Source organism: Patiriisocius sp. 208BN25-11, assembly GCF_058147145.1.
In genome coordinates this window covers 115,344-172,660 of record NZ_JBYVJY010000005.1, presented here as the reverse complement: position 1 = coordinate 172,660, position 57,317 = coordinate 115,344, and the positions used below count along the sequence as shown (strand labels likewise).

Genomic DNA, 57,317 nt, shown 5'->3' with positions numbered 1-57,317 from the left:
AATCTTTAACTGTAGCAGACCAAATTGTGTCTACTGTAAAAGTTTTCCCTAATCCAGTAAAGGATTTTATCACTATAAGTTCACCAATAGCGCCAATTACTGGAATTGTAGTTACAGATATGCAAGGAAGAGTTGTTTTGAAAAACAATATGCAAGATGTAACTCAATATACCTTAGACATGAGTACACTAACTAATGCTGTTTACCTAATAACCATAGAAACAACATTACAAAACATCACAAAAAGAGTACTTAAAAAATAAAAATAATTAGTTTGTTTACTAAAACTGTGCTCAGCAAGTTGTTGAGTGCAGTTTTTACTTTTAAAAAACAGGTATTTCTACTTAGATTTATATTTAAAAGGGATGCTACTTTTGAAACTCAATTAATTATATACCAAATTATAATTGTAGATTCTTAGTAATCACGGCATCTGCCTCCTTTGGGGGTGGATGCTTTTTTCTTCGGAAATTCTAGTACATTTAAACGCCGCTAGAAAACCACCACTTGTGACTATTTTAGAAACCTACCATGTCCCGCAACTTGAAACTCCTATTAGATTATCTGATTTGAAGGCAGGAACGTTTGTATTGATACATTCTAGAAAAGCATTTACAAAATATATCAAAGCAGGATTGGTGCATGTAAATCAAAAACCAGCAACAACAGCAACACCACTTTCTGGAGATGAAACAATTACCATCTACACTGATGCATCTATCTCAAAAAAACCAAGTATATCTCTACCGCTTGAAGTTATTTTTGAGGATGACTACCTTGCCATTATCAACAAACCCGCTGGCATTGAAGTAAGTGGTAATAAAAAATATACCATTGCAAATGCATTGACTAATACATTGAGTAAGAGCACTCAAAAAGATGCTTTAGCACATCCAGAACCTATTCATAGATTAGACTATCCAACTAGTGGTTGTTTGCTTATTGGAAAAACAAGCCGTTGTGTGATGGCTTTAAACAAAGCCTTTAAAGATAAGAAAATTGCAAAAGTTTATTATGCAGTTACACTTGGACTGCAAGAAAAAAAAGGCAGTATAAATAACCCAATTGATGGAAAAGCATCGCTATCTCATTTTGAAGTCATTGCCTCACAAACTTCTCCAAAATACGAGGCTTTAAATTTGGTAAAATTGCTCCCAAAAACAGGTAGAAAGCATCAACTTAGAAAACACCTTTCTGAAATTGGAAATCCCATTATGGGAGACCTACAATACGGTACCGAAGGTCGTATCGGCAAAGGTAATGGCCTGTATCTACATGCCTATTCTTTGTCGTTTATACATCCAATTACGGGCGCTAACATTTCAGAAAAAATAACACTCCCTAAAAAATTTACACGTATTTTTAAAGATGTAATTGTTTAATCATTCTTTATTAATTGTATTTTTAAACTTCTTTAATTAGCAAACTATTTTTCTATGCTCCCTTGGCATCAATATCTCTTAGGAATACTATTTATTATAGCTGGTGCAAACCATTTTAGAACCCCAAAAATATACGAGCGTATCATGCCTCCTTATATTCCTTCGGCGAGTTTTATGGTATTGCTTTCGGGGATCACCGAAATGATTTCGGGCTTCTTACTCTTAAACCCCAAAACTCAATCGATTGGGGCTTGGTGTATCATTGTGCAACTCATTCTTTTTTTACCTGTGCATGTATATATGCTGCAAAACAAAGAGGCCTCTTTAAAATTACCCAAATGGGTGTTACTTCTTAGGTTTCCGCTACAATTCGGGCTCATGTATTGGGCCTACCAATATGTAGTACTATGAATTTATTTGAAGACGAAAATCGCCTAGAGAAAATTGTATTACCCATGCAAAATGCATCGGTAAGCTACTACCCAAATTTTTATAAAGAGCTGGAAGCACTAACATTTCAGAAAAAAATACAAGAAGAAACTGCCTGGCAAGAAGATGACATTAAACTCTTTGGAAAAGTATATAAACAGCCACGATTAACTGCATTGTATGGAGATAAAGACAAGCCTTACTCCTACTCTAATATAAAAATGGCGCCCAACTTGTGGACGCCTACCTTACTAAAAATCAAAGAGGATATTGAATTTATAACGAAGGAAAAATTTACTACAGTATTGCTTAACTTATACCGTGATGGCAGTGACAGCAATGGCTGGCATAGTGATGACGAGAAGGAGCTGGGGAACAACCCCTTCATCGCATCTTTGTCTTTTGGGGCGAAAAGAACGTTTCATTTTAAACATAAACAAGATACCAGCTTGAAGTTTAAAATAGATTTGGGGCATGGTAGTTTGTTAGTAATGGGTGGAGAAACACAGGCATTTTGGAAACATCAAATTCCAAAATCCAAACGTGTGCTAGCTCCAAGAATCAATCTTACGTTTAGAAAAATAAAAACCGGGTTTATCGATATATAAAAAACTATAACTTATAAAAACTATGAGTAAGCTAATCATAACGCTTACATGGTAGACCCATCGATAGGTATCTAAATCTCCTAAATATATAAAGGCCAACATGAGAAGTGATATACCAAAAGCTACAGTAGCCGATCTCTTTACCCCAATTTTTAATAGTAGTAAAGCGCCAGTTAAAAACTCTAAAAAAGGTAAAAATGTGGCTCCAAAAATTAAGAGCGTATCACTAGAAAAATAAGAAGAAAAGTGATTTTGAACAACATCTACATATTCTTGTATAAATAGCACTCTAGCTAAACCATGTAACATAATAATACTTCCTATAAGTATTCGGAAAATAAATGTGAGCGTTTCAATTTTTTTCATTCAATAATAAGATTAACATTTAAACAGTTTACAACCTTTTAATGTAATACCAACTGGTATTAGGCTACATATCAATACCACATATGAAGCGGTAGTATTTCAATCTAGCAGTAAAAAAAATTAGTGTTTGTTAATAATCTTTATTTGAGCTAATAAATATTTATTTTGGGGCAAATAAATTACCTGGGGGCTTAGCGCGTGCAAAAGTACTCACAGGCAACCAATTAACAACTAGCTATTTGTGAGTATTTTACGGTTTCAGAAAAAAGAAAGTATGGTTTTCGATGTTATGCACGCATAGTAAGTTAAACGACACGTTTCAAGATCTTATTACATTAAGAAAATGGAATTTAATCGAAGATTTCGTTGAGAATTCGAGCCAAACGAAGTCCGGCCTTTTGCAATTGAGTTCTTGATACGTTTACATATTTGTACATATATGAATATCCTAGTTTTTCTCCTACTTTGGTTTTTTGGTAGATGTCTTCGCAAAGTGCGCGACTTTCATACATCCAATCGGTAACAGCGCCTTGCTGCATTCTTTTAATTTCTTCTTTAGTAAGGTTATCTGCATTATCGGTAAGCTCTGTATAGCTCATATTATAGCTCTCAATAATTTTAGTATCCCAAACCGTATGCAGGTTGGTTCCTTCTCCAAACCATTGCACTTGAAAGTCGTTCCCGCCTTTATCTTCTTTGAGCCCCACATGGAGTGGCATGTGCAAATCTCCAATAAAGTGAACCAACATTCTTAGGTAAAATGCTTTGTCTTCTTGGCTCGTTGTTTCATTCTTTAAAGTATCAATGCAATTTTGGATGGCAACAATAATATCTCCTCTATCATTTTTTGGGCTGCTTTCGTATCTAGCTCCAAAAGGAAAACTCACATAATGCCATGGTCCATAGTTTTTCATGGTTTTATCGCTTCGTATTTCATCGGCATAAGTAGATACAAACGCTAATGATTCTCCGTTGAGCAACGCTGAAATTTTCTTACGTGCTTTCTTGGTTAGGTGTTTGGTAGCTATTTCACCCGTGGTTCTATGCCCAGTTCTACCCCAATCATCTGAAGCCAGAAGGGGCTGACTTAAAAATAAAACAGTACATACTAGTAACAAAAAAGATCTCATAAGACATATATTTTATACAAATATACCAAGAGTATTTTGAAGCAATCTATAAAATGATTTGGAAATTTCAGAAAAAATAATTTATATTTGTTTAATATCATTTTAATATCATTTTAAATTTTTACTTATGACAAACGAAAAAACAGTTACCCCACTTTCAGGATATATCATGTTATTGCTATTTGCTTTGTTCTTTTTTGGAGGCATTGCTATTATGATTCACCAAGAAAATCCAATCTATGGATTGTTTATTTTGGCAGCTATTATCATGGTGCCTGGATTTGTAAAAGTGAATCCAAATGGATCTAGAGTGTTATTACTTTTTGGGAAATACATTGGTACCATTCGTAAAAACGGACTCTATTGGGTGAATCCTTTTTACAGCAAAACAAAAATTTCATTACGCGCTAGAAATTTTGATAGTGAACGCCTCAAAGTGAATGACAAAATGGGAAATCCAATTAATATTAGCACCATTTTAGTATGGCGTGTTCATGATACACACAAAGCTGCTTTTGATGTAGATAATTACGAAAATTTTGTTCGTGTACAAACCGATGCAGCTGTTAGAGAATTAGCAAGTAAGTATCCTTATGATAATTTTGCCGATGAAGGCGTGGATGAAGATATTACCTTACGTTCTAGTATGAGTGAAGTAAACGAAGCCTTAGAAAAAGAATTAGAAGATCGTTTAGCTATCGCCGGTATTGAAGTACTAGAATCACGTATTGGATATTTAGCGTATGCCAATGAAATTGCAAGCGCCATGTTAAAAAGACAACAGGCTACAGCCATTGTTGCTGCACGACATAAAATTGTAGAAGGTGCCGTAAGTATGGTAGAAATGGCACTAACAGAGCTTAGCAAAAAAGACATTGTAGATCTAGATGCCGATCGCAAAGCTGCTATGGTAAGTAATTTAATGGTAATTTTATGTGGTGATAAAGATGCAAGTCCGGTGTTGAATACGGGGACTTTGAATCACTAGATTTGGAGTATGGAGTATGGAGTATGGAGTATGGAGTATGGAGTATGGAAATTTAAAATAATAAAAAAACATGAAGGAATACAAAATCATAAAATCTGAGTTTCACTGGAAAAACAATATGGAAAAATTTGAAACCCTATTAAACGAACATGCAAGAGAAGGCTGGAATGTGGTTGGCTTTTCTACTGTGGGTGATACAGGCTCTAGCTTTGTAGCTTTATTAGAACGCCCAAAACACAGATAGTATGCGTGTATTTAAAGAAGAACAACGTTTTAACAATCCATGGTTCCTACTCGTCATGATAGCAACAGTTTGCCTGGTGGGTTATTTGTCTTTCCAAAGTTATGCAGAAATACCAGAGGACGGATCTGGAAGGACCGTACTTATCATTACAGATATATTTACCTTTTTAGTGCTAGGTGCGGTATTTTTTATCACACTAAAAACAACCATTAACGAACAAGGCATTTCTTATGGATTCTGGCCTTTTCAAACAAAGCTGAGACACATTCCATGGCAGGACATTGAAAAAATCTATGTAAGAGAATACAGTCCAATTGCAGAATACGGAGGCTGGGGATATCGTGTTTCTTTTAGTAAAAACGGACATGGAAAAGCTTATAACGTTAGCGGGACTATTGGCATACAAATTGAATTCAAAAACGGAAAAAAAACATTAATAGGTACGCAAAAAAAAGAAGAAGCCGAAAGGGTATTAAAAACCTATGCACATAAATACAACACACATGAAAACACTCATTAAATACAGCATTCTTTTATCTTGTTTGTTATGTTTTGCAATTGCAAACGCGCAACTTTCTGAAACCCTAAAAAAGGAAATAGATGCCCGTGTTGCAAAAGGAGAAAACCCATCTATTGCTGTAGCCATCTATAAAAATGGAAATACCGATTACTATGTGTCGGGATATCAAAATTTAGCAACAAAAACTCCCGCTACTTCAAGCACCATATACGAGATAGGATCTGTTACCAAAACTTTTAATGCAGTACTGCTAGCAAAAATGGAAACAGAAGGCAAGGTAACTTTAGATACTCCTATCACTACCATTTACCCTGACTCTTTAAAACTTACAGACCCAACTGGAAGAGCCATTACGTTTAAAGATTTGGCAACGCATACCTCTGGACTTATTAGTTTTCCAGTAGGTTATGAGCCCAAAGATCCAGAGAATCCATACCTATATTTAGATAAAAAAGCCATCTATGGCTACCTCAAAAATTTTGGAACACAAAGCGTAGGTACAAAGTTTGCTTACAGCAATATAGGTGCAGGCCTTATGGGAGAGGGACTTGCAATTATTGCAGACACACCGTATACGACTTTAATAACTTCGGAAATTTTAAAACCCCTTAATCTTAACAATACATTTTTCACCGTTCCAGAACACAAATTAAAAGATTTTGCAGATGGCTATACCAAGGGAAACCCTACTTCACATTGGGATTTCGACATTCTTGCCCCAGCCGGAGCCTTACGTGCAGACATTAGAGATTTGCTTGCCTATGGCAAATCGTATCTTGAAGAAAATCCCTTATCAAAAGCACAACAAGCTACAACAGTGGTTCAATATGACATGCCCGATAGCCCGATGGCTTTGGGGATTAATTGGTTTAAAAACGGAAATCGAATTAGTCATGGTGGAGGCACCTATGGCTTTAGCACCCATCTAGAAATAGACCTTGAAAATAAGGTTGTTGTCGCTATTATGACCAACACTGGAGACCAAAACATCACTGATTTGAAAGATCATATGCTAGACCCAGAAAAATTTCCTTTGTATTCTAATGCTCTTGAAACCATTAAAATTTCCGAAGAAACCTTAAAAAAATATGAAGGAATTTACAAGAATTCACAATTTGGACTTACAATTACTGTTACTACTAAGGACGGACAATTGTACGGACAAGTAACAGGACAACAAGCCTTTTTATTTACTCCTGTAGATGAAACATCTTTTGTAAACTCTAAAGTAAAGGCGAAAATAACTTTTGAGACCGAAAACAATACTGCTACTCGTTTTACATTGTTCCAAGCCGGACAAGAAATTGGATTACAAAAACAATAAAGATGAGATATTTAATTTTAGTAGCATTCGTAATTAGTAACAGCCTTGTGGCACAAAACATCACTAAGGATAGTAAAGACATTAGCGTGTCTCCATATATTGATGGCACTATTCTGGTTCCTAAAACAACTGCAGCTCCAGACCTAGTTATTATCATTGGAGGCTCTGGTCCTACCGATAGAAATGGGAACCAACAAATGATGGAAAACAACTCGTTGCGCTATCTAGCAGAAGGGCTCTATAAAAATGGCATCGCGAGTTTTAGATACGACAAGCGTATTGTAAAACAAATGAAGGAGAGAACCATTAACGAAGAAAGCATTCGCTTTGATGATTTTATTAAAGATGCCAAAGATGTGGTTCACTATTTTAAAAGAGCCAATTCTTTTGCAAATATTTACATCATTGGGCACAGTCAAGGTTCTCTAGTAGGCATGGTGGCTGCGCAAGAAGATGTGGCTGGTTTTGTTTCTATAGCTGGTGCTGGCCAAAGCATCGATGAAGTGATTATCACACAACTTGGAAACCAAGCACCAGAGTTGCAAGAAAATGCCACCGAAGCTTTTGATGACCTTAGAGCCAATGGCAGCACTACAAAATACAGTCCTGGATTGGCTTCGATTTTTAGACCTGCCATACAACCTTTTATTAGAAGTTGGATGGTGTATAACCCGCAAGAAGAATTATCTAAGCTCAACATTCCTGTGCTAATTATTAATGGTGATAATGATATTCAGGTAGCTGTGGGTGAAGCTGAAATGTTACAAAAAGCTAAACCTGGCGCAACCTACAGTGTCATACAAAACATGAATCATGTACTAAAGGAAGTTAAGAGTCAAGATCCTTTAGACAACCAAAAGGCATACAACGATTATAAAATGCCCGTAATACCACAGCTAATTTCTGAAATTAGCACCTTTATAAAACAACATTAAGCAGCCCAAATTTGGGTGAATATTCTTATGGCAAAGAAAAAAGCATTTGCACTACGCGTCAACGAACACATGATGAAGGCTATTGAAAAATGGGCTAGTGATGAGTTTCGTTCTACCAATGGCCAAATTGAGTGGATGCTTAATGAAATGTTGAAGAAAAGCAACAGAGACCCTAAGAAGAAGTAGGCAGTTGCACTAAGCAGTTACGATATTCAAAAATACCTATTAGAGGGGATTGTATGGGGAATCCCTTATGCATACTTTTAGTATCTAATTCACTTACATGAAAAATATAGTTTTCCTGCTTTTTACGTTCTTGGTTTTTAATGGTTGCAGTTCTGATGACACTCAAACCACACCAGAGGAAAGTCAAAACAATAACGAACAAAACACTGAAACTTTTAATTTAATTGTTGAAAATAATTCAGTTTTAGCATATCAACTGGTCACCCTAACGTCTGACAATATTTCATTTACTGAAGCCTCTTATATTGGTGAATTTAATGCGCAACCCATAACACTAGCAAAAAAGAATAACAATGCACTGGTCTTTGCTATTCCAAGTATAAGTCCAGGAACATATACGCTACGGTTAGAAATTCAAAATAGAATTGGGGAACTCTCCTTTGAAATTAACCCTACTCAAATCCAAAATGTAAATGAAACAATAAGTCAAGAATTAGTTGAGCCTCTTACTATGTTCCATCAAGATATTGAGCTCATGTTAACTGAAAATAACGTTTCTAATGAAAATCTATTGAAATTGAATTCGGCAAAAACCATGTTAGATAACTATCTAACGCAGTTTAATACGTTACCTACAGAAGAAAAGGCAGAAATTGCAAAATTCTTTGTTGCGAATCCGATTTTCTCATCAAGTATCGAGGCAGCCAACAGAATCATGGATGGTAATGAAGATTTTGATTGTTTTAAAATTAACGGAAAAAGAGTCGTCTTGACTACCATTACTATTTTAGTTTTTGTAGATACATTAGCCGCTCTTGTTGCAACGGGGCCCTTTGGCACCATTGCAGGACTTGTTGCTGCTGTAGCAGGAGTGTATGCAGCATATCAAATTATTAGCACAGCACATCAGCATTTACTCAATGACTGCTTTTTACCTTTTGAGCATTTACTTGAAGATACAGAAGGAAACATTAACAACTTTACATTTTCAAACAATACATTAAAATCGTTTAGTTTAAAATCAAAAATAAGATCAATTATAAGCTCAGACACAAATAACACATCTGAACTAATAGCAAACGTTGCTCAAAAATTTGAATCACTCAGAGAAAATTGGGATGCATTTGCTACAGGAATTAACAATATCATAGAAGATATCTCTGGTTGGTTTAATGGATGGTTTGCAACTTCTACCAATTACGAAGCTGTAGTGGCAACTATCGAGTCATACCCAAGTTCTAGTCCCTCATCTACCATTGCAGGCAAAAATGCATTTGTTATAATAGATGGAGTTCCTAATACGATAATTGCGACTATTGATATTGTTGGAGCTAGCGATTATAACATTTCATTCAATACTGATAATGCAACATTACCCGTTAGCTTTACAATGACTATAAGGTATGATGATGGTGATTTTCAAACAACAGACCAATTTAATGTAACGTTGGAAGAAGAGGATGAAGAAGTCGATTTAGATGGTTGTTGGGAACTCAACAATACAAACGTAACCTCTGGATCATGTGTTTTATTTACACAACATTACATAATAGATTCAAACTCAATTTTTGTAGCAAATTCTGGTTGTCTTGAGGATTCTGCAAAACAATCGGCAAGTTATAGTTTTGATGGCAGCACATTAATAATAAATTACTCATTTCAAAGTGGAAACACGAGTGAGACAATAACATTTACAGGAACTTATGAAAACACTTCCATCGAAGAGGTAAACGGAACATGGAGCAGTACAACAAATCAAAACGGTACTATATCAAATTGTACTGGCATCTTTGAAATGAGAAGGGATTAACGTATTAAAAGCACAAATTAGACATCAAATCATTAGGCATCTAAACTTTTTAAAATAATATTAAGTTCATTTAATGGAACCCCTAATCATAAAATTTGCTAAGTTATTAAATTAAAAAAAGTCATCAATACATTACCAAACCCACATTTCTGAATCTAGCCTTCTGCATTTTCAATTAAAAAAACTATTTTGCATCAAAACTACAATCATGCAAGATACAGCCGCTCAACTTATAGAAGACACATCTCCTTTATTTACAAATGACACCATAGTCTTTGGAGTTCTAATGATTGCCCTAGGGTTTATTTTTTACACTTCTTCCAAGAAAGAAGGTCCTTGGAAAGCATTCTATAGTATAGTGCCTGCGCTGTTTATAGCGTATTTCATACCTGCCTTACTTACCACAACTGGAGTGATTGCCCCAGATTGGACAACTGTCTCGGAAACTGGAGAAGCTGTTAAAGGAAAATCAAGTTTGTATTATGTAGCGAGCAGGTATCTATTACCCGCAGCACTGGTATTAATGACGCTAAGTATCGATTTAAAAGCGGTGTTTAATTTAGGTCCTAAAGCCTTGATCATGTTTTTAACGGGAACCGCAGGTATTATTATTGGCGGACCCATTGCCGTGCTGGTAGTTGGAAGTTTTTGGCCAGAAGCAGTGGGCGGTGAAGGTGCAGATGCAGTTTGGAGAGGTTTGTCTACCCTTGCAGGTAGTTGGATTGGCGGAGGCGCCAACCAAACGGCTATGTTAGAAGTTTATGGATACAACCAAGCCTTATATGGTGGGATGGTATTTGTAGATATTGTAGTCGCCAATGTATGGATGGCACTTATTTTAATTGGTATTGGCAAGTCAGCTAAAATAGACAAATGGCTGGGCGCAGATACCTCAGCAATTGAAGCTTTAAAAGAAAAAGTATCCAATTACTCGCTAGAAGTAAGTAGAAACCCTTCCTTAACAGATCTCATGATTTTAGGTGCCATTGCTTTTGGAACCGTTGGTATAGCCCATTTTGGCGCGGGCTACATGAGTGCCTTTTTCACCGATTTTGTCAACGGTCTCGAACCTGGATTAACTCGTAATCTATTTACATTCTTGAGTTCTTCATTCTTTTGGATGATTTCTATTACCACTATTATTGGTATTATCCTTTCGTACACTAAACTGAGGAGTTTTGAAGGTGCAGGCGCTAGTAAGTTTGGCTCTGTTTTTATTTACATTTTGGTAGCCACCATTGGAATGAAAATGGACTTAATGCTCATTTTTGACAACTGGCAACTTATTATTATTGGTGTGGTTTGGATGACAATACATGCAGGTTTGCTCATATTAGTAGCCAAACTCATTAAAGCACCCTATTTCTTTTTGGCGGTGGGAAGTCAGGCCAATGTTGGAGGTGCTGCCTCTGCTCCTATTGTTGCGTCGGCATTTCACCCTTCGTTAGCAACCGTAGGTGTTTTATTAGCCGTATTTGGATATGCTATCGGTACCATTGGTGCAGTAGCCTGTACCTTTTTAATGCAATTAGCTGCGGTAAGTTAGGTGCAGTATCTTTCTTAAAATAGCGAGAAGCAAGCTTTTATTTTCTGAAATTTTAACCCATCTTTGCCGCGTTAAAATTTCAGAAATTATGAAAAAAATCGTACTCCTATTTGTTAGTCTGTTCACCTTGATACACTGTGCTCCTAAAGAAAATGAAATGCGTCTTACTGGAGAAGTAAAAGGCATGAAAGAAGGAACTTTATTACTTCAAAAAACAGAGGACTCGATATATAAAACCATAGATTCTATGGTCGTAGAAGGAGATGCAAGATTTTCATTTACTGAAACCATCAACAGCCCAGAATTGTACTATTTGAGTCTAAAAATTCAAAACCTAGAACAAGAAGTGGGAGCGATTCCTTTCTTTGCCGAAGCTGGAGATATTACCATTGATACAAAACTTAATAACTATTTAGAAAGCGCAGTCATTACGGGTTCAAAAAACCAAGAGAAATACACAGAATACAAAACGTTGATTAAACGCTACACAGATAAAAATTTTGAGATCAATAGAAATTTGATAGTAGCTGCAAAAGAAAAGAACATGAGTGCTGTAGACTCTTTAGATAGATTACAACAAAGGGTATTGGCAAGTAGCTACTTAACCACTGTAAATTATGCGCTCAATAATAAAGACCATGAAATTGCTCCCTTTTTAGCACTTAGTGAAATATACAATGCGAACACAAAATATTTAGACACAATATACACATCGCTACCGCCCAAAGTTAAAACATCTACCTATGGTGTGGCATTAAAAGAGTTTTTAGCCGAAATAAAAAAAGAAGAACTATAATTGTTCTTTACACCAAACTACTTGTGCTTTTAAGCCTTCTTTGAGAGTTGTTTTTGGAGCGTAGCCAAGTATCTTTTTTGCCTTGGTAATATTTGCTTTTGTACGAGATTGATCACCAGGTCTAGCTGGTTGATGATCTAAAGCAATAGTAATTCCTAATAATTCCTCAACAATAGCAATACCAGTAGCAGTAGTATTTTCTATCGCAGTACCGAGGTTGAAAATTTCAGTATTACAAACAGACTCCTTACCCAAAACAGCCACAATGCCATCTACAATATCTGCTACAAAGGTGTAGCTTCGTAAATGCTTTTCACTTCCTTCAAATAGTGTAAATGGCTTATTTGTAAGTCCGCATTGAATTAATTTGGTATACAATTTATCGGGGCGTTCTCTCGGTCCGTAAACAGAATACAAACGAAGTGAACATCCGTTTATAATTCCTCTTCTTGCATAGGCCAGCACCAATTGTTCTGCCGCTAATTTGGTAACACCATACCAAGAAGCTGGCAAAGGCGCTTCATCTTCGGTAAGTGTTGCTTCTAATCCATAAATAGAAGAAGTGGCAATATTTACAACAAAAGGAGGTGTTTTATAAGTTTCTAACACATCCATTAAACGCTGTGTGGCGATTACATTATTCTCTAGATAATCGTTAAATGAGGAACTAGTAGAAATTCCAGGATGCGCAGCAAAATGAAAAACAAGATCTAGTTGTTCTGGAAAAAGTGCTTGTAACGTATCGTATCGCAAATCTGCTTCAAAAAAGGTAACACCCGCAGCCCTTAGTATGTCGGCATTTTGCTTTTTAAGTTTCGCATCATAATACGGAGAAAAATTATCCATCCCAAAAACACGATGCCCCATTGTAATTAAACGTTCACATGTATGCGAACCAATAAATCCAGCGGCGCCTGTAACAAGAATATTCATAGGTATTTCTGAAATTTTAAATCACTGTAAAAATAGCATCTTTTTTAAGCTTGGCATTTATTTGATTTGTATTCTTTAAAAAAGAATACTTTTGCAAAACAACTTAACATGATAAAATGTACGAATTTACAATCATAGTCCCTGTTTATAATGAGGAAGATAATTTAGAACGTGTTGAAAAAGAATTGCTCTGGTATTCAAGAATAGCATCCAAAAAGACCTGTATTCTTTTTATTAATGATGGTTCTAAGGACAGCAGTCAGACCATGATCGAAGACATATGTCAAAGAAATGAACCATTTCAATTTCTTTCTTTTCAAGAAAATAGAGGTTTAAGTGCTGCCATAAAAGCTGGCTTTGATCATGTAACAACACCTTTTGTTGGGTATATTGATAGTGACTTACAAACCGCTCCAGAAGACTTTAACAAGCTCCTCGAACATATTGGCAGGTATGATTTAGTGACAGGAGTACGAGCCGATAGAAAAGATAGTTTTGTAAAAAACATGTCATCTACCATTGCCAACAGCATACGAAGAGCCTTTACAAAAGATGGAATGGATGATACGGGTTGTCCACTAAAAGTAATAAAAACCGAATATGCAAAACGAATTCCTATGTTTAAAGGACTGCATCGTTTTTTACCTGCTATGATTATGTTGCAAGAAGGCAAAGTAATTCAAATACCAGTGCAACACTTCCCAAGGGTAGCAGGAACTGCAAAATTTGGAGTTTGGAATAGATTATTAGGGCCCCTAATGGATTGTTTTGCTTATTTATGGATGAAAAAAAAATACATTAACTATACAATCGAGAAGAAAGGATGAATGATGCCTTGATTTATAGCATCGGATTTATTGCGCAACTATTATTTTCTGGACGACTCTTGTTACAATGGGTTATTTCAGAAAAAAATAAAAAGATCCTTACTCCTTCCCTTTTTTGGAAACTAAGTTTACTAGCTTCATTTCTATTATTTATTTACGGGTATTTACGTGATGACTTTGCTATTATGCTGGGGCAAACGCTCACCTATTTTATTTACATAAGAAACTTACAATTGCAAGGAGAGTGGCAAAAATCTCCTAGAGCACTTCGATGGTTTATAATCTTATTTCCTATCTTCATTGTGATTTATGGATTTAATAATGGAGTATACGATGCAGAAAAACTTTTTAACAATGAAGCCATAGCGACGTGGCTATTTTGGCTGGGTATTATTGGTCAAATTATTTTTACATTACGCTTTATTTACCAATGGTTGTATTCAGAAAAAAACAAAACATCGCATTTGCCATTAGGTTTCTGGGTGTTGAGTGTTTTAGGAGCTGCACTTATACTAAGCTATGCCATTTTTAGGAAAGATCCGGTATTATTTTTAGGCCACTTCGCTGGACTAATTATCTATACCCGTTCTATATTTATTTTACGAAATGCTAAGACAATTTAAGAAAAATCATACGTTACTATTGGCACTTGTTTGGATTGCCGTTTTTGTAATGCATTTAGATGTATTACTGGTAAATGTCATGGAAGCTAGAAATTTTGTCACGGCAAGAGAAATGTTACATGATAACAACTGGATCTTAACCACCATGAATGGAGATCCTAGATATCAAAAACCTCCATTACCTACATGGCTTAGTGCCATTTCGGGTGCCCTTTTTGGAATACAAAGTGCTTTTGCTATGCGTTTACCAGCGACGCTCATTTCTTTGGTGCTTATGCTTACTACCTACACTTTTGCAGTTCGTTTTACGAATCAAAAAAAGTACGCACTTACAAGCACTCTCATACTAGCCACTTCTTTCTTTATAGTATGGTCTGGAAGAAATGGACAATGGGATATTTTTACACATGGATTTATGATGTTAAGCATCTATTTTCTTTACTTGTTTTTTACAAAAGAAAGTGCATTATTTAAAAATGTGTGTATTGCTGCTTTCTTTTTTGGTTGTTCTTTTATGAGTAAAGGCCCTGTGTCTTTATATGCGCTTCTACTTCCTTTCTTACTTGCTTTTGGAGCTACTTTTGGCTATAAAAACATAAAATCTAGAGTATTGCCCCTGCTACTATTTTTAGTACTTAGCACACTACTTTCTGGATGGTGGTATTATTACATTTATTATTTTGATGCTCAAAATGTTATACGAACTACAACCAAAGAAACTGCAAATTGGAGTAGTTATAACATAAGACCTTTTTATTACTATTGGAGCTTCTTTACACAAAGTGGCGCTTGGACGATACTGGCCTTTACTGGATTGCTGTATCCCTATTTAAAAAACAGAGTGTTTCACAAAAAGGCATATGCATTTACTGTATTATGGACACTCTTTTCGGTTATTTTATTGTCCATAATACCTGAAAAAAAATCAAGGTATTTACTCCCGGTATTAATGCCATTAGCCTTGAACACAGGGTTTTATTTAGAATATTTGTTTAGGCGGTTTTCTAATATTTCAGATAAAAAAGAAACGATACCTGTATATGTAAACTTTGGAATTATTGGTTGTATTGGATTGGTGATTCCTGTAGTAGGATATTTTTATTTAAAAGATCTAAACGGTATCCACTGGGGTTGGTTTACCATGCTTTCATTAAGTCTGTTTTTAACAGGTTTAGCCATAATTTTACAACTACTTCAAAAAAAGATTGAGCGTGTTTTTTATGTAACCATCATTTTTATTTGTTGTTGTGTTAGTTTTGGGATGCCGCTCTCACGTACCGTAAATCAAAATACTGCATACAAGTCCTTTAGTGAATTAAAAGAATGGAAAAACAACAAGGCTATCGAAGTATATGAGTTAGCCTACTTTACACCCGAAATCATCTGGGAATTTGGAGAACCCATCACTGTTATTTTCAATTACATAACCACCTGTCCAGAAGAAGATATCTTTGCAGTTCTTGTTGGTATTGATGAAGAAATGCGTCTTCGTCGTTCTTTCGAAAACTACGATGTAAAAAAAATAGACCGATACGACATCAATATCCTAGACCAACAACATAGAAAATACAATGGTAGATTATGGCGCGATTTATTTTTGGTTTCTAAACAACAAAACGACGAATAGCCCAAGTGCTCAGTTTATACGTCCCAAAGCCAATCCAAGCTCCAAAAAACATTCCCGTAACGATGTCTAGTGGATAATGAACCCCTAGATAAATTCTAGAATAAGCAACTACAGCTGCCCAAAATAACAAGAAAAAAGGAAGTGTTTTGTAATAAGGTTTTAATAACAAACCAACAAAAACAGCTGCTGCCATACTACTTGCAGCATGTGCAGAAAAGTAGCCATAGCGTCCGCAACCATCTGCTACAAAGCGCATGAGTTCTTGTAAGGCTTCTACCCTACAAGGTCGCGGTCTTTTAAACAACACATATTTAAACAAATTCGCCAATTGATCTGAAGCAGTGACCATAAGCGCGGCACAAACCATCACAATTAATGTTGATTTCGCTCCAAATTTCTTAAACACTAAAAAAAGCAATAGTACATACAAGGGTATGGAAGACCATTTTTCTGTGACAATACGCCAAAATTCATCCCATACTGGTGTACCTAAATTATTAAGAAATAAAAAAAGTTGCTCATCGTAATGTAGTAAAGCATCAATCATCTTCGTAGCGTGCTATTTCTCTATCGTAAAATTCGCTTGCCTCTCGGATATAATTTTCCGTCTCGGTTTCTAATTCTTTTTGATCGTGCTGGTCAAAATCTTCTAACCACTCTACTTCATCGTTTTCTAAGTTAATAATAAACCTAGGAAACGTAGTATGTATAACAAAAATAGCAGTTGGATAATCGCTATTATCACCTAAAAGGTATTTTGGGAATTCCATGTGTTATTGTATAATTATGATGAGCCTCATTAAATGGGCACTGCAAAATTACAATAAAAAATCTCGAGTACGAATACCCGAGATTTCAGATCAAAACAAACTAACTAAACTCCTCTTTTTCAAAAAAGGTTTCTTTTATTTCTTTACTAATTTCTTAATTACGGAAGTCCCTTGAGTATCAATAAATTGTAACAAATAGGTACCCACTGGTAATTGCTCTATAGAAATCTTTTGTGTGGTTTCTGAAATTTCCTGTTGTTTCACAAGGCTTCCTAGCACATTATAAATGCTTAGGGTTTTCATTTCAAAACCATTGGCGTTGATAGTAATAAAATCTAATGCTGGATTTGGTGAAATGGTAAAGTCTGGGCGAAACTGACTTACAACTCCTAAGGTTGGATTGTAAATGCTTACACCTCCCCAAGTACTAATAACAACATTGTCGTCTGCATCAATAAAAATACCTCTTACGGTATTTTCCACTAAACCATCATCTTCTGTAATGGATGTAAACACACCATCCTTATAAATAGCAAGGCCAGAATTTGTTCCAAAATACACTGTACCATCATCACTGCCACTAATTGCTCTAACTCGATCATCTATTAATCCGTCTGCTACGGTAAGGACAGAAAACGATGTGCCATCAAACACTCCTACCCCAAGACCTTGAGAAAAAGTTCCAAAATAGAATTCCCCAGTTGTATTTTGATACACTTCATAAATGTTATTAGACATTAATCCATCTGTAGTGGTATAATTTGTAAATGAGGTCCCATCAAAAACGCTTACACCTCCATTAATGATTCCTAACCAAATATTACCTTGGTCATCTTCTATAATATCTAATACGCTAGGGCCTACCAACCCATTTGCTGTAGTATAATTAGTAAAAGTAGTACCATCAAATAAAGAAGCTCCATCTAGGGTACCAATCCAAATATTTTGATTAGAATCTTCAAAGATAGCAGCTACATCATTCCCAACTAGACCTTCATTGGTTGTATAACTTGTCCAAGTTCCATTATCGTTTACATCTAATCCACCTCCATTGGTTACTAAATAAGACCCGTACCATACTTTTCCATCACTTGAACTAAAGATGGAACGATATCCATCAGATGTGGGACCATCACCTATACCGTATTGTTGAAATGTATCACCATCAAATGAGGCTATTGCTGGAATATTTTCAGTACTCCAACTTCCAAACCAATACACTCCGTTAGTATCTTGGCTACCTGTTGCAATAAACCCCTCTATAAGGCCATCATTTGATGTATAATTTGTGAATGTTTGTGCCTTTCCCCCTATAAAAGCTAAGAACAAAAATGTTGTAATTTTGATTTTCATAATTTTTTGGTTTTAATATTCACCTCCAAATTACAAACATAAACCACTATAAAACAAACGCTTATTGACGCCCTTTATAAATTACGCCCTTTACTTTATAAAAACAGGAAACAGAAAAATACACCTTATATTTCCGAAGCACTGGAAATTAACTTTTTAGATAAGACATGGAAACGCCAAAACAAAAGACCTCCAGAAACGGTAAGTCCCGCTAAAAGTCCTATCCATATACCCGCACTGCCATAATCTGTAAACAGCCCTAAATAATACATCACGGGAAATCCTACTGCCCAATAGGCAATAAAGGTAATAATAGTTGGGATTTTAACGTCTTGCATTCCACGTAAGGCACCCAAAACAACCACTTGTATGGTATCACTAATTTGAAAGATCGCAGCTACGAGTAATAGTTTAGCGGCAATGCTTACCACTTCTATATTGTTCTGAAATTCTAAAGGATTGTCATAATCAAGGTACATTTTAGGGAATGCTTCATTGAAAAGCAGAAACAAAATTGCGAACACTACTGCGCATATGGTAGAGAGCAAGAAAATAGAAAATGCAATACGACGTAAATCAATAAAACGTTTCAATCCTTTTTGATTTCCTACCCGTATCATAGCTGTTACACCAAAGCCCATGGCCACCATAAACGTCATTGACGATAAATTAAGAGCAATCTGATTGGCTGCTTGCGGATTCTTTCCTAAAATACCCGATAACCAAATAGCTGCTGTAAAAATAGCCACCTCAAAAAACATTTGAAGTGCAGAAGGGAATCCAAGATTGATTACTTTTTGAAGCATTTTCTTGGATAGCGTAAATAACTTTATATGCGTTACAAAGGGCTTAGATTTTTCCTTTTTGTATAGCAAATACCATAAATAAAACACCATAATCACTCGAGAAGCGAGTGTGCCAATTGCGGCACCTACAATACCTAATTCGGGTGCACCAAATTTTCCGAAAATAAACATGTAATTTAAAATCACATTTACCACATTAGCCAATATAGTAGCATACATGGGGTATCGTGTTAGAGACATCCCATCACTAAACTGCTTAAAAGCCTGAAAAATAATGAGTGGTATTAAAGAAATAATCACCAAGGTTAAATAAGGCATTGCTAGTGCAACCACCTCTGCTGGTTGCTTCATTACATGTAACAATGGCCTTGCAAGAAAAACAGCAGCAGCTAAAACAATGCTAAGTGCTATACACAAGAATAGTCCATGCTTAAAAGAAGATTTCCCTTTTTCGAAGTTATTTTCCCCATCAGCTTCAGCAACTAAAGGTGTAATAGCTGTTGAAAAACCAATCCCTAAAGACATAGCAATAAACATAAAACTGTTTCCCAAAGAAACCGCGGCCAATTCTGCCGTACCCAATTGTCCGACCATAATATTATCTACCAAAGCGACTACAGTATGTCCTAACATTCCCAAGATAACAGGGGTTGCTAGTTTCAAATTGTATGAAAACTCTTTGGTGTATTGGTGTAACACGTTCTTTATTTTATGGCAAAGTTAGGAAACCCTTACACGATACAAAGCATTGATTTAAAAAAATAGTCTTTCTTATTTCTGAAATATTAGATTTCATTCAACATTAGTATATTTATGGAGAAAATAAACAACCATACTTATGCAATCTAAAGCTACAACACCGTCACAATATCTAGCAGAACTTCCCGAAGAACGAAAAGAAGTGATGACTCGATTACGAAACATTATTAAAGAAAACCTTCCTAAAGGTTTTGAAGAATGCATGAATTATGGCATGCTTGGGTATGTTGTACCGCATAGTACCTATCCTGATGGATACCATGTAAATCCAGAGCTGCCGTTACCCTTTATGAATTTAGCATCTCAAAAAAATAATATTAGTTTGTACCATTCTGGTATTTATAGCGATCCAGCTTTAATGGAATGGTTTGTTGCAGAATATCCAAAACACGCAAGCAACAAATTAGATATGGGGAAAAGCTGTATACGTTTCAGAAATATCAATAAAATTCCATTTGATTTGATTGCAGAATTATGTACCAAAATGACACCAGAGTCTTGGATTGCCAAATATGAAAGTGTCATAAAAAAATAATCGTAAAGAATATTTCAGAAAAACCGCTTCTTAGTTTCCTAAAAAGCGATTTTTTTTGAAAGGATTAAATTCCTTATGAAGCTTTAAGTGATTTTAGATATGCACTTGGAGTAAGCGCGACAATCTTCTTAAAAGACTTGTTAAATGTTACTTTATTATTAAAGCCAACAAGGTGGGCTATATCGATAATTCTAACTTTTGTTTTATCGTATTCCTTAAGAAGTGACAAGGCTTCTTTAATTCTATACTCGTTTATTAATTCAAAGAAGTTAAGACCAAAATGTTCATTAATTACTTGAGAAGCGTTGTGTCTAGAAATCCCCAACCGCTCTGCTACTTTATCTAAGGTGATATCATTTTCTCTATAGATATGATTCGTCTCAAAAAGTACTAACAACTCTTGCTTTAATTCTAATGAAAATTGCGTTGTTAAACCAGATTTAGCGTATTTACTTTTTACCTTATTAAGAATAACATCAAAAACAAAAGGTTTTAAGTTAGCTACAAAACCAATATATAACACCATAATAGCCATGGATACAATAGGCAATTGATACAATATATCCCAACTCGGTAAAACTTCTATTATTGTAAGACCATACACTGCATAAGAAATAATATAAAACATTCCTAGATATACAATATTACGCTGCCATTTTTGAGCAGCCACAGTAAATAATGTCGTCCCTCTAGATTTTAGATAATCTCTAAATAAAAAGATGCCATACACTAGTAATGAAAAGAGTTTTGTAAACATTAAATACGGTAAGTATTGCCTAATGTTAAATTCACTAACCTCGAACATAATAGCGAGTTTTTCACTTTCAGGTAGATTGTAAATAGGTATTAAAAAAGCAAATACGATCACTGTTGGAATTAAATGTAAAGCATCTATGAGTTTGAATTTATACCCCTGCGTAAATCTCTTAAAGTAAAAGAAAATCAGGGGAGCATATAAAAACGAAAAGCCCGCCGTCATCATCAAAATATGCGGGTACTCATATTTCAAATTTGTTGCATATAGAAAAATATGAAATATAAATCCTGAATGCAATAACAAAAAGGTTGAAATTAGTAGGGTTGCAATAAAGTCTCCAGATTGTTTGAATAATAATACAAATGCAATAAATACCCCTATCAAAGAAGAAAACAAATAGAAAAAAGGCAAGGCTCCAAAATGCAGTGCATATTTCTCTCTCACACTATTGAATGAAGAAGTTGAATCAAATGTTTTAAATACTTCATGCTGCAAAAAAGAAGTGTTTTTTACATTCTTAATGTACGCAGTAACATAATCTATTGCAGCCGCTTCATCATATCGAAAAGCAGCATCTAAAGCTTTTTGTTTTAAGACAGCCGCAGTTACTGTTTTTTCATTTTGAGCTATTGCTATAGTAGAAGTGTTTACGAGTTCTCCAGCAGTTACAAATCCCGAAATAAACAAAAGCATCACGAAACTGAATACAAACGAAATGTTGAAATTGTTATACATAGGATAGTGTTTTGATTTACTTAAAGATACAAAGACAAAGTGCTAAAACCTAGTATATCTGGAACTCCCGATAATAGTTTACCTATAATTTTTAAATAGACAAGGTAATTTCTTGTGGGCAAAACAGTAAAAAAACATTGGAGATAAATTTTTAAAAATCTGTAAATCAATTAATTAAAATTTTTAGAGATTTTTCAAGGAAGGCTTAAATACACAGAAACGTTAAAAAACAGTATTTTTTAATATATTTCTAAAATATGCATCGAAATAGTGCTTTTTAAAGAGCTTCAAGGCATTAAAAATCTATATAAATTAGCTAAATTTATAGTACATAAAAATCCTTTTTAAATTAGTTCTCCATTTCTAACTCGCTACTTTCTCATATTAAAAATATTCCAGTTTTGGAGTTATTGAGCGATACATTTGATTACAAAAAATTTATACTTCCAGAAAGTAATAAAAAAGAGCTAATACTTCCCAACACCATATTAGGCAAACAAGCTGAAGCTATCTTTGAACATATCATAACGACAACTAATACATATACTTTACTTGCGGCGAATCTACAAATACAAGGAGCTACTGAAACGCAAGGAGAATTAGACTATTTAGTTGAACATACCCAAACAGGAAAACAAGTACATATTGAACTAGCTTGTAAATTTTATTTATTTGACGATGCAAACCATGCTACTTTTGAAGGGAAATGGATCGGTTCTAATAGAAAAGACACCCTTTTAGATAAAATAAAAAAACTAAAAGAGAAACAGTTTCCACTATTATACCATCCAAACACACAAAAGCCCCTTCAATCGATTGGTTTTAACCCTCAAGAAGCCGAACAGTGTTATTATCTCTTCTCATCACTTTACGTACCTAAAAACTATGACATCACACTTCTGCCGCATCAATATCAACAGTGTATTGTAGGGTATTGGATGTACTTTAAAGATCTCATCTTAGAGGATAACTGCTTATATTCAATACCCGATAAAAAAGAATGGCTACTCCCACCCGAGCAAATTACTTCATGGCATAACCCAATGGACATAGCCCCTAAAATTTCCGAAGTGATTCAAAACAAAAGAGCTCCTCAACTTTATAAAAAGAAAGGTACTCTAATAGAAAAATTCTTTGTGGTCTGGTGGTGAATTTAGTGAATGGTGAATCGTGAGTGGTGAATCGTGAGTGGTGAATCGTGTAAAAACTCATAAACAAATAAACTCTTAAACAGTTTTCAAATTGGGGCATGGAATATGGAGTATGGACAGTTTGTAAATGAAACTCTAAAAAAAACAAACACCTATACTTCTCGACACCTCAACTCAGAAACACTTAAACTTATAAACTACTTCTAAACTTATTTTTTAATCGAAGCCATCGAATTCTTTACACCATAGGTATCCATCAAGTAAATAAGACTGGTCATAGTCGCAGCTCCTAATTCTAGTTCTCTTTTATTAACAGCATCAAAAGTATCGTTCTCTGCGTGATGGTAATCGAAGTAACGCTGACTATCGGGACGTAATCCCGCAAGGACCATCCCGTCTTTTTTTAGCGGACCAATATCGGCGCCACTTCCACCTTTTTCGAAATAATGAATTAAATATGGCTTAAATAAAGCCTCCCAGCTTTTGATTTGCGCAAAATTAGCGTCGTCACAATCAAATGAAAATCCTCTTGGGGTGAAACCACCAGAGTCGCTTTCTAGTGCAAACACATGATCTTCCTTTTGCAAATTAGCTTGCATGGCATACTCATTACCACCTCTGAGTCCGTTTTCTTCATTCATAAACAATACTACACGAATGCTATGCTTTGGTTTATAACCTGTTTTTGTAAGTAATCTTAAAACATCCATAGATTGGACAACTCCAGCACCATCGTCATGAGAGCCATCTCCTAAATCCCATGAATCTAAATGACCTCCTACAACCATAAATTTATCTGGATATGTAGTACCTGTAATTTCTCCAATGACATTGAAAGATTCTACATCATCAAAAAGTTTACAATTTTGCTTAAAGTAAAAATTAAGATCAGGAATTAATTTTAAGGTGTTGCTCAACTTATCTGCATCATTAGTGCTAATAGCACAGGCAGGGATGCGTTTCCTTTCTGGCAAATCGCCATAACTCATCGCTCCGGTGTGTGGAAAATCGTCCTGACGTAAATTCATAGAACGCACCACAATACCTACAGCACCATATTTAGCCGCTTCTTTAGCACCAGCATAACGTTGATCTACGCAACCACCATACGCCTCGAATGTGTGTATTAAATCTGCTTGCATCGGGCGGTTATAAAACACAATTTTACCTTGAATGTTCTCTTTTCCTAATGCCGCTAATTCTTCTAAGCCTTTTACTTCAACAACATTGGCTTTAAGTCCAGCATTAGGCGTTGCTACAGATCCTCCTAAAGCACAAATATTCATACTACTAGTGATGCCTGGACCTGTTTCCATATAGCTGTACTCTTTGAGACCACGCACCCATTTTGGCACCATAACAGGTTGTAACCAAACACGATCAAGCCCTAACTTTTCTAGTTCTCCTTTGGTATACTTTACCGCTTTGGTAGCATTGGCAGATCCAGAAAGACGACCGCCAATTTTATTTGATAAATGATCTAACCAATCGTAACTCTTCCCATTGAGTAAAGATTCTTTATAAATGGCCTTTAACATGGCAGCATCTTTTTCGTTTACTTCTTGGGCTATACTATTAAAACTGGTAGAAATAGCCAATATGAATACTAGTAATTTTTTCATGATAGATTATTCTTTTTCAAGTCTCTCAATAAACTCATCAATACGAGCCTTGGTTTTGGCATCGAGTTCTGGTTCTTTGATGTCTTTATATTTTTGTAATTCTTGTAGCATAATTGATGCCACAGTTAAACGCGCCGATGGCTTATCATCTGAAGGTATAATATACCAAGGTGCATGTGGCTTTGAGGTACGGTTTAGGATATCCTCGTAGCAGCGCATATAGTCGCTCCATAAATCGCGTTCATCTAGATCTCCCGCAGAGAATTTCCAATTTTTATTGGATTTACGAAGCCTCCTCAGTTGTCTGTGTTTTTGTTCATCTTTAGACAAGTTCAAGAAAAACTTAAAAATGATAGTTCCGTTTTCGGCAATGGTTTTCTCAAAATCATTTATTTGCTCAAAACGCTTGTCCCAAAATGTTTTGTCAATATCATCTACAGTATGAACATCTGGCAAGTTTTCTCCTAAAATATACTCCGGATGAACTCGAGTTACCAAAACGTTTTCATAATGGGTTCTATTAAATACGCCAAACTTACCGCGTGCTGGCAAAGCAATATAATGACGCCATAAATAATCGTGTTTACGTTCTAGGTCTGTTGGTACTTTAAAACTATGCACCACTACTCCGCGGGCATTAAAATCTTTAAACACTTCACGAATAAGGCTATCTTTTCCAGCAGCATCCATTCCTTGCAAACAGACTAGCACCGCATACTTTCCGTGTGCATAAAGGGTGTCTTGTAGTTTCCCTAAACGCTCTCTTGTATTTTCAAGTTCTTTTTCAATAGCCTTTTCATCTGCTTCTAAATCAATGAAGGTATGTGTGTTTTTCATGGCAATGCTGCCCGAAACTTTGTAATCGTCTATGTCTATTGATTTCATAATATTTCAGAATTATTTACTAGCAAAAAGTTGTACATCTTTTTCGGTTACTTCATCACCTCCAAGTATAATGAGGCGTTCAATCACATTGCGAAGCTCTCTTATATTTCCTGTCCAATCGTATTCTTGAAGCAATTTAATTGCCTTGTCACTAAATTGTTTTTGTGCCGTTCCATGTTCAGAAGCAATTCTTTTGGTAAAATAATTGATTAGTAACGGAATGTCTTCGCGTCTATCATTTAACGCTGGAACTTTAATGAGGATCACCGCTAGTCTATGGTACAAATCTTCTCTAAAGTTACCTTCGGAAATTTCCTTCTTTAAATCTTTGTTAGTTGCCGCTACAACGCGTACATCAACCTTAATATCTTTATCACTCCCTACGCGTTGCACTCTGTTTTCTTGTAGTGCACGTAATACTTTAGCTTGGGCAGGTAAACTCATATCGCCAATTTCATCTAAGAAAATGGTACCTCCGTTAGCTGCTTCAAACTTTCCAGCTCTGTCTTTATTAGCCGAGGTAAAGGCTCCTTTTACATGACCAAACAATTCACTTTCAATAAGCTCACTAGGTATGGCAGCACAGTTTACTTCAATCATAGGTCCTTTACTACGATCACTTTTTTGGTGAATCCAATGCGCCACTAATTCTTTACCCGTTCCATTTGGTCCTGTAATAAAAACACGTGCCTCTGTAGTTGCTACCTTTTCTATCATCTCTTTAATGTGAGCAATAGCAGGACTTTCACCGATCATTTCGTAATTTTTGCTAACCTTCTTTTTAAGACGTTTGTTTTCTACAACAAGTTCTTTTCTATCTAAAGCAATACGTACGGTATTTAGCAACCTGTTTAAATCTGGTGGTTTGGAGATATAATCAAACGCGCCCAAACGCATCGTGTTCACAGCAGTATCTAAGTCGCCATGACCAGAAATCATCACCATAGGTGTTTCAGGCTTAATTTTTTTAACGGCTTCGAGCACCTCAACACCATCCATTTTTGGCATTTTAATATCACACAACACAAGGTCGTAATCTTCATTTTTAATAAGCTCAATACCGGCTAAGCCATCTTCGGCTTCGGTAACTTGATAGCTATCATTTTCTTCAGAAAGAATTTTTACGAGCACCCTGCGAATTGCAGCTTCGTCTTCAATAATTAAAATTTTTGCCATGGGTTGATTTTCTAATATTTCAGCAAGATACTAAGACTTCGATATATTTTAAGGCTTGAACGCTAGATATACCCAATTTTAGAAAAAATTTAATACTTACATTAGAAGATCTAGCAAATTTTATTGATGCTCTTTAGGGTTAGGGAAAAACAATAAAATTTTAGATTTTAATCTTTATGCCGCCTCGGGTGTAGAAACTACCTGTGTCATTAATAGTAAATACATTATCATCATTGGCATCTTCTAACCTAATATCATTAAGCAAAGTATAGCCGCCGTAGGCATAAAAAACAAAGTGTTCCATAAATTCCCACTCATATCCTATTCCAGATAATAAAGTACGCATGGAGATGTTAGCGGCCCTATTTTGAGAGCCATCATCAATAGGGATATTGTTTTGTATGTTGGCAAAAAAACCATCCAGTGTAACATAGCCCTGGAAACGCATATTGGGGACAAACTCATACTTAATATTCGATTTTGGAATTCCTAAAGTATAGGTCCACTTGGGTGCAAATTCTCTGTAATAATTTATAAATGGTAAGGGAAAAGGCCTTCCTGCTGTGGTAGAATATACCAATCCTAGAATGAGTCGCCAGGGTTTTTTACTAGTGGAATCATCACCCGTCATATCGCGTATGGCATAGACACTTCCTCCAAAAATAAAATCGTCACGCTCCAAAGAGCGCTCCAAATTAGAAGCTATTCTAACATCTACCAAGAGTGCATATCGCCAACCATTTTTTAATTTGTCCGTATAGCCAAGGCTGGCTTTAAAAGACTGGTAGCGTTCTATTGCATTGGTGTTAAATGGAAAAGGATCCTGTAATTTCAGAAAGATGTTTCGGTATTCAAAACCCGCTACAATGTAGGCATCATCATCAATTTGAAAAGGTACATTTCCAAAAATACGGAAGCGTTTAAAGGAATTTTCGGAATCACTTTGGGGAAAATAAGTGTACTCCACTCGCGCTATATCTGTAAGCTGAGCACATACGGTACAGGGAATACATAAAATAAAAAAGAAGAATAAAATGTACTTCATAAATAGCTACCGCAAGGTAAGATAATTATCACTAACGAAGTTACTTGGTATCTATTGCTTTGTTTATGATATGGATATCGCGCTGCGGAAAAGGAATCGAAATAGAATTCTCACGAAACAACTGATCTATTCTGTACCGAATTTCACTCTTAATTCTGGGATCCGAAAAACTATCTGTAATGTAGAAATGAACACTAAACTCTAAAGCAGAATCTCCAAAATTCTCAAATAACACAAAAGGCTTAGGAGATTTTAATACACCGCGTTGTTCTGTTACACTTTGCAATAACAAGGTTTCAATTTTTTTAGTATCACTCCCATAGGCAACTCCTACTTTAATAAATTCACGGGTTGTTTTATGATTTTGCGTGTAATTGCAAATAATCTCTGAAATAAACTTATGATTTGGAATAATAATGATTTTATCATCTCTAGTGATAGCACGTGTGGTTCTCAGCTTAATTTCTATAACACGAGCTATTCTATTATCAACCTCAATGATATCTCCTACCAATAAAGACTTGTCTACAATGATAAAAATACCCCCAATAACATCTTGAAAGAGTTCTTGTAATGCAAGACCTAAACCCACCAATAAAGCAGCAGAGGCAGCCAATACAGGGGTGACGTTAATTCCAGTAAAACTTAAGATTGCAAAAAATACAATGATGTATGTGAGATACTTTATAAACTTAAAAACACTCGTAAACTTATTTTTATCTTGATCGTCTAGCTTTCGAGTAAAGAAGATATTGACCCACTTTAAAAAGAAATTTGATAAAAAATAAGCAACTACAATGAGTAGTAGAATACCGATGGTAATGTGAATTTCATGATCGGTCCCTTCACTAAAGGTTACCCCATAGTCTAGGAAACCTTTTATTGCGCCCCAGATATCTTCCTTTACGACTTCTTCAATTTTATCTTTTACTCCGTCTTGCACTTATGTATCTTTTTGAGTGAGTTTAGCTTCTCGTAAAATTAAAGAAATCTTCATCGTATCCTGTATAAATACAGAAAAAATGAAGATTTCAATATTAGTTGGCAGTTCCATCAATTCGTTTTTCAGTATGTCAAACTGCCTACTGCTTCTGATTACTGAACACTAAACCCTAGTACTTAAGCCACTTTATCAACTCTTTATAGGTAGGTTTTTTACCATACATTAAGATTCCTACTCTGTATATCTTAGCTGCAAACATGACAATTCCAATAAAGGTTGCAAATAAAATCACTACCGAAAGGACTTGCTGCCAAATGGGAACCCCAAATGGAATACGCATCAGCATCACTACTGGAGAGGTAAATGGAATATAACTAAACACCTGCGAAACGGTACCATGTGGATTCTCAATAACCGTAAAGAATCCAACATATACTGCCAAAATTAAAGGCATTAAAATAGGCATCATAAATTGCTGTGTATCGGTCTCACTATCCACCGCTGCACCGATAGCTGCATACAATGATGCATACAACAAATAACCGCCAATGAAGAACAATAAAAACATGATCACCAAATTGGTTAACGGTAAACTCTCATAAGCACTTAATGCTTGTGTAACAAAATCACCAGAACCTCCATTGGCTTGCGCTATCATTTCTTGCTGTTGTGCTTGTGCTGCTCCAGGATCAACTCCAAAGACCAAACTAACTACCGTTGTTAAGACTCCAATTAAAATCACCCAAGCAACAAACTGCGTTACACCCGCAAGTGATGTGCCTATAATTTTTCCTAATAAAAGTTTGATGGGCTTTACTGAAGAAATAATAACCTCAATAATCCTACTGGTCTTTTCCTCGATGACACTACGCATAATCATATTTCCGTAGATGATAATAAACATAAACAACAAGTATCCTGCGGCGCCTCCAAAAATGAGCTTCGCTATAGAATCTGCCTTAGAGGTTTTCTTCCCTTCAAAAGTTTCTTGTTTGGTATCCACTTTAATACGCAATGCCTTAATTTGGGCAGCGTCGATTCCTGCAGCGTCTAATCTAGCGGTATTTACATGAGACTCAATAGTATTTTCAATATCACGCATTACGGTGAGTGATGGTGATTCTTTAGAAAAAAACGTAGTTGCTTTTGCTAGATCTTCAAGATTTTCTGTCTTTGGAATGTGCAACACCCCATAGACTTCGCCTTCTTCGCCTAATGTCTTTGCTTCTTCTAAAGTAACATTCGACAATATGGTATATTTTTCGGTGTCTGTGTCTTCAAAACTTTTGGCAATCATACCACTTTCATCCAATACAGAAATACTGCGGACGTTGCTATTATTTACACTAGACAAATAGCCTACCAAAGCAAAAATCCCTACAAATATTAACGGACTCAAAAAGGTCATGATAATAAAGGACTTGTTACGAACTTTATTAAGATATTCTCTCTTAATTATTAACGGAAGATGATTCATAAGGTTTAGTTTTTTTGTACGGTTTCAATAAAAATATCGTTAGCAGAAGGGATTACCTCAACAAAATGATTGAGTTGGCCCTTAGAAGTTAGGTAGCTCACCAAGTCATTTGCAGTATGTTCTTGCGGTATCTTTATTTTGTATTTTAACTCGTCGTTTATACTCTTGAAGTCTGCTGGAAGTAATTCAAACTTTTCTTTCAATTCTGAAATTACCTGGGGTTTATTATCTGTGATAAGTCCCACTTCAAAAGTGTTAGATTGGTATTGTCTTTTAATATCAATTAACTTTCCGTCTAGTATCTTATTAGACTTATGAATTAAGGCAATATGGTCGCACATTTCTTCAACAGATTCCATACGGTGTGTCGAAAAGATGACTGTAGCGCCATCATCACGCAATTTTAAAATTTCGTCTTTAATAAGGTTCGCGTTAATTGGGTCAAACCCACTAAAAGGCTCATCGAAAATAAGCAGTTTTGGTTCGTGTAACACCGTTACAACAAACTGTATTTTTTGTGCCATCCCTTTACTTAGTTCTTGAATTTTTTTATCCCACCAATCACCAATCTCTAGGCGTTCAAACCAATACTTTAAACGTTTTCTTGCTTCATTAGCAGACAAGCCTTTTAACTGTGCCAAATATACACACTGCTCTCCTACTTTCATCGATTTATAAAGACCGCGTTCTTCTGGCAAATATCCAATGTTTTGAATGTGATCTGGACGTAATGGCTCACCATCCAAAATCACCGAACCACTATCTGGCATCGTAATTTGATTGATGATACGTATAAGGGTCGTTTTACCAGCACCGTTAGGTCCTAGTAAACCAAAAATGCATCCTTTGGGTACCTCGATTGTAACATTGTTAAGAGCGGTATAATCGCCATATTTCTTGGAAACCGAATTGGCTTGTAATAAATAATCCATATGCTAGTTTGTAAAAGGTAAAGATATTGGTTTAAAAAAAATGACACCATACCTAGCATCACTTTTCACACTCGTTAGTATGTAAATTTTTGGATTTGTTACAATAGACCCTAGAAATGCAAAACCCTCTCACCACAAAAGCGATGAGAGGGAAAAAAATTGCTATGAAAAAGAAAAATTATCACCACTAGTTAGTAGTGATATTCAAATATAATAAAATTTCCTAATGAAACGTTAATTATGAGAACATATCTTTAACTTTTTCGAAAAAAGATTTGTCTTCCTTTTCAGGTTTCGGTTCGAAATGGGCGTCATTGCTCATTTTTTCGAAAAATTCTTTCTGCTCTTTCGTGAGAGTCTTTGGTGTCCAAACGTTTACATGAACCAATAAATCACCTGTTCCATATCCGTTTATAGACGGAATTCCCTTTTTTCTAAGGCGTAAAATCTTTCCACTTTGCACACCACTATCAATAGGGATACGTACTTTACCAGTTACTGTTTCAATTTCTTTAGAAGTACCTAATGCAGCTTCAGAAAAACTGATATACATATCATAATGTAAATTATCTCCTTCACGCTGTAAGTATTCATGTGGCACTTCTTCTATGGCTACTAGTAAATCTCCGGCAATACCATTTCCTGGCGCATCGTTTCCTTTTCCTGACACTTTTAACTGCATCCCATCTACCACACCTGCAGGTATTTTTATGGATACCGTTTCTTCTGTAGCTAACATACCATTGGCATCTGCATTAGCAGGTTTTTTCTCAACCGATTGTCCCGCTCCTCCACAAGTACTACAGGTCGCAGAAGTTTGCATACGACCTAGTATGGTATTTTGTATTTTAACAACTTGACCACTTCCATTACAAGTACCACAGGTACTATACGTAGTTCCAGCTGCTACTTTTTTGCGCTTTACTTTTATTTTCTTCTCAACACCATTTGCAATTTCTTCCAGCGTTAGCTTTACACGAATACGCAGATTGCTTCCTTTTACCGTTCTGCGACCACCGCCGCCACCAAAACCACCGAAGCCACCAAAACCGCCACCACCAAAGATGTCGCCAAACTGACTAAAGATGTCATCCATATTCATACCGCCGCCGCCAAAGCCGCCGCCGCCCTCAAAAGCTTGATGACCATATTGATCGTATCGTGCTTTTTTATTAGGATCGCTCAATACTTCATAAGCCTCTGCAGCCTTCTTAAACTTCTCCTCTGCCGATGGATCATCTGGGTTTTTATCTGGGTGAAACTCAATGGCTTTTTTCCTGTATGCCTTTTTTATTTCGGCAGCAGAAGCACTTTTGTCTATCCCTAATATGTCGTAAAAATCGTCTTTCATGGTATTTCATTTTTCTGAAATGTTCTTATTCCAGAAGCATTAAATGCATTTATTATTGTCCTATTACCACTTTTGGGTAGCGTATAATTTTATCTCCTAGCGTGTATCCCTTTTCAATCACGTCAATGATTTTCCCTTTCATGTCATCACTAGGAGCAGGAATTTGTGTTACTGCTTCATGATCATCTGCATTAAAGACATCACCAGCATTGGTGTTAGAAACTTCTAGTCCTTTTTGCTTTAAAGACTCTTTCAATTTATTATTGATAAGTGTCATTCCTTGCACATGCACATCATCTTTGTCATCTTTGAATTCTTTTAATGCTCTATCAAAATCATCTAGCACAGGTAGAATAGCCAGCATTACTTCTTGCCCAGCTGTTTTAAACAATTCGATGCGTTCTTTACCTGTTCTTTTTTTATAGTTTTCGAACTCTGCAAAAAGACGTAAGTATTTATCTTTTTCTGCTTGTAAATCTTCAGCAAGTTGTTCTTCGGTCGTTTTTTCTTCTTCTTGAACTACTTCTTTATTTTCTGGAGTCTCAGCAGTGGTTTCGTTTGCAATTACTTCGTCTACCTCTGCTGCTGTATTTTTTTCTTTTGCGCTCATAAATGAGTATTTTTTCAGTTTTCAATGAAGGTGCAAAAGTACTGCCATTTATTGGAAAATGTCAAAATGTCACTAGCAAATTTTAGCACCAATTTAAGAGAAACTAACCTATAGCATGGTACTTTTACATTTCAGAATAAATAAAACAATACCATCATGAAAAAAACAATGTTACAAATTGCCCTCATAGCCTTTGTTGCTGTAGGTGCAGTATCTTGCAAAGACAATGCAAAAGAAAGTAAAACCTCTGAAGCAAAAGAGACCCTTACCGCAACCGCAGCGGCAGTTCCATTTACAGTCAAGAATGCAAATTCAAGTATTTCTTGGGCAGGAAGTAAACCTGTAGGTACGCATACGGGAACCATCAATATCCAAGAAGGTACCATGTACGTAAAAGACGCTGCTATTGAAAGTGGAAAAATCGTAATCGATATGAAAAGTATTAACGTGACTGACCTAGATGAAAATTCTGGAAAAGGAAGTCTTGAAGCTCACCTTATGGGAACCGTTGAAGGAAAAGAAGGTGACTTTTTTAACGTCAATAAATATCCTACTGCTACCTTTGAAATCACTGGAGTTGCTGACAAAGATGGTGTTACCATGATGAGTGGTAACTTGACCATGTTAGACAAAACAAATAATGTCACCTTTCCTGTACAAATAACAACGCAAGACAATACAGTGCATGTTAAAAGTGAAACGTTTACAATCGACAGAACCAAATGGGGAATCAATTACGGCTCTAAATCTATCTTCGACAATCTAGGAGATAAATTTATTAGCGATGATATGGAGATTACGATAGATGTGACAGCTGCTAAATAATATTTTAAATACATTTCTAAAAAGACGTTCAAGTTTGTTCTTGAGCGTCTTTTTTATTGAGATAAAGCTTGAAAAGTAGATTTACACCTAATTGAGCTCACCTAAAACTTCGGTACGAAACCCAATCTATCGTTAGTTCTCGACTGCTCTTACGCTAAAGCTTCAGCGACACGCGTGCGCTCGAACAGACAAAATCAATTTAGTTCTATACTATAATGCTGCTAAGGCTTTTTCAACTGTTGGATACGAAAACACAAAGCCTTCATTTACAATCTTAGCCGAGCTTACTTGCTGCCCTTCTAAGACTAAGATTGCCATTTCCCCTAGCAACATTTTCAAGACAAAAGAAGGCACATTGGGAGCCCACATAGGCACTTTATAAACAGATGCAATTTCCTTTGTAAGTGTTTTATTGGTAACCGGTTCTGGTGCAACTGCATTTATAATCCCTTCTAACTTGTTTTGAATGGTAAAATCATAAACCCCCACCATGTCGTCTATATGAATCCAAGAAATCCATTGGTTTCCACTTCCAACTGGAGATGGGACTTTCATTTTTATAGGCTGCACCAATTTTGGGAAAGCACCTTCGTTGGCATCAAAGACAACCCCAGTACGAATTTTTGCAACTCGTATTCCTAGATCCGTAAATTGATCTGCTGCGGCTTCCCAAGCAACCACTACATCGGCAAGAAAATTATCTGCAACCTCTGGAGAAGCTTCCGTAAAAACTTCTGAAGTACTATTTGGGTATACACTGATACCGCTAGCCGACACAAAATGGGTGACACTATGATCTCTATTTTTTAATGTTTCAAAAATAAGTGCAGCTGTTTGGGTGCGACTTTCTAAAATCACTTTTTTATAGCTGGGCGTCCATCTTTTTGCAATGGTAGCTCCTACCAAATTGACAATAGTTGTTACCCCATCAAACGCAGCAGCAGCATCTATTTCTCCTGTAGTCGGATTCCAATAAAAGCCCTTATGATGAGGAGTCCCCACAATTTTTTCTTTGCGAGTGGTCAAAAAATGAACTGTATGCCCAGTAGCAAGTAAATGTTTTGTTAGGGCTGTACCTATAAGTCCTGTAGCTCCTGTGATAAGAATGATCATTATTACTTTTTTACACGAAGATACTCATAGGCAAAAAAAGACACCACCGTCTTAACGGAAGATTGGGAAATTGATCCCGATAGTTATCGGGATGAAAACGATCCCGAAGCTTTGGGAGAAACTGAAATCGAAATTGAAGATGAAGATGAAGATGAGTATGATTACTACCCTTCGACTCCCGAAGTTGAAACGCTTTTCCCTAGCCCTAAAGGGTAACGTTTCTTTACATATAACAAACATCGAAAATAATGATGCTCCCCTCTTGGCGGGAGAGGTCCCGAAGCTTCGAGAGGGGGTGAGGGAAATTGAAATCGAAATTGAAATCGAAATTGAAGATCTGCTAACTGCTACTGAGCACTGATTACTAAAAAGACAAAGGCTTAGTCGCCCTAAGCATTTATTTCATGAATGCTGCGAAAACACTTTACTAGTTTGACGGTTTTGTAGCCCGCAGCATTTATTTCATGAATGCTGCGAAAACACTTTACTAGTTTGACGGTTTTGTAGCCCGCAGCATTTCCCTTTTCCCGGGAGGGCCTGGGAGTCTTTCTACGGTAAAACCAACTGCTTGCATGGCGCGTCTTACGCTTCCTTTGGCAGCATAGGTAACCAAAACACCTTCTTCTTTTAAGGCACTATACATGCGTTCAAAAATAGCTTCGGTCCATAATTCTGGTTGTACTCTAGCGCCAAAAGCATCAAAATACACTAGATGATATTTGTCTTCTTCGGAAATATCTTTGAAAAACTTTTCTTGCTTTGTTAAACTGAAATTTTTGGTAATGGCTGTCCTTGTTTCCCAAGGGACTTCGTGCAGTTGGAGAAAGGAAGTATTGGCAACTTCTAATAGTGATGGGTAATTTAGTGCCTTTACTTCTTCCTTAGAGACTGGATAGGCTTCTACTCCATCGTAGTTGACTTTGATATTTAATGTATTAGCTTCTAACTGGGTTAAAAAAGCATTTAGACCAGTGCCAAATCCAATTTCAAGAATAGTGAGTTCTTGTATTTCAGAAATACCACAAAAATAGCGCAGCCCTGTTTGTATAAAAACGTGCTGCGCTTCTTGTATGGCTCCATGCTTAGAATGATATTGTTCATCCCAATCTGGTATGTGAATGGTAACAGAGCCGTCACCCGTAGTGAGAAATTCTCTCTTCACTACTTGTTTGTTTGCTTCTCTGGAATAAGTACTCCAGAAGATTCAAAAGACAAGGTTTTTTTAGGCTCGGTAATAGCCATAATTTCTTCTTTACTTTTTCCAGCATCTTCGGCATAGTGACGTTGTTCATCTACAGAAACTTCGGCAACAAAAGCTTTTCCAGCCATGATTACTTCTTGTCCGGCCAAGTCTTTTGGCATAAAGAAACCGTAATCTTTAAATTTCACCATCGCTTCTTCTTCACCCACACCAACACGCATCCAGCAGCCTTTAGATTGGCAAACTGCATTTACTTCGGCTTTAAATTTTACATCTAGAGTATCACCTGGCTTTAAATTTTTGTAGGTGTCTATCATATCTGCTTGCGATAAAACATTTTCAGCATCAATCGTCTCGCCAAAGGTTTTAAAATTTGCAGCTACGGGTTCAGTTGTTTCAATTTCTTCGGAAATTTTATCGGTTTTGTTTTGGTTGCATGCCACAAACGTTAGGGCAAGGGTGGCAACAAATAATAGCTTTTTCATGTGTTAATGTTTCAGAATTAAGGAATGCTTTTAAGATAGTACAATTTTAAGGAATTTTTGGCATTTTAAATAGGCTAAAAATTAGTTATTTTTGCAGTCTAAACAAACAACCTAATAATGAATACAATTAACACCAAAGAATTGCATATTGAAAAAGTAACATCTTCTAGAATAAGCGAAGTTGACTTTGACAATTTAGTATTTGGAAAGACCTTCACAGACCACATGTTTGAATGTGAATACAAAAACGGTGCATGGCAAACTCCAACTATTAAGCCTTACGGACCTATGACAATTTCTCCTGGAGCCAAAGTATTTCATTATGGTCAAGCTGTTTTTGAAGGCATGAAAGCCTACAAAGATGAAAATGACGATGTATTTCTGTTTCGCCCAGAACAAAATGCAAAACGCATCAATGCCTCTTCAAAAAGAATGGCAATTCCTGAGTTTCCAGAAGAGGTGTTTCTAGATGCCTTGCACACCATGATTAATATGGATAGAGATTGGATACAAAAAGGAGAAGGTAATTCTTTGTATCTGCGTCCGTTTGCGATGGCTACCGAAGTAGGTGTTTCTGCATCCCCTTCAAACGAATACAAATTCATGATATTAATGTCGCCAGTACAAGCCTATTACAAAGGCGCTGTAAAAGTATTGATTGCTCAAAAATACAGCCGCTCTGCAGATGGTGGTGTGGGTGCTGCAAAAGCTGCTGGAAATTACGGTGCGCAATTCTACCCAACAAGTCTTGCCCAAGAAAAAGGATTTCAGCAAGTGATCTGGACCGACTCTAACGAACATAAATACTTAGAAGAAGCGGGTACCATGAATGTATTTTTTAGAATTAACGACACGCTCATTACTGCTCCTACTAGTGATAGAATTCTAGATGGAATTACACGTAAAAGTATCCTAGACCTTGCCAAACACAATGGTATTAAAACAGATGTTAGAAAGCTTACCGTGGATGAGTTAGTAGCTGCTGCTAAAGATGGTTCTTTAAAAGAGGTTTTTGGAGCTGGTACCGCTGCAGTAGTGAGTTTTATAAGTCACTTTGGATATAAAGACGATGTATACGAATTACCTGAAGTAAAAGACAGCTATGCCACCGCTTTCAAAAAGCAACTTACAGACATACAAAACAACAACGCCGAAGATCCATTTGGATGGCGCGTGGAAGTGAAGCGATAAGCGATAAGTTTTGAGTTTTGAGTTTTGAGTTTTGAGTTTTGAGTTTTGAGTGAAATTTAAAAATAATCACAACACCTAAACATATAAACACTTAAACTTATAAACTTTTTCCTAAGGCTATCTTCTAACAGCGACTTGTATAACGAAGCCTTGGTGAAGGTATAAGCGGCCTCATTCACCTCTCCAAAATCTCCTTAATATTCGGTTTAAAATAATCTGGTCCCTTAAGTACCTTGCCATCCTCTCTGTAGATAGGTTTTCCATCTGCTCCTAACTTACTCATATTACTGCGTTGTATTTCATTAAATACTTCGACTATTTTGTCTTGCATACCATGCTCGATAATGGTACCGCATAAAATGTATAGCATGTCTCCTAAGGCATCTGCTACTTCAACTAAATCGTTATTTGTGGCTGCTTCTAGGTATTCTTCATTTTCTTCTTTCATGAGTTCAAAACGAAGTTTATTTCGCTTCTCACCGATGTTTGCGGTAGGGGTATTTTTAATTCCTAATCCAAAAGCGGTATGAAAAGCATGAACTGCGGCAATTTTTTCTTTCATAAGGTGTCATTCTATGTTTGTACTGAAATTTTCTGTTGTATTTTTGCAGCTATAAAACTACACAAATATGTTTAGTACCGGTCAATTAGGCTTCGCCATTTTTTTTGTCATTGCTTTTGTCGCTATTATTATTTACAGCTACAGAAAAGATATTGCATTACATAAAAAATACTATAAAGGCAGCTTCTGGGTACTCATAGGTTTTCTGGTGTTTGTTGGGCTGTTAGTCGCTGCAAAATACCTCTTGAAAAACTAAAACAGTACTTTCTTATTTACGAAAATTTTATTTTTACTACAAATTGTAGGATTTATATATTTCCTATAATTTCGGAATGATCAATAGATAGTCCCCTCTTCTTCCTTGTTATTTTTTGTGCACCCTACTTTTTTGATGGTTAAATATACCCACTAGTGGGTATGGTTTCAATTTTTATTAATTACAATATTTACAGAAATAAGATAGGTTTCAAAAATAGATTCAATTCATTATGTCAAAAAAATACTCTCATACCTATTTTGACGAAGATCAAAATAAATACATTGATATTGATTTTGTAACTAGTGAGGAGGATGAAATATTAACCGTTAGACCTAATTTTCACAAAAAATATTTTCAAGAAGATAATAGACTAAAAAATATAATAAAATCTAATTTCATCATTAAGCAAAAATTAGATGATTTTAGCTACATCGTAAAAAGAAAAAAAAACACCCAATTTCAAGGTAGAAAATTTAAAAGTGAACTTTGGAAACGTAAGGTTACAACTTTAAAACTAAGCAAAACATATACTTTCAAAAAAAAAACATACTTGCCTTGGAAGATATCCTTGATAGTATACTTCGAAAAAATATATAGTCACTCACAAATTAAATCTATCATTATGGAAAATGAGGATAACGGCATTGGTAGAATTATAGAAAATTGTGGGAATTATTTTTTACTAAATTATTATAATGAATCACAATTAGAAAAAGCGAAAAAATTATATAATAAAATGCCTGGTGTTAGAAGCGAAATTAATTTTTCTGAAGTTCAGCTTTTTAGCTCTAATTCAAGAATCAATATGATACAATATACTCCAGACACAATATTTACTATAGATGACAACAAATTATTTAATGATATTCAAAAAATCCATGACGAAGAATTAAAAGGGAAACAAAGCATAAAAATTGGAGTGCTAGACGATGGAGTTTATCAGCATAAATTTTTAACAAAAGCAATAAAAAATAACGGTTATGATTATGTTGAAAATTCAACAATACAAAATTTCACATCAGATGATTGGCATGGAACTATGTGTGCTGGAATAATTGGAGCACAAAAAAATGGTGACTTTGGTATGAATGGTATTGCTGCAGGATGCTCTATTGTCCCTTTCAAAATAATTAAAGATCGTACATCATGTACATTCTTTTTTATCAAAGCTCTGTATGAAGCCGCATATAGTACAAAGCAAAAAGTAGATGTTATTAGTTGTAGTCTAGAAGCAAAGTTCCCTAATTCAGAAATTTTAAGAATTCTAATAAACGAGGTTACTTCAGAGACTGAAGAAAAAAAATCAATACCAATCGTTTTTTCAGCTGGAAATATTATTGATAGAGAAACAACCGAAATGGATTTTATTAGAAACATTAAAAGGATAATTTCTGTAGCCGCTGTAGATCAAAAATTAAAACCATTAGCCAATTCTAAACACGGGAAAAATATTTCTCTATCTGCTTTTGGCTCAAAGGTTATATCCCTAGATAAACCAGGATCAGAATCATACATCACAGATCCACCACTTGATCATAACGATTTTTTGTATTTCTCTAACACTTCTGCGGCTGCTCCTCAAGTAGCGGCAACTATTGCTTTAATAATGAGCAAAAAAGGATATTTACCTTTAGATCAAATAAGAGGAATTTTGAAAGAAATAACCTTCCCAAAATTTCAAGGAATTGACAAAAAAAAGTATGGAGCTGGTATATTAAATATTAAATCAATTATTAACTATATAAATTAATTATGGCATCAGAATTTCAAGAAAATTTCAGTAGTATTAAATTAATGTCTAATACTGGTTATCAACTATTATTAACAAGTTCCTTGTATGGTACTAACTTTGCAATTTTTGGGAAGTTTTCTATTTTAGAAGATGGAAACACTGCTACAATTCAAAAATTGGATCTTAAGATATACAATTACAAAGGAATACTTGATATTGGTTTTTCAACAAAACACGCTACACAAATTACATCAAAAACAAATACTGAAGGTGAATCTTTTGTGTATGTCAAACTTTTCCTAAGAGCTGTTGTATCAGGAGATGAACAAATTAGTGAAACTCAATTTGAACCTCTTACAGCGTATCGTTTAAGTGAAATACCAGAAGAAACGATAGAGATTAGTGCTCCATATTACCTAAAAACAGAACGAGAGTTAATTCCTATTTCAGGTAATATTGACGCAAACCCAATTACCAATGGGGTTTTTGACAGTGAATTTTATTACCGAGATGGAGCAGAGTACTTTAAAAAGCAGGCACATGGCCTTCCACAGGCAGAGCAAGCTGGTATTGAAATTAAGAAAATTAATACTGACCTTTTTAATGAAACTGGTCCTGGTAGAACTTGTTATAAATCGGCTTTCCATTTGGTTTTTAACTCATGAGAATAGTAAGCTTTTTAATACTGTTATTTATATGCTGCCCAATAACCAAAGGGCAGCATGGAAATAACATTGATAATATTGTCGAAAACTTGTACTTATTAGATTTTAAACAATCTGAATCCTTACTAAATCAAGTCGAAAATTCTTCGCTAAAAAATTCCCTATCATATTTAAATACTATTATCAAAAATCGAGGTGAAGAAAAAATAAAAGATTCTATAGCATACAATAACATAAAGTGGGGTTCACCAAATAAAACAAACAACTTGATTAATGCATTAAGTAAAGCTTATTATTTAATGTATTATTCTAAAAGCGAAACATTATCATTCTTAGAATTCAATAAAATTTTAAATAGTAAAGAAATTGAAAATTCTACTACATTCAAAAAACTTGTTTTAAGTAGTATACTGGAGCTTTATTCATTACAAAAAACACCCAATAGCAAAAAACAATTTGAATATTTAAAAAAACTAAAGAATCTCTCAAACTCATGTCAAGACGAATTAATAACAAATTATTTTGAGACATCTTTCTATGGTCAATCAACTTTAAAACCTGATCATTTTGTTCCCTTATCTAAAAAATTAAATAAAAAAATCTATTCATGTACTATTTCTAAAAATTGGAAAACAAATATTTATGACGTGCTTACTGTATACTTTAGAGAAGACTTAAAGCAACAAGACAGTATTAAAAAATTCACAGATTTAATATTAAAAATGCCTGAAACTAACTTCACAAAAAGATCTAAATTTTATGCTAATCTAGAATTATCATCATTAAATGCTCAAAATAATAATGTTTCAGAAGCTATTAAACACCTTGAAATTAGTAAAAACAAATTCAACGAAAGAGATAGTTCAAGAGCAGCATATAGTTATTATAGATTTGGAGCAATGAAAGTTTTATATCCATTAGGTGATTATAAAAAAGCATACGAATATTTAGAAAAATCACTTTTTTTTGAACACCACCTAAACTTCATTGAAAATCAAGAAGACATCAACCAATTAAAAGTAGAGTTAGATACCGCCGAAAAAGAAAAACAACTCCTCATTTCTGAACAAGAAAATGAAAAACAACAATACCTACTCATTGGCCTGGGAAGTATTTTGCTATTAGGTGGATTCATTGCTGTGCTTATCAATCGCAATACCAAACGCAAACAACGCATTGCCGAACAGCAAAAAGAACTTGAAATTCAAAAAACAGAGAAACTACTCAAAGACCAAGAAATCACTTCTATTAATGCCATGATAGAAGGACAAGAAAAAGAACGACAACGCTTAGCAAGCGACTTACATGATAGCGTAGGTGCTACCCTAGCTGCTGCCAAGCTACAATTTAACCACATTGCTAGCAACCCAGAAAAGCTCGTCGAAATGCAACCACTCATAGAGAAAACCAAAATGCTTTTAGAAGAAGCCTATACTGAGGTTCGCAGTATGGCACATGTTAAGAATAGTGGTGTGTTAGCAAAAAACGGTTTACTTCCAGCCCTAAAAAAACTAATCAAAAATGTTTCGGCCACTGGAACCCTAAACATCACACTGCAAGATTTTGGTCTCGATGAACGCATAGAAAACACCCTAGAAATTTCCATATTTAGAATCATACAAGAACTCACCACCAACATTATAAAACACGCCAACGCCACACAAGCAACCATTGACATCACCAAACATGAAGACACCTTGTCTATCATTGTAGAAGACAATGGAGATGGTTTTACCCCTTCAGGAAATTTAAATAAAGAAGGCATGGGCTTAGGCAGTATAGAACGAAGAATAGAACATCAAGATGGTAGTATGGAAATAGACACCACGCTTGGAAAAGGAACCACCATTTTAATAGACATACCCATATGATACGTATTGCCATAGCCGAAGATCATCAATCACTAGTAGATGGTATAGATTTACTACTGAAATATGAAACCGACATTACCATTGTAGGTACCGCAAACAATGGAGAAGACCTCATCGAAATTGTTCGAAAGAAAAAACCGAAGGTGGTCATCACAGACATTAAAATGCCGAAAATTGATGGTATCTCTGCCACCAAAATCATTAAAAAAGAGTTTCCAGAAATAAACATCATTGGCTTTAGCATGTTTGATCAAGAAGAAGCGGTTCGCCAAATGATAGATGCAGGAGCTACTGGGTATTTATTAAAAAATTCTCCCTTAGAAGATTTATTGGCCGCCATAAAAAGTGTTGCCCTTGGAGGTACTTTTTTCGACAAAGAAATCGATCCAAGGTATCTGGATGATTCTTACAAAAAAAATCAAAAAAAATCGCTCTTATCTGCCAGTGAAAAAGACATCCTAAAATTAATTGGACAAGGAAAATCTAGCAATGAAATTGCAGCCATAAGGTTTACTTCTGTTTCTACTGTAGAAAAACATCGAAAAAACATGGCTCGCAAACTAGGGCTTCAGGGAAAAGGTGAATTATTACGCTATTCTTTAGAGAAAAAGTATGATTTTGAGTGAAAATACCCATTAGTGGGTATTTCAATACCGTACCTATCTGCCTACATTTGGGATATGAGTCCCTACAAAAAAATTACATCCCAAGTTACAGAGGCATATCTAGAAGACAGGCTCCTAAATGCTGAAGAAACCATGGAGGTATTAGTCTCATTAAAAAAAATATCTCAAAATAAACTCTTATTAGAAAAAATTGTAGGATACATACAATCGCTTAAAAACCAAGAAAATATCTACAAGTTCTTGTCAAAGAGAGAGCTACAAGTCTTCAAGTTAATTGGTTGTAATTTTACTTCTTCAGAAATTTCAATAAAACTATCTATTAGTAAAAATACGGTAGCTACTCACAGAAAAAATATCATTAAAAAATTACACCTAAAAGGGACACGTCAATTAAAAGGTGCGGCAAATATTTATATTGAGAAAGAGCTTCGCAAGAATTAAAAATAACCAGTAGTGGTTATTTTTAATTCCTACAAATTATCTTAAATTTGAAGAAATCTAAATATTTATTATTATGACTAAACTAAAGAAGACTGATTTTGAGGTATCAAATGTCTCAAAATCCAGCACTTTCAAAAAAGTAGTATTCACATCTCTTATTGCTACATCGCTAACAATGGGATCTTGTGTATCTGACCCTGCAAGTTGTACGGATGCAAATTCATTCGACGCTGTAGGAAACGGATCAGCATGTGTTGATTCTGACTAGAAATTACTACTAAAAAGTACACCCGCTTTAAAATGAATTTACAAGAAATTTTATTTCCAATTACTCTGGAAACTTTCTTTGCAGAATATTATGAGAAAAAACATCTCGTTATTCGCAAAAAAAACAAAGCAGCTTTTAGCAACGTATTAACGGTTCATGATCTTGACAAGATGTTTTATACTGTGTCTAATCACCATCCTCAATTTAGGCTGGTAGATCACTCACTAGACGCTGTTCCAGATCCAAAAACCTATACGGTAAAAAACAGCGATCTTATTGATCCACTAAAATTTGTAAAATCATTTGAAGCGGGCTGCACTTTAGTGATGTCAAACCTCGAACACAAAATTGAGGGTTGTAGAGCACTTACCAATGAGTTTGAATCTTTTTTCAAACACAGAACACAAACCAACATCTATCTTACACCAAAAAATGCGCAAGGTTTTGCAACACATTATGATTCTCATGATGTATTCATCCTACAATTTGAAGGATCTAAAAACTGGCGTATTTATAATAATGCTATGCCACTTGCAGACAAATCTACTGCTTTTGTAAAAGAAGGTTTTGAACCTGGACCCATCGAAGATGAGTTCACATTAGAGCAAGGAGATGTTTTGTACATTCCAAGAGGGATTGTACATGACGCTTATTGCACACATGAAAATAGTGGTCACATAACTACTGGTTTGCTAGGAAAAACTTGGGCCGAACATCTTGGCGAAATGTTATTAGAAAAGTCTAAAGATTATCTAGTATTACGTCGTTTTACGAAACTACATGAATTTGAAGGGCTTGATTATAGCCAAGAAAAAACCGAAATGATTTCGGTCTTAAAAGACATTATAAACGACCTTGAAACCAATGAAGAAGTTTTAGACGACTTCTATTCTAGACAAAAATCTATCTCTAAAGGACACCTGCTCCAGATGCTAGACATTAATGCTATCACTGGAACATCAAAAATACGTATACGAGAAAAGCACAAAATTAGAATCTCTCAAAATGACACGCAGTTTGCCATTAAATTTTACGATTTAAAATTAGCCATGCCACTTGCTGCAGCTTCTTTTTTAGAAGCATTGTTTACAAGCAATGAATTACAAACAGTAAAAGACATTCCTTGTACTATCGACGAAGAAAGTAGAGTCCTTATGGCACACGAATTAGCAAAAATTGGTTTATTGGATGTTTCCTAACAATAACTAACATTTCAGAAAAGCTTAAAAAATACCCACAAATGGGTATTTTTTTTGTTAAAAGTGTACCCTAGTTTTACACTATAAAAACAAACAACATGATAATGAAAAAAATTACTTTAGTATTCGCATTACTTTTATTAGTAATAACAACAAGTTGCAGCACCGATGATGACAAAGGTGGAAATGTAGTTCCACCGCCGTCTAACATTGAAAATAGAATTGTCTTCTGGTCAGATTTTCCTGGAGAACCAATAAATGTTTTTGTAGAAGGGCAAGCAATTGGTACTATTACAACAATAGGTTCTGCACCACCTGCGTGTGGATCATCAGGAAATGTAACAAGAACTTACAACCCAGGTACCTACTCATACACTGCAAGAGAAAATGGAGGTGACAATCCTATAAATTGGAGTGGTACTTTTACCATTGAATCTAATGTAAGTTGCTTGAGGTTTTTATTAAGAAAATAGAACAATGTGATCCAATAAAAAAGCCCTAGTTAAAAAACTAGGGCTTTTTACTTTGTTATATTTCAATATTAATTCTTCACCGGAAGGTTGCTGTAATTTTTAGCATAATCCAACATTTGAGACTCAAAACTCTCGGGTTGTACAATTTCAAAACCTGTAATAGTACCAGCATCATCTGTAGTTGGAGTAATTACTGGGTTTACAAAACCACTGTAAGGCGCAGATGTAAACTGCTTGTTACGCTCCAATACTTCTGCATGAATTTCTTGATCTACTTTTACACCATATCCTTCTACCAAGGCTTCAACTGCTGCATAATCACCTTCACTTTTAATACGCTGTGTTTCTCTCAATAACTGTCCAAAAAGATCGTGCAATTTTTCATAATCGTTTATTTCGAAATAGGTTTTACCATCTCTTTTCACTTTTGAAATCACATTATCCTTCATGCCTTTTTCAAAAGCCCAAGCAGATACCCATTGTCTGTTTACCATATGCGCTTCTTCCACATCATCTCCTAATTTTAATCTAATTAATTGTGTCATTAGACCATTTCTAATGTATCCATCAAAGGCAGCTTTTCCTACTTTGGTCCAATCTTCTACCAAACCTAGTTCTTGTAACTTTGGAGAATACAGGTAGTACAACCCAACTAAATCTGCACGCCCTTCTTCTAGGGTTGAAGCATATTTTTTAAGGGTTTCTTTGGTTTCTCCAACACCAGGGTTTAATTGTCCAGAAGCATGTCCAATTACCTCGTGCAATGCCGTGTGTAACTTATCTGCTAACTGACCGTATTCCTTTTCTAAGGCATACTCTTCATCGTCATGTACAAATTCTTTTAAACGACCAGATCCACCTGCGTTGTTATAAGCACCAATAATATTTCCTAAAGAAACAGACTTAGACCCTACAGCGGCACGAATCCAGTTTGCATTGGGTAAGTTTACCCCAATTGGTGTACTTGGTGAAGCATCTCCAGCTTCTCCAGCAACGTTTACTACTTTGTAAGTCACACCTACTACACTGTCTTTTTTGTGTTCTTCCATTAATGGAGAGTTATCTTCAAACCATTGTGCATTATCAGACAACACAGACATCTTCTTTGACATGTCAAAATCTTTAATCTGTACAATAGTCTCGTAAGAACCTCGATACCCAGCTGGATCATTGTATACTTCAATAAAGCTGTTGATGTAATCTATATTACCATCGGTTGCAGCCGTCCAAGCAACGTTATAATCGTCCCAAGTTTGTAAATCTCCAGTTTGGTAGTACTTAATTAAAAGTCCTAAAGCATCTCCTTGCGCTTTGTTTTCGGCAACGCCTTGTGCTTTTTCTAACCAGCTTACAATTTTATCAATAGCCGCTCCGTATAGTCCACCAGACTTATACACGCGCTCTATTAAAACACCATCTTCTTTTACTAATTGAGAGTTCAATCCATACGATAAAGGTTTCTTAGGGTCTGGAGACTTCTTTGCTTTGTAAAAGGTCTCTACATCTTGAGTAGTAACATCTGGTCCGTAAAAGTTTACAGCAGATTTTAAGACATTGTCTATACCATTTGCAAGGTTAACTTTCTTATTATCTTTATCATTAAACAGTACATCAAACGCTTCACCTTCTAGTGTTGCACCTGTATCTGTTAACAATGTTTTTAAATAATCTGCAGAGAATTCAGGCTTCATTTTGTCATTCGAATAATGATGGTGAATCCCGTTGGCAAACCAAACACGATTCATGTAGGTTTCAAAATGCTTCCAATCTGCAGTACTTTTATCTCCTTTGTATCCTGTGTAAATCGTTTCGAAGGCTTTACGAATTGCCAAATTATGACGGTAGTTTTGATCCCACATAATGTCACGCCCTTCAAGACCTGCTTGTGTTAGGTAGTACACCAACTTTTGTTCTTTTAAACTTAAGTTTTCCCAACTTGGAATTTGATATCGTAAGATTTTAATGTCTTCGAATTGGGTGACATTATAATCAAATTTTTCTGAGATTGTAGTAGCTGCTGTGTCGTCTTTTTTAGTTTCATCACAAGAAAAGAAAAGCAATGAAGCAAAAGCCGCCACCAATAAAGTATGTTTCATGGTTTTAGGTTTTATTTTCACAAATATATTAAAATAATCACAGCGCATTATAGATTCTTAGTGCTGTTATAAAGAAGTACTTCGGAAATATGAACGGGTCAAATGCATTAGAAAATCAACCCGTAGTGCTTTCTAAAATTTGAACCTTTAAAATAGTGGCCAGCCAATAAAATTTCCGAAGAATAAGAAAAGATGAATTTTCAACCCACACCTACGCTAATGGAGTCTAGAAGGCATAAAAAAAATGCATATATTTACGATATAAACAACCCAATTATGAAAATTTTAAAATATATATTCTTCTTGTTACTTATTGTAATCATAGGAGGTGCCATTTATTTTGGCACAAAAGACGGAAGCTACGACTTTGCCGAGGAGCGCGTAATAGACGCACCTGCAGCTTTATTATATAGCAATGTAAATGACTATAAAAACTGGCCTACTTGGAGTCCGTGGCTCGAAAAAGACCCTAATACTGTGCTTACCTACGGCGACAAAACTTCTGGCGAAGGGGCTAATTATACCTGGGAAAGTGACAACATGGAAGTAGGAACCGGATCCATGGCAACTGTTGCGGTAACTCCTAATAAAAGAATAGAACAACAAATTACATTTGCATCCCCTATTGGAGATTCTAAGAGCGATGTTTGGTGGAGTTTTGAACCTACAAATACGCCTGGACAAACCAAAGTGTCTTGGGGAATGAAAGGCGAGCAATCTTTATTAGAAAAAGTATTTATGTCGTTTATGGAAGACGACATGGAGACCATGGTGAGAAGAGACTACCAAAAAGGACTTACCAAACTTGAGAAAACAGTGCAAGCAGAAATGCAAAAATACACCATCGATATAGACAATACAGTGGCAGAATATGGAGGTGGTTATTATATGTATGCTACCACTTCCTGCAAAATGCAAGATATAGGACTCAAAATGGCAGACCTCATGGGACAAGTAGTTGGATACATGCAAGCCAACAAAATTAACATGGCAGGCTATCCTTTTAGCATCTACAACCAAGTAGATGAAGCAACAGGAAGTGTGATATTCTCTGCAGCTATTCCTGTAAAAGAAAAAGTAATTACTCCTAGTGGTAGCTCAGTAAACGCGGGTTATATGAAACCTGTAAGTGCTGTAAAAACAATTTTAAAAGGAAACTATACCAATTTACCACAAGCCTATGCAAAAGCAAATGAGCATGTGGCAAAAAGTGGATATACACCACATCCTACTGCAAAAATGTTTGAGGTATATCCAACAGATCCAGAGTTAGTGCCTAATCCAGCCGATTGGATTACAGAGATATATGTACCCATTGTAAGCCCATCTTTATAAATGAAAAACGTCTTATTAGTTTTCTTGGGTGGCGGACTAGGAAGTAGTTTGCGATATCTCATAAGCAAATATCTCAATGCACTCGAAAATGTAATTCCATTTGGAACCTTTGCAGTGAACATAGTAGGTTCTTTACTCATAGGAATTGTAATGGGACTTGCCTTAAAAAATGAAACAGGGACTAATACGATGATTTTATTGGTAGCAACTGGCTTTTGTGGAGGCTTTACCACCTTCTCTGCCTTTGCTATGGAGAACTATCAAATTTTAAAATCTGGCGACATTACTCATTTTATCATCTACGGTTTAGGTAGCTTGTTACTGGGTGTATTGGCTGTTTTTATTGGATTATGGCTCTCTAAAACCATGTTCTAGTAAAGAATCTATCAATAATAATACTATGCAAAAAAATATAAAAACCCTCATCCCTGCTTTTGATATCAACATGGGTGGTATCATTTTAAAACAAGCCTTGCCTACTCAAAAAGTACCGCAGGTAGACCCTTTTTTGCTATTACATCATGGAGATTTTAAATTTACCAATCGTTCTAAGGCGATTCAGCAAGGTATTGGTCCGCACCCGCACAGAGGTTTTACTCCGGTTACCTTTGTCATTGATGGCGAGGTACACCATAGAGATAGTAGAGGGAATAACCAAATAGCCAAAAAAGGGGAAGTACAATGGATGCATGCAGGCGCTGGAATTGTACATAGCGAAAGACCTTCACAAGCCTTAACCGAACGAAAAGGAAGCCACGAGATCATACAACTATGGATTAACAGTCCGGCAGCTTCAAAAATGGACATTCCAAGTTATCAATATGTGCCCGAAGACCGTATTCCAATCTATACCTCTGAAGATGGAGCTGTTAACACCAAAGTTATTACTGGACAACAAAAAGACATTCAAGGCCCTTTTACCTCAGTTTCTGAAGTGTTAGTATTGTGGGCTTCAACTCAAGATAAAGGAACAGAAACCTACACCATTCCAGAAGGGTATAACTGTATGCTTTATCTTATCTACGGAAATATTAGCATTTCAGGATACGGTCTTGTGGCAGAAAAAAGTCTGGCCATCTTTGAGAATGCTGGAAATACCATTACTATCACCGCAAGTAATGATGCCTCTTTTTTAATCTTAGCAGGGCCACCTATTAATGAAAAAATGGTACAACAAGGTCCGTTTGTCATGAATTCTGAAACCGAACTATTAGAAGCCATGCGTGATTACCAAATGGGTAAAATGGGTGTGCTTATTGAGGAATGATTGGTGACGGATGACGGATGACGGATGACGGATGAAATTAATTTGAAAATGTGTCAATTTGAAAATGAATTACCAGAAAAAACGCTTTGCTCCCTTTATTCCCGAAGCATCGGGAGGGTAAACAAAGCTGAATGATCTATTTAAACCTGATGAGGGCACTGCATACTGCATTTATTCTAATCACCACTCACAAATCACTAGTCACCAAACTAATGATTTTCCCCAAAGTCTTTTACCCCAGCTTCGATACGTACGAGCACATCATTTTCTTTAGGAGGAATTGGACAAGAATAGTTGCTGTTATAGGCGCAATAGGGATTATACGCTTTGTTAAAATCCAACACCATAGTATACCCTTCTGGGATTCTTACATCTAAAAAACGTCCGCCACCATAACTTCCATCACCACTTGTTAGGTCAGTAAAGGGTAAAAACAAATAATCTACATACTCTGGATCTTCTGAAATTGGAACACTTTGATACAAGCTGAGTTGTAATTGTTTCCCGTCTAGTTCAAAATGTGCTTCGCCATATTTTACATATTCAGGTAGGCGGTCTGTTGTTGTTGGCATTAAGAAAGGCGTCTCATTAGGTGTACGCTTAAATGTAGCTGTCACCCTAAATTTTAAGTCTATTGGATAAAAGTCAAGCTCCTTAAATTCTTTTAAATCTTCTGGAGTAAGTATAGAGGTTTCTGGATTAGCGAAGTTCTTATTTTCTTCTTGTTGATAAGCAACCGCCTCTAAAAATTCTGGAGATTCACGCTGTGCAAAAATAAAGGTGCTTAACAATAAGAATAGGTAGGGAGTGTATTTCATTTTTTAGTATTTCAGTAAATATATAAAATAGAATAGAGACCTAATTAAAAAAAAATAATTAGGTTTGAACTGTAAATCAAGACAATGATTATTAATACAACATATAGATGCCAACAAAATGTGTGGATTTCGGTACCGAGATCTAGGGGCGCTATGTATTGACTATTATAACCATATAAGATAATTCAATCGTAAAACGTCCTAGTTAACACTAGGACGTTTTATTTTTATATACCAATCATGAAAAAAATTTACAACAATTATATCGCAAACTTTGAAGGGCTTTCTAAAGAAATTTGGCTGCTCTCTTTAGTGACATTCATCAACAGACTTGGTGCCATGGTGATTCCATTTTTGTCACTATACTTTGTAAATGACAAATGCTTCTCGTTACCTCAAGTGGGAATCTTAATGACTTTTTATGGTGTAGGCTCTTTAGCGGGAACTATGGTGGGCGGTAGATTAACAGACAGTATTGGATTTTACAAAGTAATTATAGGCAGTCTTTTTTTAGGCGGCATTGGTTTTATATGCATCCAATTTTTAGAGACTTTCTATGGTCTCTGCGCAGGAATTTTTACACTTATTTTTGTTGCAGATGCCTATCGACCTGCTATATATGTAGCAAGTGATGCTTATAGCAAACCAGAAAATACTACTAGAAGTATAGCGCTCATAAGACTTGCTATAAACTTAGGGTTCTCTATTGGACCACTCGTAGGGGGGATCATTATTGCCCATGTAAATTACGGTGCACTCTTCTGGATCGATGGGCTAAGCTGTATTTTTGCTGCTCTTGGGTTATTTATCTGGCTAAAACCAAAACAAGTAGCTAAGAAAAAAATACAAACCAAAGAACCAAAAGAAGGAGTATCTCCCTACAGAAATGCAAATTACATGCTGTTTTTCGCCATCATGGTGCTTAGTAGTATTGCCTTTGTACAATATTTTAGTGTGATGCCGCTCTATTGGGAGCAAGAACATTTCCTTAGTACAGATCTTATAGGATGGCTCATGTTTGTAAATGGCGCTATCATTGTTGTCTTTGAAATGCCTCTCGTAAGTTGGTTAGAAAAAATTCAAATCAATAAAGTGATGGCTACCCTTTGGGGTGGTGTGTTCTTGAGTATTAGTTTTTTTATTGTAAATCTTACAAGTTGGACTGGTGTGCTTATTATAGGAATGATATTAATGACGCTTGGAGAAATGATAGCATCTCCTTTTTCTAGTGCCCTTGCGCTAGAAATGGCTCCCAAAGGACGTAAAGGAAGTTATATGGGATTATTAAGTATGAGCTTTTCTATTTCTCATATTATAGGGCACAGCAGTGGGATGAATCTGGCAGATCAGTTTGGTTTTGAAACTACCTGGTATGTGATGACGGTATTGCTATTATTTGTTACTGCATTGACCTATCTTCTTTATGTATCATTGAAAAAAAAAGTACATTTACGATACCTTAAATAATACCTTCGGAAATATGAGATCCCTTTTATATGTTGCTTTTTGTATGCTGCTTATGGCGTGCCAAAACAAGGAAACGCAAACACCTGAAACAACTACCAAGAAACAGGAAGCACTTGAGGAGAAAATATTTCCGAAGTTAGAAGCCAATAGATACAATGTAGCCTTCTTAATTATGGAAGGCACGTTTAATACAGAGCTCACGGCACCTTTTGATATTTTTCAGCACACCATTTTTAGAGAAAACATCAAAGCTATGAATGTGTTTACCGTGGCAAATACTGACGACCCAATCACCACTTTTGAGGGCATGCGCATTATGCCAGATTACAACTATATAAAGGACGCGCTTCCTAAAATAGACATTCTAGTAGTGCCCAGTGCCGAGCATCATTTAGATACCGATTTGGAGGATACCGCCATGATAGATTTTGTGAAAAAAGTTGACAAAGAAGCGATCTATGTTACCTCACACTGTGATGGTGCTTTTATTTTAGCCAAAGCAGGTTTATTAGATGAAAGTGTTTCGACTACCTTCCCTAGTGATATAGATGCCATGCGTGAGATGTTTCCGAAACTAGATATTAGAAAAGATGTATTGTTTGTACATGACAAGAAATATATCACCTCTGCTGGAGGAGCCAAAAGTTTTGAAGCTGCTTTGTATTTGTGCGAGTATTTGTATGGAAAAGAAATCGCCCAATCCCTAGCAGGTGGCCTTGTAATAGATTGGAATCTTGATACGGTGCCGCATCTCATTGTATCAAATACTGGTGATTAGTGATTGGTGAAGGGTGAAGGGTGAACAGAACACGTTGAATACTAAACACTAACTAAGGGGTTTTATAGCATTATGTGCTACCACATGAGACAACACAATTTGTGTTTTGGTCTCCCCGTACACAATGAGCTGATCAATAAATTCTTCTAAGTGTTTTTGATTTTTTAAAACAACCTCCATTACAATATTTTCATTCCCGGTAATACGGTAACAATTTAAAACCTCATCATAGGTTTTCACTTTTGCCAAAAAGGGTTTTAACTTTCCCATAAAAGCACGCAAAGTAATAATAGCTTTTAATTGATATTGTGCCGCGAAGGGAGAAACAATAGTCTTGTAACCGTGTATTAATCCTGCATCTTCCATTTTCTTGATGCGCTCATTTACGGCAGGAGAACTTATCCCTACGGCTCTTCCAATGGCGGCATTAGAAATCCTAGCATCTTTTTGCAACAAATCTAAAATTTTCCAATTTAACGCATCCATATATTTTTTAAAGTATTAAAGAAAATTTAATTAAAATATAAAGCAAATATACGTTTTTACATTAAAATCGATATTCGTTTGCCGTTTTCTCTTAGTATTTTTGAATTGCTTGAAAAGAAAAACATGCTAACACAATGAAATCTATCGTTTTAGATCCATTTCCCAGATCGCCTATTTACAACAAGGCCATAGAAATCTTCACCCTATCTAGAAGTATTGCATCTTATGTAATAGATGATATTACCATTAGAGACCCTCATGATTTTGAAGATCCTTCGTTATATGTGACGGGTGATATTATGCAACAATCGGTTTCTCTTGCTCCTGAAATTTTAAAAGCCGAGCAGCAAACCTTCCAAGAAGACAAGTATAAGTATGTAGCGAGTGTAGATAGACTTGCCAATTTATTATCTCGAAATTGCGAGCGTCTAGAAAGCATACAAAGCAACGGGAAGGACTTTTTACCGATTCTAAGAAAAGAGCTTAAGAAGTTTAGAAAACTCCAACACAGTTGGATGTTGACGCTTTAGACTATGCTTATGTAAACACACCTATATTTTTAAATCATCAGAGAAGTGTCCTCCATGTTTTCCTTTGGAAAATTTTGTGGTATTAAACTCTTTAGATCCCCCTTTTGGAATGGTTAAGCTTATCCATTTTTGATCTTGAATCATACGTCCTATATATACTATCTGACCAATATGATACACATAATGCGCAAACTGTCTATTAATGGCTTGGACAATTGAATGCGATTGGTTTCTAATAAATACTTCGGTATGTATGGTATCTTTGTTAACCGAATCTAATGCCTCAAACAAGCATGCCCAGCCTTCATTCCATTTTTCTAGGAGTTCTTTTTTAGTAGTGATAACTGCTTCAAATTCTCGATCTCTATTTCTCCATTCTTTTTCACCATCTTCGGTTAAAAAGTTAGTCCATCGAGATAGCATATTTCCCCACAAATGATTTACAATAATCGCAATTGAATTGGAAGCTTCATTGTGTTGCCAAAAAAGTGCTTCTTCATCAAGCTGTTTAAATGTTTTCTCTCCAACAGATTTGTAATAAACAAACTGTTTCTTGATACTTTCAAGATACATTTCTTCCATAAGTGTATTTTCTTTAAAATTTTTAATCCTCTACTATTTCCGAAGTACTACACTACTCTATTTTTAATCAGTTGCATGTAATACTGTAGTTCTTGTTTTACTTTTTTACGCAATAAAAAGAGCCCTATCATGTTTGGAACCATCATGGCAAAAATCATGGCATCACTAAACAAGGTTACCGAGCCTAATGTTATGGCTGCCCCTAACACAGTGAACATACAAAAAATCAATTTATAGGTATACTCATGTTTTTTACCTCTCCCAAACAAATAACTCCAAGCTTGGTAGCCATAATAAGACCATGAAATCATCGATGAAAAGGCAAATAATATCACTGCAACCGATAACAAATACGGAAACCAAGACACGCCACTCTCTAGCGCAGCTGCCGTAAGTAAGACCCCTTCTTCATCATTTAAAATAGTCCCTGGCACTATTTGTCCAGTAATAATAAGCACTAATGCTGTCATGGTACACACCACCACTGTATCAATAAAAGGTTCCAATAATGCGACCAATCCCTCACTTGCTGGGTATTTAGTCTTTACCGCACTATGAGCAATAGAAGAACTACCAATACCGGCTTCGTTACTAAAAGCTGCTCTTTTAAACCCTTGAATAAGCACTCCTATAAATCCGCCCGTAACACCCTGCGGACTAAATGCTCCATCCCAAATGGCTTTGAATGCATTGGGAATTTCTGAAAAATTTAATCCCAAAATGGTGAGTACTGCCAACAAGTAAATAAGGACCATAAAAGGTACTACTTTATCGGTTACATTGGCAATTTTTTTTATGCCTCCAATAATAACAATACCCACTAATACTGCCATCACAAGACCAAAAATCCATCCTTGACCAAATATAAAGCTCTGTTCTGCCCCTGTAACATATTCAAACAACTTAAAGGCTTGATTTACTTGAAACATATTTCCCCCTCCAAAAGATCCACCTACGCACATAATAGCGAAAAGAACGGCAAGTACCTTCCCTAATTTTGGAATCCCCAACTCGTGTAAGCCTTTCTTTATGTAATACATAGGACCTCCATACACCACACCCTCCTCATTGACTTCACGATATTTCACTCCTAAGGTACACTCCACAAATTTAGACGCCATGCCTAAAAAACCAATCAATATCATCCAGAACGTGGCACCAGCTCCTCCAATAGATAAGGCAATGGCTACACCGGCAATGTTCCCTAATCCTACCGTGGCAGAAACAGCTGCAGTTAATGCTTGAAAATGACTTACCTCTCCTTCTCCCTCTACTCGTATAGTATCAGGATTGTCCTGATCTACAGTTGATACAGAAGAAGAAACTGCCACATGGCCATCATCTTCTAGGGCATCATAGTTGCCTCGCACCACTTTAATAGCAGTTAAAAACCCTCGTACGTTGATTCCTTTAAAGTATATGGTAAAATACCCTGCCCCAAAGATGAGCACTAACAATACCCACGGAACTCCAATAGTATCTGTTATGGGTATTTCGGCAAAAACAGCATCTGTAAACCAACTAGTGGCATTACTAAATTGTTCATTAATTTTTTCATCAAGAGTACTTTCTTGTAGTAGCGAGATCATGGTGTCGTTTTTTTGGCAAGTTGTTCCAAAAGTGGGTACGACAAAAGGTTAAGCACTATTCAAAATTTAAGGTGCTATAGTTAACCATATACTTAAAGAGGTTTAGATAGAGAAGCGTATTGTAATAAATCGTTTTGTTTTGCAAAGGCTATTAATTGTTCCTTACCCCCTGCTCCGCTGATGCTAAGGAGTTTTTTTATTTGATGAATATGCGTTTGCAAACCATCTAAACTTATATTCATTTCTTTAGCCAATTCGGGATAGGATTTTTTACTTC

At 35.7% G+C, this 57,317-nt stretch carries 61 protein-coding genes (2 of these 61 cut by a window edge); 34 read left to right on the top strand and 27 right to left on the bottom strand.

Translation table 11 applies throughout. The annotated features are described in order from the left end of the window. The 4 genes from ACY2RS_RS08615 to ACY2RS_RS08600 form a co-directional block, all read left to right on the top strand. Nucleotides 1–263 carry the final stretch of a T9SS type A sorting domain-containing protein gene (locus tag ACY2RS_RS08615; protein ID WP_490098236.1) on the top strand. Its footprint begins 4,234 nt before the window's first position, so 263 of the gene's 4,497 nt are visible here — the last part of the coding sequence; the start codon falls outside the window, past its left edge; the stop codon is at nucleotides 261–263. 246 nt (nucleotides 264–509) lie between these two features. Next, nucleotides 510–1,382, top strand: coding sequence for an RluA family pseudouridine synthase (locus tag ACY2RS_RS08610; protein WP_490098235.1), 873 nt, complete (start codon nucleotides 510–512; stop codon nucleotides 1,380–1,382). A gap of 54 nt (nucleotides 1,383–1,436) precedes the next feature. Next, a complete protein-coding gene (locus ACY2RS_RS08605) occupies nucleotides 1,437–1,793 on the top strand; it encodes a DoxX family protein (protein ID WP_490098234.1) in 357 nt (118 codons plus the stop codon). Then, a complete protein-coding gene (locus ACY2RS_RS08600) occupies nucleotides 1,790–2,419 on the top strand; it encodes an alpha-ketoglutarate-dependent dioxygenase AlkB family protein (RefSeq protein ID WP_490098233.1) in 630 nt (209 codons plus the stop codon). The genes ACY2RS_RS08605 and ACY2RS_RS08600 overlap by 4 nt, the downstream gene beginning before the upstream one ends. On the opposite strand, the gene ACY2RS_RS08595 is transcribed toward ACY2RS_RS08600, so the two are convergent. Both ACY2RS_RS08595 and ACY2RS_RS08590 read right to left on the bottom strand, forming a co-directional pair. Further along, nucleotides 2,360–2,785, bottom strand: a complete 426-nt coding sequence (locus ACY2RS_RS08595) for a hypothetical protein (protein WP_490098232.1) — start codon at nucleotides 2,783–2,785, stop codon at nucleotides 2,360–2,362. The genes ACY2RS_RS08600 and ACY2RS_RS08595 overlap by 60 nt on opposite strands. Nucleotides 2,786–3,135: 350 nt before the next feature. Continuing rightward, entirely contained in the window at nucleotides 3,136–3,915 is a 780-nt protein-coding gene (locus ACY2RS_RS08590) for a S1/P1 nuclease (RefSeq protein WP_490098231.1), read from the bottom strand. A gap of 127 nt (nucleotides 3,916–4,042) precedes the next feature. Here ACY2RS_RS08590 and ACY2RS_RS08585 point away from each other — a divergent pair, with 127 nt between their 5' ends. From ACY2RS_RS08585 to ACY2RS_RS08545, 9 genes are all read left to right on the top strand, one after another. Beyond that, a complete protein-coding gene (locus tag ACY2RS_RS08585) occupies nucleotides 4,043–4,903 on the top strand; it encodes an SPFH domain-containing protein (RefSeq protein ID WP_490098230.1) in 861 nt (286 codons plus the stop codon). 70 nt (nucleotides 4,904–4,973) lie between these two features. Further along, a complete protein-coding gene (locus ACY2RS_RS08580) occupies nucleotides 4,974–5,147 on the top strand; it encodes a DUF4177 domain-containing protein (RefSeq protein WP_490098229.1) in 174 nt (57 codons plus the stop codon). 1 nt (nucleotide 5,148) lies between these two features. After that, on the top strand, nucleotides 5,149–5,667 hold the full coding sequence (locus ACY2RS_RS08575) for a hypothetical protein (protein ID WP_490098228.1): 519 nt from the start codon (nucleotides 5,149–5,151) through the stop codon (nucleotides 5,665–5,667). Further along, nucleotides 5,651–6,991 carry a serine hydrolase gene (locus tag ACY2RS_RS08570; RefSeq protein ID WP_490098227.1) on the top strand — a complete coding sequence of 447 codons (1,341 nt, stop codon included), beginning with the start codon at nucleotides 5,651–5,653 and terminating at the stop codon, nucleotides 6,989–6,991. The genes ACY2RS_RS08575 and ACY2RS_RS08570 overlap by 17 nt, the downstream gene beginning before the upstream one ends. A gap of 2 nt (nucleotides 6,992–6,993) precedes the next feature. After that, nucleotides 6,994–7,926: an alpha/beta hydrolase gene (locus ACY2RS_RS08565; RefSeq protein WP_490098226.1), complete on the top strand. Its 933-nt coding sequence runs from the start codon at nucleotides 6,994–6,996 to the stop codon at nucleotides 7,924–7,926. Nucleotides 7,927–7,953: 27 nt separating this feature from the next. Next, complete coding sequence (locus ACY2RS_RS08560; RefSeq protein ID WP_490098225.1) at nucleotides 7,954–8,112, top strand: type II toxin-antitoxin system antitoxin; 159 nt, start codon at nucleotides 7,954–7,956, stop codon at nucleotides 8,110–8,112. A 97-nt stretch (nucleotides 8,113–8,209) separates the two neighbouring features. Further along, nucleotides 8,210–9,922 carry a hypothetical protein gene (locus ACY2RS_RS08555; RefSeq protein WP_490098224.1) on the top strand — a complete coding sequence of 571 codons (1,713 nt, stop codon included), beginning with the start codon at nucleotides 8,210–8,212 and terminating at the stop codon, nucleotides 9,920–9,922. Nucleotides 9,923–10,130: 208 nt separating this feature from the next. Next, a complete protein-coding gene (locus ACY2RS_RS08550) occupies nucleotides 10,131–11,468 on the top strand; it encodes a DUF819 family protein (protein WP_490098223.1) in 1,338 nt (445 codons plus the stop codon). An 88-nt stretch (nucleotides 11,469–11,556) separates the two neighbouring features. Next, a complete protein-coding gene (locus ACY2RS_RS08545) occupies nucleotides 11,557–12,264 on the top strand; it encodes a DUF4369 domain-containing protein (RefSeq protein WP_490098222.1) in 708 nt (235 codons plus the stop codon). Here the strand turns inward: ACY2RS_RS08545 and ACY2RS_RS08540 are convergent. Next, complete coding sequence (locus ACY2RS_RS08540; RefSeq protein ID WP_490098221.1) at nucleotides 12,259–13,197, bottom strand: NAD-dependent epimerase/dehydratase family protein; 939 nt, start codon at nucleotides 13,195–13,197, stop codon at nucleotides 12,259–12,261. The genes ACY2RS_RS08545 and ACY2RS_RS08540 overlap by 6 nt on opposite strands. 116 nt (nucleotides 13,198–13,313) lie before the next feature. Here ACY2RS_RS08540 and ACY2RS_RS08535 point away from each other — a divergent pair, with 116 nt between their 5' ends. From ACY2RS_RS08535 to ACY2RS_RS08525, 3 genes are read left to right on the top strand one after another with little or no spacing between them, the layout of a single operon-like run. Further along, nucleotides 13,314–14,024, top strand: coding sequence for a glycosyltransferase family 2 protein (locus ACY2RS_RS08535; RefSeq protein WP_490098220.1), 711 nt, complete (start codon nucleotides 13,314–13,316; stop codon nucleotides 14,022–14,024). After that, entirely contained in the window at nucleotides 14,021–14,647 is a 627-nt protein-coding gene (locus ACY2RS_RS08530) for a lipid-A-disaccharide synthase N-terminal domain-containing protein (protein WP_490098219.1), read from the top strand. The genes ACY2RS_RS08535 and ACY2RS_RS08530 overlap by 4 nt, the downstream gene beginning before the upstream one ends. Continuing rightward, complete coding sequence (locus ACY2RS_RS08525; RefSeq protein ID WP_490098218.1) at nucleotides 14,631–16,274, top strand: ArnT family glycosyltransferase; 1,644 nt, start codon at nucleotides 14,631–14,633, stop codon at nucleotides 16,272–16,274. The genes ACY2RS_RS08530 and ACY2RS_RS08525 overlap by 17 nt, the downstream gene beginning before the upstream one ends. Here ACY2RS_RS08525 and ACY2RS_RS08520 read toward each other — a convergent pair. From ACY2RS_RS08520 to ACY2RS_RS08505, 4 genes are all read right to left on the bottom strand, one after another. Next, nucleotides 16,252–16,821 (bottom strand): phosphatase PAP2 family protein, encoded by a 570-nt coding sequence (locus ACY2RS_RS08520; RefSeq protein ID WP_490098217.1) that lies wholly within the window; start codon nucleotides 16,819–16,821, stop codon nucleotides 16,252–16,254. The genes ACY2RS_RS08525 and ACY2RS_RS08520 overlap by 23 nt on opposite strands. Then, nucleotides 16,814–17,044: a DUF8828 family protein gene (locus ACY2RS_RS08515; protein WP_490098216.1), complete on the bottom strand. Its 231-nt coding sequence runs from the start codon at nucleotides 17,042–17,044 to the stop codon at nucleotides 16,814–16,816. Before ACY2RS_RS08515 ends, ACY2RS_RS08520 begins: the two co-directional genes overlap by 8 nt. 135 nt (nucleotides 17,045–17,179) lie before the next feature. Beyond that, complete coding sequence (locus ACY2RS_RS08510) at nucleotides 17,180–18,397, bottom strand: two-component regulator propeller domain-containing protein (protein ID WP_490098215.1); 1,218 nt, start codon at nucleotides 18,395–18,397, stop codon at nucleotides 17,180–17,182. A gap of 125 nt (nucleotides 18,398–18,522) precedes the next feature. Further along, nucleotides 18,523–19,902, bottom strand: coding sequence for an MATE family efflux transporter (locus ACY2RS_RS08505; protein WP_490098214.1), 1,380 nt, complete (start codon nucleotides 19,900–19,902; stop codon nucleotides 18,523–18,525). 139 nt (nucleotides 19,903–20,041) lie between these two features. Here ACY2RS_RS08505 and ACY2RS_RS08500 point away from each other — a divergent pair, with 139 nt between their 5' ends. Next, nucleotides 20,042–20,497, top strand: a complete 456-nt coding sequence (locus tag ACY2RS_RS08500) for a DUF1801 domain-containing protein (RefSeq protein WP_490098213.1) — start codon at nucleotides 20,042–20,044, stop codon at nucleotides 20,495–20,497. 73 nt (nucleotides 20,498–20,570) lie between these two features. Here ACY2RS_RS08500 and ACY2RS_RS08495 read toward each other — a convergent pair whose 3' ends face one another. After that, nucleotides 20,571–21,989 carry a helix-turn-helix domain-containing protein gene (locus tag ACY2RS_RS08495; RefSeq protein ID WP_490098212.1) on the bottom strand — a complete coding sequence of 473 codons (1,419 nt, stop codon included), beginning with the start codon at nucleotides 21,987–21,989 and terminating at the stop codon, nucleotides 20,571–20,573. A 401-nt stretch (nucleotides 21,990–22,390) separates the two neighbouring features. Here ACY2RS_RS08495 and ACY2RS_RS08490 point away from each other — a divergent pair, with 401 nt between their 5' ends. Beyond that, nucleotides 22,391–23,140, top strand: coding sequence for a DUF1853 family protein (locus ACY2RS_RS08490; protein ID WP_490098211.1), 750 nt, complete (start codon nucleotides 22,391–22,393; stop codon nucleotides 23,138–23,140). Nucleotides 23,141–23,349: 209 nt separating this feature from the next. Here the strand turns inward: ACY2RS_RS08490 and ACY2RS_RS08485 are convergent, their stop codons facing one another. The 9 genes from ACY2RS_RS08485 to ACY2RS_RS08445 form a co-directional block, all read right to left on the bottom strand. Further along, entirely contained in the window at nucleotides 23,350–24,762 is a 1,413-nt protein-coding gene (locus ACY2RS_RS08485; protein WP_490098210.1) for a M28 family peptidase, read from the bottom strand. A gap of 6 nt (nucleotides 24,763–24,768) precedes the next feature. Beyond that, a complete protein-coding gene (locus tag ACY2RS_RS08480) occupies nucleotides 24,769–25,647 on the bottom strand; it encodes a PPK2 family polyphosphate kinase (RefSeq protein WP_490098209.1) in 879 nt (292 codons plus the stop codon). Nucleotides 25,648–25,659: 12 nt separating this feature from the next. Next, nucleotides 25,660–26,823, bottom strand: a complete 1,164-nt coding sequence (locus tag ACY2RS_RS08475; protein ID WP_490098208.1) for a sigma-54-dependent transcriptional regulator — start codon at nucleotides 26,821–26,823, stop codon at nucleotides 25,660–25,662. Between the two features lie 160 nt (nucleotides 26,824–26,983). Beyond that, complete coding sequence (locus ACY2RS_RS08470) at nucleotides 26,984–27,868, bottom strand: DUF6268 family outer membrane beta-barrel protein (RefSeq protein ID WP_490098207.1); 885 nt, start codon at nucleotides 27,866–27,868, stop codon at nucleotides 26,984–26,986. A gap of 40 nt (nucleotides 27,869–27,908) precedes the next feature. Then, a complete protein-coding gene (locus tag ACY2RS_RS08465) occupies nucleotides 27,909–28,811 on the bottom strand; it encodes a mechanosensitive ion channel family protein (RefSeq protein ID WP_490098206.1) in 903 nt (300 codons plus the stop codon). A 169-nt stretch (nucleotides 28,812–28,980) separates the two neighbouring features. After that, a complete protein-coding gene (locus ACY2RS_RS08460) occupies nucleotides 28,981–30,288 on the bottom strand; it encodes an ABC transporter permease (protein WP_490098205.1) in 1,308 nt (435 codons plus the stop codon). A 5-nt stretch (nucleotides 30,289–30,293) separates the two neighbouring features. Beyond that, complete coding sequence (locus ACY2RS_RS08455; protein ID WP_490098204.1) at nucleotides 30,294–31,220, bottom strand: ABC transporter ATP-binding protein; 927 nt, start codon at nucleotides 31,218–31,220, stop codon at nucleotides 30,294–30,296. Between the two features lie 238 nt (nucleotides 31,221–31,458). Continuing rightward, the gene (gene dnaJ, locus ACY2RS_RS08450) at nucleotides 31,459–32,571 is read right to left on the bottom strand and encodes a molecular chaperone DnaJ (RefSeq protein ID WP_490098203.1); all 1,113 of its coding nucleotides are present in this window, start codon (nucleotides 32,569–32,571) and stop codon (nucleotides 31,459–31,461) included. A 52-nt stretch (nucleotides 32,572–32,623) separates the two neighbouring features. After that, entirely contained in the window at nucleotides 32,624–33,181 is a 558-nt protein-coding gene (locus tag ACY2RS_RS08445; protein WP_490098202.1) for a nucleotide exchange factor GrpE, read from the bottom strand. Between the two features lie 156 nt (nucleotides 33,182–33,337). Between ACY2RS_RS08445 and ACY2RS_RS08440 the strand changes: the two genes are divergently transcribed. After that, nucleotides 33,338–34,006, top strand: a complete 669-nt coding sequence (locus ACY2RS_RS08440) for a YceI family protein (RefSeq protein WP_490098201.1) — start codon at nucleotides 33,338–33,340, stop codon at nucleotides 34,004–34,006. 210 nt (nucleotides 34,007–34,216) lie between these two features. On the opposite strand, the gene ACY2RS_RS08435 is transcribed toward ACY2RS_RS08440, so the two are convergent. From ACY2RS_RS08435 to ACY2RS_RS08425, 3 genes are all read right to left on the bottom strand, one after another. Then, entirely contained in the window at nucleotides 34,217–35,119 is a 903-nt protein-coding gene (locus ACY2RS_RS08435) for a TIGR01777 family oxidoreductase (RefSeq protein ID WP_490098200.1), read from the bottom strand. Nucleotides 35,120–35,606: 487 nt separating this feature from the next. Continuing rightward, nucleotides 35,607–36,281, bottom strand: a complete 675-nt coding sequence (gene mnmC2, locus ACY2RS_RS08430) for a tRNA (5-methylaminomethyl-2-thiouridine)(34)-methyltransferase MnmC2 (RefSeq protein WP_490098199.1) — start codon at nucleotides 36,279–36,281, stop codon at nucleotides 35,607–35,609. Then, the gene (locus ACY2RS_RS08425) at nucleotides 36,281–36,805 is read right to left on the bottom strand and encodes a DUF4920 domain-containing protein (protein WP_490098198.1); all 525 of its coding nucleotides are present in this window, start codon (nucleotides 36,803–36,805) and stop codon (nucleotides 36,281–36,283) included. Before ACY2RS_RS08425 ends, mnmC2 begins: the two co-directional genes overlap by 1 nt. 117 nt (nucleotides 36,806–36,922) lie before the next feature. On the opposite strand from ACY2RS_RS08425, the gene ACY2RS_RS08420 reads away from it, so the two are divergent. Beyond that, on the top strand, nucleotides 36,923–37,996 hold the full coding sequence (locus ACY2RS_RS08420; RefSeq protein WP_490098197.1) for a branched-chain amino acid aminotransferase: 1,074 nt from the start codon (nucleotides 36,923–36,925) through the stop codon (nucleotides 37,994–37,996). A gap of 175 nt (nucleotides 37,997–38,171) precedes the next feature. Here the strand turns inward: ACY2RS_RS08420 and ACY2RS_RS08415 are convergent, their stop codons facing one another. After that, a complete protein-coding gene (locus ACY2RS_RS08415) occupies nucleotides 38,172–38,558 on the bottom strand; it encodes a pyrophosphohydrolase domain-containing protein (protein ID WP_490098196.1) in 387 nt (128 codons plus the stop codon). A 67-nt stretch (nucleotides 38,559–38,625) separates the two neighbouring features. Between ACY2RS_RS08415 and ACY2RS_RS08410 the strand changes: the two genes are divergently transcribed. From ACY2RS_RS08410 to ACY2RS_RS08375, 8 genes are all read left to right on the top strand, one after another. Further along, nucleotides 38,626–38,814 (top strand): hypothetical protein, encoded by a 189-nt coding sequence (locus ACY2RS_RS08410; RefSeq protein ID WP_490098195.1) that lies wholly within the window; start codon nucleotides 38,626–38,628, stop codon nucleotides 38,812–38,814. A gap of 232 nt (nucleotides 38,815–39,046) precedes the next feature. Continuing rightward, nucleotides 39,047–40,567, top strand: coding sequence for a S8 family peptidase (locus ACY2RS_RS08405; RefSeq protein ID WP_490098194.1), 1,521 nt, complete (start codon nucleotides 39,047–39,049; stop codon nucleotides 40,565–40,567). A gap of 2 nt (nucleotides 40,568–40,569) precedes the next feature. Beyond that, nucleotides 40,570–41,214 (top strand): hypothetical protein, encoded by a 645-nt coding sequence (locus tag ACY2RS_RS08400; protein WP_490098193.1) that lies wholly within the window; start codon nucleotides 40,570–40,572, stop codon nucleotides 41,212–41,214. After that, nucleotides 41,211–43,085, top strand: coding sequence for an ATP-binding protein (locus ACY2RS_RS08395; RefSeq protein WP_490098192.1), 1,875 nt, complete (start codon nucleotides 41,211–41,213; stop codon nucleotides 43,083–43,085). Before ACY2RS_RS08400 ends, ACY2RS_RS08395 begins: the two co-directional genes overlap by 4 nt. Next, a complete protein-coding gene (locus ACY2RS_RS08390; protein ID WP_490098191.1) occupies nucleotides 43,082–43,711 on the top strand; it encodes a response regulator in 630 nt (209 codons plus the stop codon). Before ACY2RS_RS08395 ends, ACY2RS_RS08390 begins: the two co-directional genes overlap by 4 nt. A 54-nt stretch (nucleotides 43,712–43,765) precedes the next feature. After that, nucleotides 43,766–44,152 carry a helix-turn-helix transcriptional regulator gene (locus ACY2RS_RS08385; RefSeq protein ID WP_490098190.1) on the top strand — a complete coding sequence of 129 codons (387 nt, stop codon included), beginning with the start codon at nucleotides 43,766–43,768 and terminating at the stop codon, nucleotides 44,150–44,152. 300 nt (nucleotides 44,153–44,452) lie between these two features. Next, entirely contained in the window at nucleotides 44,453–45,619 is a 1,167-nt protein-coding gene (locus ACY2RS_RS08380; protein WP_490098189.1) for a cupin domain-containing protein, read from the top strand. Between the two features lie 104 nt (nucleotides 45,620–45,723). Beyond that, nucleotides 45,724–46,092: a hypothetical protein gene (locus ACY2RS_RS08375; RefSeq protein ID WP_490098188.1), complete on the top strand. Its 369-nt coding sequence runs from the start codon at nucleotides 45,724–45,726 to the stop codon at nucleotides 46,090–46,092. A 68-nt stretch (nucleotides 46,093–46,160) separates the two neighbouring features. Here the strand turns inward: ACY2RS_RS08375 and ACY2RS_RS08370 are convergent, their stop codons facing one another. Continuing rightward, complete coding sequence (locus tag ACY2RS_RS08370) at nucleotides 46,161–48,188, bottom strand: dipeptidyl-peptidase 3 family protein (RefSeq protein ID WP_490098187.1); 2,028 nt, start codon at nucleotides 48,186–48,188, stop codon at nucleotides 46,161–46,163. Between the two features lie 276 nt (nucleotides 48,189–48,464). Here ACY2RS_RS08370 and ACY2RS_RS08365 point away from each other — a divergent pair, with 276 nt between their 5' ends. From ACY2RS_RS08365 to ACY2RS_RS08355, 3 genes are read left to right on the top strand one after another with little or no spacing between them, the layout of a single operon-like run. Then, a complete protein-coding gene (locus ACY2RS_RS08365; protein WP_490098186.1) occupies nucleotides 48,465–49,523 on the top strand; it encodes an SRPBCC family protein in 1,059 nt (352 codons plus the stop codon). After that, entirely contained in the window at nucleotides 49,524–49,898 is a 375-nt protein-coding gene (gene crcB / locus ACY2RS_RS08360) for a fluoride efflux transporter CrcB (protein ID WP_490098185.1), read from the top strand. Between the two features lie 25 nt (nucleotides 49,899–49,923). Continuing rightward, entirely contained in the window at nucleotides 49,924–50,790 is an 867-nt protein-coding gene (locus ACY2RS_RS08355) for a pirin family protein (RefSeq protein ID WP_490098184.1), read from the top strand. Nucleotides 50,791–50,999: 209 nt separating this feature from the next. Here ACY2RS_RS08355 and ACY2RS_RS08350 read toward each other — a convergent pair whose 3' ends face one another. After that, the gene (locus tag ACY2RS_RS08350) at nucleotides 51,000–51,608 is read right to left on the bottom strand and encodes a DUF1684 domain-containing protein (protein ID WP_490098183.1); all 609 of its coding nucleotides are present in this window, start codon (nucleotides 51,606–51,608) and stop codon (nucleotides 51,000–51,002) included. A gap of 240 nt (nucleotides 51,609–51,848) precedes the next feature. On the opposite strand from ACY2RS_RS08350, the gene ACY2RS_RS08345 reads away from it, so the two are divergent. After that, entirely contained in the window at nucleotides 51,849–53,075 is a 1,227-nt protein-coding gene (locus ACY2RS_RS08345) for an MDR family MFS transporter (RefSeq protein WP_490098182.1), read from the top strand. A gap of 13 nt (nucleotides 53,076–53,088) precedes the next feature. After that, entirely contained in the window at nucleotides 53,089–53,853 is a 765-nt protein-coding gene (locus ACY2RS_RS08340) for a DJ-1/PfpI family protein (protein ID WP_490098181.1), read from the top strand. Between the two features lie 48 nt (nucleotides 53,854–53,901). On the opposite strand, the gene ACY2RS_RS08335 is transcribed toward ACY2RS_RS08340, so the two are convergent. Further along, on the bottom strand, nucleotides 53,902–54,339 hold the full coding sequence (locus ACY2RS_RS08335) for an Lrp/AsnC family transcriptional regulator (protein WP_490098180.1): 438 nt from the start codon (nucleotides 54,337–54,339) through the stop codon (nucleotides 53,902–53,904). Between the two features lie 134 nt (nucleotides 54,340–54,473). On the opposite strand from ACY2RS_RS08335, the gene ACY2RS_RS08330 reads away from it, so the two are divergent. Then, entirely contained in the window at nucleotides 54,474–54,869 is a 396-nt protein-coding gene (locus tag ACY2RS_RS08330; RefSeq protein ID WP_490098179.1) for a hypothetical protein, read from the top strand. Nucleotides 54,870–54,890: 21 nt separating this feature from the next. Here ACY2RS_RS08330 and ACY2RS_RS08325 read toward each other — a convergent pair whose 3' ends face one another. From ACY2RS_RS08325 to ACY2RS_RS08315, 3 genes are all read right to left on the bottom strand, one after another. Next, nucleotides 54,891–55,451: a DUF1572 family protein gene (locus ACY2RS_RS08325; RefSeq protein ID WP_490098178.1), complete on the bottom strand. Its 561-nt coding sequence runs from the start codon at nucleotides 55,449–55,451 to the stop codon at nucleotides 54,891–54,893. 47 nt (nucleotides 55,452–55,498) lie between these two features. Then, nucleotides 55,499–57,040, bottom strand: a complete 1,542-nt coding sequence (locus tag ACY2RS_RS08320) for an alanine/glycine:cation symporter family protein (protein ID WP_490098177.1) — start codon at nucleotides 57,038–57,040, stop codon at nucleotides 55,499–55,501. 92 nt (nucleotides 57,041–57,132) lie between these two features. Next, on the bottom strand, nucleotides 57,133–57,317 hold the end of the coding sequence (locus tag ACY2RS_RS08315; RefSeq protein WP_490098176.1) for a helix-turn-helix transcriptional regulator. It continues 928 nt past the right edge of the window; the window shows 185 of its 1,113 coding nt (coding positions 929–1,113); its start codon lies off the right edge, out of view; its stop codon occupies nucleotides 57,133–57,135.

Excerpts from the sequence above, each read along its gene's own strand:
- ACY2RS_RS08605 (WP_490098234.1), top strand. The coding sequence starts at position 1,437 with ATGCTCCCTTGGCATCAATATCTCTTAGGAATACTATTTATTATAGCT.
- ACY2RS_RS08600 (WP_490098233.1), top strand. The coding sequence starts at position 1,790 with ATGAATTTATTTGAAGACGAAAATCGCCTAGAGAAAATTGTATTACCC.
- ACY2RS_RS08595 (WP_490098232.1), bottom strand. The coding sequence starts at position 2,785 with ATGAAAAAAATTGAAACGCTCACATTTATTTTCCGAATACTTATAGGA.
- ACY2RS_RS08590 (WP_490098231.1), bottom strand. The coding sequence starts at position 3,915 with ATGAGATCTTTTTTGTTACTAGTATGTACTGTTTTATTTTTAAGTCAG.
- ACY2RS_RS08585 (WP_490098230.1), top strand. The coding sequence starts at position 4,043 with ATGACAAACGAAAAAACAGTTACCCCACTTTCAGGATATATCATGTTA.
- ACY2RS_RS08580 (WP_490098229.1), top strand. The coding sequence starts at position 4,974 with ATGAAGGAATACAAAATCATAAAATCTGAGTTTCACTGGAAAAACAAT.
- ACY2RS_RS08575 (WP_490098228.1), top strand. The coding sequence starts at position 5,149 with ATGCGTGTATTTAAAGAAGAACAACGTTTTAACAATCCATGGTTCCTA.
- ACY2RS_RS08570 (WP_490098227.1), top strand. The coding sequence starts at position 5,651 with ATGAAAACACTCATTAAATACAGCATTCTTTTATCTTGTTTGTTATGT.
- ACY2RS_RS08565 (WP_490098226.1), top strand. The coding sequence starts at position 6,994 with ATGAGATATTTAATTTTAGTAGCATTCGTAATTAGTAACAGCCTTGTG.
- ACY2RS_RS08560 (WP_490098225.1), top strand. The coding sequence starts at position 7,954 with ATGGCAAAGAAAAAAGCATTTGCACTACGCGTCAACGAACACATGATG.
- ACY2RS_RS08555 (WP_490098224.1), top strand. The coding sequence starts at position 8,210 with ATGAAAAATATAGTTTTCCTGCTTTTTACGTTCTTGGTTTTTAATGGT.
- ACY2RS_RS08550 (WP_490098223.1), top strand. The coding sequence starts at position 10,131 with ATGCAAGATACAGCCGCTCAACTTATAGAAGACACATCTCCTTTATTT.
- ACY2RS_RS08545 (WP_490098222.1), top strand. The coding sequence starts at position 11,557 with ATGAAAAAAATCGTACTCCTATTTGTTAGTCTGTTCACCTTGATACAC.
- ACY2RS_RS08540 (WP_490098221.1), bottom strand. The coding sequence starts at position 13,197 with ATGAATATTCTTGTTACAGGCGCCGCTGGATTTATTGGTTCGCATACA.
- ACY2RS_RS08535 (WP_490098220.1), top strand. The coding sequence starts at position 13,314 with ATGTACGAATTTACAATCATAGTCCCTGTTTATAATGAGGAAGATAAT.
- ACY2RS_RS08530 (WP_490098219.1), top strand. The coding sequence starts at position 14,021 with ATGAATGATGCCTTGATTTATAGCATCGGATTTATTGCGCAACTATTA.
- ACY2RS_RS08525 (WP_490098218.1), top strand. The coding sequence starts at position 14,631 with ATGCTAAGACAATTTAAGAAAAATCATACGTTACTATTGGCACTTGTT.
- ACY2RS_RS08520 (WP_490098217.1), bottom strand. The coding sequence starts at position 16,821 with ATGATTGATGCTTTACTACATTACGATGAGCAACTTTTTTTATTTCTT.
- ACY2RS_RS08515 (WP_490098216.1), bottom strand. The coding sequence starts at position 17,044 with ATGGAATTCCCAAAATACCTTTTAGGTGATAATAGCGATTATCCAACT.
- ACY2RS_RS08510 (WP_490098215.1), bottom strand. The coding sequence starts at position 18,397 with ATGAAAATCAAAATTACAACATTTTTGTTCTTAGCTTTTATAGGGGGA.
- ACY2RS_RS08500 (WP_490098213.1), top strand. The coding sequence starts at position 20,042 with ATGCAATCTAAAGCTACAACACCGTCACAATATCTAGCAGAACTTCCC.
- ACY2RS_RS08495 (WP_490098212.1), bottom strand. The coding sequence starts at position 21,989 with ATGTATAACAATTTCAACATTTCGTTTGTATTCAGTTTCGTGATGCTT.
- ACY2RS_RS08485 (WP_490098210.1), bottom strand. The coding sequence starts at position 24,762 with ATGAAAAAATTACTAGTATTCATATTGGCTATTTCTACCAGTTTTAAT.
- ACY2RS_RS08480 (WP_490098209.1), bottom strand. The coding sequence starts at position 25,647 with ATGAAATCAATAGACATAGACGATTACAAAGTTTCGGGCAGCATTGCC.
- ACY2RS_RS08475 (WP_490098208.1), bottom strand. The coding sequence starts at position 26,823 with ATGGCAAAAATTTTAATTATTGAAGACGAAGCTGCAATTCGCAGGGTG.
- ACY2RS_RS08470 (WP_490098207.1), bottom strand. The coding sequence starts at position 27,868 with ATGAAGTACATTTTATTCTTCTTTTTTATTTTATGTATTCCCTGTACC.
- ACY2RS_RS08460 (WP_490098205.1), bottom strand. The coding sequence starts at position 30,288 with ATGAATCATCTTCCGTTAATAATTAAGAGAGAATATCTTAATAAAGTT.
- ACY2RS_RS08455 (WP_490098204.1), bottom strand. The coding sequence starts at position 31,220 with ATGGATTATTTATTACAAGCCAATTCGGTTTCCAAGAAATATGGCGAT.
- dnaJ (WP_490098203.1), bottom strand. The coding sequence starts at position 32,571 with ATGAAAGACGATTTTTACGACATATTAGGGATAGACAAAAGTGCTTCT.
- ACY2RS_RS08445 (WP_490098202.1), bottom strand. The coding sequence starts at position 33,181 with ATGAGCGCAAAAGAAAAAAATACAGCAGCAGAGGTAGACGAAGTAATT.
- ACY2RS_RS08440 (WP_490098201.1), top strand. The coding sequence starts at position 33,338 with ATGAAAAAAACAATGTTACAAATTGCCCTCATAGCCTTTGTTGCTGTA.
- ACY2RS_RS08435 (WP_490098200.1), bottom strand. The coding sequence starts at position 35,119 with ATGATCATTCTTATCACAGGAGCTACAGGACTTATAGGTACAGCCCTA.
- ACY2RS_RS08425 (WP_490098198.1), bottom strand. The coding sequence starts at position 36,805 with ATGAAAAAGCTATTATTTGTTGCCACCCTTGCCCTAACGTTTGTGGCA.
- ACY2RS_RS08420 (WP_490098197.1), top strand. The coding sequence starts at position 36,923 with ATGAATACAATTAACACCAAAGAATTGCATATTGAAAAAGTAACATCT.
- ACY2RS_RS08415 (WP_490098196.1), bottom strand. The coding sequence starts at position 38,558 with ATGAAAGAAAAAATTGCCGCAGTTCATGCTTTTCATACCGCTTTTGGA.
- ACY2RS_RS08410 (WP_490098195.1), top strand. The coding sequence starts at position 38,626 with ATGTTTAGTACCGGTCAATTAGGCTTCGCCATTTTTTTTGTCATTGCT.
- ACY2RS_RS08405 (WP_490098194.1), top strand. The coding sequence starts at position 39,047 with ATGTCAAAAAAATACTCTCATACCTATTTTGACGAAGATCAAAATAAA.
- ACY2RS_RS08400 (WP_490098193.1), top strand. The coding sequence starts at position 40,570 with ATGGCATCAGAATTTCAAGAAAATTTCAGTAGTATTAAATTAATGTCT.
- ACY2RS_RS08395 (WP_490098192.1), top strand. The coding sequence starts at position 41,211 with ATGAGAATAGTAAGCTTTTTAATACTGTTATTTATATGCTGCCCAATA.
- ACY2RS_RS08390 (WP_490098191.1), top strand. The coding sequence starts at position 43,082 with ATGATACGTATTGCCATAGCCGAAGATCATCAATCACTAGTAGATGGT.
- ACY2RS_RS08385 (WP_490098190.1), top strand. The coding sequence starts at position 43,766 with ATGAGTCCCTACAAAAAAATTACATCCCAAGTTACAGAGGCATATCTA.
- ACY2RS_RS08380 (WP_490098189.1), top strand. The coding sequence starts at position 44,453 with ATGAATTTACAAGAAATTTTATTTCCAATTACTCTGGAAACTTTCTTT.
- ACY2RS_RS08375 (WP_490098188.1), top strand. The coding sequence starts at position 45,724 with ATGAAAAAAATTACTTTAGTATTCGCATTACTTTTATTAGTAATAACA.
- ACY2RS_RS08370 (WP_490098187.1), bottom strand. The coding sequence starts at position 48,188 with ATGAAACATACTTTATTGGTGGCGGCTTTTGCTTCATTGCTTTTCTTT.
- ACY2RS_RS08365 (WP_490098186.1), top strand. The coding sequence starts at position 48,465 with ATGAAAATTTTAAAATATATATTCTTCTTGTTACTTATTGTAATCATA.
- crcB (WP_490098185.1), top strand. The coding sequence starts at position 49,524 with ATGAAAAACGTCTTATTAGTTTTCTTGGGTGGCGGACTAGGAAGTAGT.
- ACY2RS_RS08355 (WP_490098184.1), top strand. The coding sequence starts at position 49,924 with ATGCAAAAAAATATAAAAACCCTCATCCCTGCTTTTGATATCAACATG.
- ACY2RS_RS08350 (WP_490098183.1), bottom strand. The coding sequence starts at position 51,608 with ATGAAATACACTCCCTACCTATTCTTATTGTTAAGCACCTTTATTTTT.
- ACY2RS_RS08345 (WP_490098182.1), top strand. The coding sequence starts at position 51,849 with ATGAAAAAAATTTACAACAATTATATCGCAAACTTTGAAGGGCTTTCT.
- ACY2RS_RS08340 (WP_490098181.1), top strand. The coding sequence starts at position 53,089 with ATGAGATCCCTTTTATATGTTGCTTTTTGTATGCTGCTTATGGCGTGC.
- ACY2RS_RS08335 (WP_490098180.1), bottom strand. The coding sequence starts at position 54,339 with ATGGATGCGTTAAATTGGAAAATTTTAGATTTGTTGCAAAAAGATGCT.
- ACY2RS_RS08330 (WP_490098179.1), top strand. The coding sequence starts at position 54,474 with ATGAAATCTATCGTTTTAGATCCATTTCCCAGATCGCCTATTTACAAC.
- ACY2RS_RS08325 (WP_490098178.1), bottom strand. The coding sequence starts at position 55,451 with ATGGAAGAAATGTATCTTGAAAGTATCAAGAAACAGTTTGTTTATTAC.
- ACY2RS_RS08320 (WP_490098177.1), bottom strand. The coding sequence starts at position 57,040 with ATGATCTCGCTACTACAAGAAAGTACTCTTGATGAAAAAATTAATGAA.